Origin of the sequence: Sorangium sp. KYC3313, assembly GCF_052075895.1 — a bacterium.
In the GTDB taxonomy this organism is placed as follows: domain Bacteria; phylum Myxococcota_A; class Polyangia; order Polyangiales; family Polyangiaceae; genus Sorangium; species Sorangium cellulosum_B.
In genome coordinates, this window is record NZ_CP197255.1 from 7,272,501 (window position 1) to 7,330,171 (window position 57,671).

At 72.4% G+C, this 57,671-nt stretch carries 43 protein-coding genes, 1 tRNA gene and 3 rRNA genes (2 of these 47 cut by a window edge); 31 read left to right on the forward strand and 16 right to left on the reverse strand.

Annotated features, from left to right (window positions below):
* From ACSRUE_RS28040 to ACSRUE_RS28055, 4 genes are all read left to right on the forward strand, one after another.
* Positions 1-456: ribosomal RNA gene (locus ACSRUE_RS28040) — 23S ribosomal RNA — on the forward strand; it begins 2,551 nt to the left of the window's first position.
* A gap of 139 nt (positions 457-595) precedes the next feature.
* Positions 596-712: ribosomal RNA gene (gene rrf, locus ACSRUE_RS28045) — 5S ribosomal RNA — on the forward strand.
* Between the two features lie 202 nt (positions 713-914).
* A 5S ribosomal RNA gene (gene rrf / locus ACSRUE_RS28050) occupies positions 915-1,031 on the forward strand.
* 531 nt (positions 1,032-1,562) lie between these two features.
* Positions 1,563-6,452, forward strand: a complete 4,890-nt coding sequence (locus ACSRUE_RS28055; protein WP_441286280.1) for an Lhr family helicase — start codon at positions 1,563-1,565, stop codon at positions 6,450-6,452.
* 247 nt (positions 6,453-6,699) lie between these two features.
* Here ACSRUE_RS28055 and ACSRUE_RS28060 read toward each other — a convergent pair whose 3' ends face one another.
* Positions 6,700-7,014, reverse strand: a complete 315-nt coding sequence (locus ACSRUE_RS28060; protein ID WP_441286281.1) for a KGG domain-containing protein — start codon at positions 7,012-7,014, stop codon at positions 6,700-6,702.
* Between the two features lie 725 nt (positions 7,015-7,739).
* Here ACSRUE_RS28060 and ACSRUE_RS28065 point away from each other — a divergent pair.
* From ACSRUE_RS28065 to ACSRUE_RS28075, 3 genes are all read left to right on the forward strand, one after another.
* A complete protein-coding gene (locus ACSRUE_RS28065; RefSeq protein ID WP_437767321.1) occupies positions 7,740-9,080 on the forward strand; it encodes a hypothetical protein in 1,341 nt (446 codons plus the stop codon).
* A 444-nt stretch (positions 9,081-9,524) separates the two neighbouring features.
* Positions 9,525-11,000 (forward strand): pre-peptidase C-terminal domain-containing protein, encoded by a 1,476-nt coding sequence (locus tag ACSRUE_RS28070; protein WP_441286282.1) that lies wholly within the window; start codon positions 9,525-9,527, stop codon positions 10,998-11,000.
* A gap of 289 nt (positions 11,001-11,289) precedes the next feature.
* Positions 11,290-11,562: a hypothetical protein gene (locus tag ACSRUE_RS28075; protein ID WP_441286283.1), complete on the forward strand. Its 273-nt coding sequence runs from the start codon at positions 11,290-11,292 to the stop codon at positions 11,560-11,562.
* 87 nt (positions 11,563-11,649) lie between these two features.
* Here ACSRUE_RS28075 and ACSRUE_RS28080 read toward each other — a convergent pair whose 3' ends face one another.
* Complete coding sequence (locus ACSRUE_RS28080) at positions 11,650-12,288, reverse strand: response regulator (RefSeq protein WP_437767324.1); 639 nt, start codon at positions 12,286-12,288, stop codon at positions 11,650-11,652.
* Between the two features lie 353 nt (positions 12,289-12,641).
* Here ACSRUE_RS28080 and ACSRUE_RS28085 point away from each other — a divergent pair, with 353 nt between their 5' ends.
* Positions 12,642-13,568: a lysophospholipid acyltransferase family protein gene (locus tag ACSRUE_RS28085; protein ID WP_437767325.1), complete on the forward strand. Its 927-nt coding sequence runs from the start codon at positions 12,642-12,644 to the stop codon at positions 13,566-13,568.
* Between the two features lie 169 nt (positions 13,569-13,737).
* Here ACSRUE_RS28085 and ACSRUE_RS28090 read toward each other — a convergent pair whose 3' ends face one another.
* The 3 genes from ACSRUE_RS28090 to ACSRUE_RS28100 all read right to left on the reverse strand — a co-directional run bounded on the left by ACSRUE_RS28090 (position 13,738) and on the right by ACSRUE_RS28100 (position 17,660).
* Entirely contained in the window at positions 13,738-14,490 is a 753-nt protein-coding gene (locus tag ACSRUE_RS28090; RefSeq protein ID WP_441286284.1) for an ABC transporter ATP-binding protein, read from the reverse strand.
* A 61-nt stretch (positions 14,491-14,551) separates the two neighbouring features.
* Positions 14,552-16,147: a hypothetical protein gene (locus ACSRUE_RS28095; protein ID WP_441286285.1), complete on the reverse strand. Its 1,596-nt coding sequence runs from the start codon at positions 16,145-16,147 to the stop codon at positions 14,552-14,554.
* A gap of 271 nt (positions 16,148-16,418) precedes the next feature.
* Positions 16,419-17,660, reverse strand: a complete 1,242-nt coding sequence (locus tag ACSRUE_RS28100) for an alpha/beta fold hydrolase (protein ID WP_441286286.1) — start codon at positions 17,658-17,660, stop codon at positions 16,419-16,421.
* Positions 17,661-18,376: 716 nt separating this feature from the next.
* Between ACSRUE_RS28100 and ACSRUE_RS28105 the strand changes: the two genes are divergently transcribed.
* The 6 genes from ACSRUE_RS28105 (at position 18,377) to ACSRUE_RS28130 (ending at position 24,682) form a co-directional block, all read left to right on the forward strand.
* Entirely contained in the window at positions 18,377-18,631 is a 255-nt protein-coding gene (locus tag ACSRUE_RS28105) for a hypothetical protein (RefSeq protein WP_441286287.1), read from the forward strand.
* A gap of 229 nt (positions 18,632-18,860) precedes the next feature.
* Complete coding sequence (locus ACSRUE_RS28110) at positions 18,861-20,621, forward strand: serine/threonine protein kinase (protein ID WP_441286288.1); 1,761 nt, start codon at positions 18,861-18,863, stop codon at positions 20,619-20,621.
* Complete coding sequence (locus tag ACSRUE_RS28115) at positions 20,614-21,228, forward strand: hypothetical protein (RefSeq protein ID WP_437767335.1); 615 nt, start codon at positions 20,614-20,616, stop codon at positions 21,226-21,228. The genes ACSRUE_RS28110 and ACSRUE_RS28115 overlap by 8 nt, the downstream gene beginning before the upstream one ends.
* A 107-nt stretch (positions 21,229-21,335) precedes the next feature.
* Entirely contained in the window at positions 21,336-22,697 is a 1,362-nt protein-coding gene (locus ACSRUE_RS28120; RefSeq protein ID WP_441286289.1) for a glutamine synthetase family protein, read from the forward strand.
* Entirely contained in the window at positions 22,694-23,848 is a 1,155-nt protein-coding gene (locus ACSRUE_RS28125; protein ID WP_441286290.1) for an iron-containing alcohol dehydrogenase, read from the forward strand. The genes ACSRUE_RS28120 and ACSRUE_RS28125 overlap by 4 nt, the downstream gene beginning before the upstream one ends.
* 195 nt (positions 23,849-24,043) lie before the next feature.
* Positions 24,044-24,682, forward strand: coding sequence for a sterol desaturase family protein (locus ACSRUE_RS28130; protein WP_441286291.1), 639 nt, complete (start codon positions 24,044-24,046; stop codon positions 24,680-24,682).
* 252 nt (positions 24,683-24,934) lie between these two features.
* Here ACSRUE_RS28130 and ACSRUE_RS28135 read toward each other — a convergent pair whose 3' ends face one another.
* On the reverse strand, positions 24,935-25,255 hold the full coding sequence (locus ACSRUE_RS28135; RefSeq protein WP_441286292.1) for a hypothetical protein: 321 nt from the start codon (positions 25,253-25,255) through the stop codon (positions 24,935-24,937).
* Positions 25,256-25,503: 248 nt separating this feature from the next.
* On the opposite strand from ACSRUE_RS28135, the gene ACSRUE_RS28140 reads away from it, so the two are divergent.
* The 5 genes from ACSRUE_RS28140 (at position 25,504) to ACSRUE_RS28160 (ending at position 30,769) form a co-directional block, all read left to right on the forward strand.
* Positions 25,504-26,046, forward strand: coding sequence for a hypothetical protein (locus ACSRUE_RS28140; RefSeq protein WP_441286293.1), 543 nt, complete (start codon positions 25,504-25,506; stop codon positions 26,044-26,046).
* A 175-nt stretch (positions 26,047-26,221) separates the two neighbouring features.
* Positions 26,222-26,294: transfer RNA gene (locus ACSRUE_RS28145), tRNA-Gly, on the forward strand.
* 313 nt (positions 26,295-26,607) lie between these two features.
* Complete coding sequence (locus tag ACSRUE_RS28150; RefSeq protein ID WP_441286294.1) at positions 26,608-28,056, forward strand: flippase; 1,449 nt, start codon at positions 26,608-26,610, stop codon at positions 28,054-28,056.
* A gap of 385 nt (positions 28,057-28,441) precedes the next feature.
* Positions 28,442-29,818, forward strand: coding sequence for a serine/threonine-protein kinase (locus tag ACSRUE_RS28155; protein ID WP_441286295.1), 1,377 nt, complete (start codon positions 28,442-28,444; stop codon positions 29,816-29,818).
* A gap of 141 nt (positions 29,819-29,959) precedes the next feature.
* Complete coding sequence (locus ACSRUE_RS28160; protein ID WP_441286296.1) at positions 29,960-30,769, forward strand: hypothetical protein; 810 nt, start codon at positions 29,960-29,962, stop codon at positions 30,767-30,769.
* On the opposite strand, the gene ACSRUE_RS28165 is transcribed toward ACSRUE_RS28160, so the two are convergent.
* Entirely contained in the window at positions 30,730-30,993 is a 264-nt protein-coding gene (locus ACSRUE_RS28165) for a GlsB/YeaQ/YmgE family stress response membrane protein (RefSeq protein WP_437300957.1), read from the reverse strand. The genes ACSRUE_RS28160 and ACSRUE_RS28165 overlap by 40 nt on opposite strands.
* Positions 30,994-31,482: 489 nt before the next feature.
* Positions 31,483-33,327, reverse strand: a complete 1,845-nt coding sequence (locus ACSRUE_RS28170) for a protein kinase domain-containing protein (RefSeq protein ID WP_441286297.1) — start codon at positions 33,325-33,327, stop codon at positions 31,483-31,485.
* A 252-nt stretch (positions 33,328-33,579) separates the two neighbouring features.
* Here ACSRUE_RS28170 and ACSRUE_RS28175 point away from each other — a divergent pair, with 252 nt between their 5' ends.
* Entirely contained in the window at positions 33,580-34,659 is a 1,080-nt protein-coding gene (locus ACSRUE_RS28175; RefSeq protein WP_441286298.1) for a hypothetical protein, read from the forward strand.
* A gap of 74 nt (positions 34,660-34,733) precedes the next feature.
* On the opposite strand, the gene ACSRUE_RS28180 is transcribed toward ACSRUE_RS28175, so the two are convergent.
* Entirely contained in the window at positions 34,734-36,233 is a 1,500-nt protein-coding gene (locus tag ACSRUE_RS28180; RefSeq protein ID WP_441286299.1) for a serine/threonine-protein kinase, read from the reverse strand.
* 257 nt (positions 36,234-36,490) lie between these two features.
* Here ACSRUE_RS28180 and ACSRUE_RS28185 point away from each other — a divergent pair, with 257 nt between their 5' ends.
* On the forward strand, positions 36,491-39,022 hold the full coding sequence (locus tag ACSRUE_RS28185; protein WP_441286300.1) for a hypothetical protein: 2,532 nt from the start codon (positions 36,491-36,493) through the stop codon (positions 39,020-39,022).
* Between the two features lie 25 nt (positions 39,023-39,047).
* Positions 39,048-41,234, forward strand: coding sequence for an ATP-binding protein (locus tag ACSRUE_RS28190; RefSeq protein ID WP_441286301.1), 2,187 nt, complete (start codon positions 39,048-39,050; stop codon positions 41,232-41,234).
* A gap of 37 nt (positions 41,235-41,271) precedes the next feature.
* On the opposite strand, the gene ACSRUE_RS28195 is transcribed toward ACSRUE_RS28190, so the two are convergent.
* The 4 genes from ACSRUE_RS28195 to ACSRUE_RS28210 all read right to left on the reverse strand — a co-directional run bounded on the left by ACSRUE_RS28195 (position 41,272) and on the right by ACSRUE_RS28210 (position 44,644).
* On the reverse strand, positions 41,272-42,462 hold the full coding sequence (locus ACSRUE_RS28195) for a phosphodiester glycosidase family protein (RefSeq protein ID WP_441286302.1): 1,191 nt from the start codon (positions 42,460-42,462) through the stop codon (positions 41,272-41,274).
* Positions 42,463-42,621: 159 nt separating this feature from the next.
* A complete protein-coding gene (locus tag ACSRUE_RS28200; RefSeq protein ID WP_441286303.1) occupies positions 42,622-43,113 on the reverse strand; it encodes a hypothetical protein in 492 nt (163 codons plus the stop codon).
* A complete protein-coding gene (locus tag ACSRUE_RS28205) occupies positions 43,110-43,616 on the reverse strand; it encodes a hypothetical protein (RefSeq protein ID WP_437767351.1) in 507 nt (168 codons plus the stop codon). The genes ACSRUE_RS28200 and ACSRUE_RS28205 overlap by 4 nt, the downstream gene beginning before the upstream one ends.
* A 245-nt stretch (positions 43,617-43,861) precedes the next feature.
* Entirely contained in the window at positions 43,862-44,644 is a 783-nt protein-coding gene (locus ACSRUE_RS28210) for a hypothetical protein (protein WP_441286304.1), read from the reverse strand.
* A gap of 136 nt (positions 44,645-44,780) precedes the next feature.
* Between ACSRUE_RS28210 and mutY the strand changes: the two genes are divergently transcribed.
* A complete protein-coding gene (mutY, locus tag ACSRUE_RS28215) occupies positions 44,781-46,052 on the forward strand; it encodes an A/G-specific adenine glycosylase (protein WP_441286305.1) in 1,272 nt (423 codons plus the stop codon).
* 381 nt (positions 46,053-46,433) lie between these two features.
* Positions 46,434-46,589: a hypothetical protein gene (locus tag ACSRUE_RS28220; protein ID WP_020736650.1), complete on the forward strand. Its 156-nt coding sequence runs from the start codon at positions 46,434-46,436 to the stop codon at positions 46,587-46,589.
* A gap of 70 nt (positions 46,590-46,659) precedes the next feature.
* Here ACSRUE_RS28220 and ACSRUE_RS28225 read toward each other — a convergent pair whose 3' ends face one another.
* A complete protein-coding gene (locus ACSRUE_RS28225) occupies positions 46,660-47,223 on the reverse strand; it encodes a hypothetical protein (protein ID WP_437767354.1) in 564 nt (187 codons plus the stop codon).
* Positions 47,224-47,411: 188 nt separating this feature from the next.
* On the opposite strand from ACSRUE_RS28225, the gene ACSRUE_RS28230 reads away from it, so the two are divergent.
* The 3 genes from ACSRUE_RS28230 to ACSRUE_RS28240 are packed head-to-tail and all read left to right on the forward strand — an operon-like array spanning position 47,412 to position 49,527.
* Entirely contained in the window at positions 47,412-48,089 is a 678-nt protein-coding gene (locus ACSRUE_RS28230) for a hypothetical protein (protein ID WP_437767355.1), read from the forward strand.
* A complete protein-coding gene (locus ACSRUE_RS28235; RefSeq protein ID WP_437300945.1) occupies positions 48,086-48,496 on the forward strand; it encodes a hypothetical protein in 411 nt (136 codons plus the stop codon). The genes ACSRUE_RS28230 and ACSRUE_RS28235 overlap by 4 nt, the downstream gene beginning before the upstream one ends.
* The gene (locus tag ACSRUE_RS28240; protein ID WP_441286306.1) at positions 48,493-49,527 is read left to right on the forward strand and encodes a hypothetical protein; all 1,035 of its coding nucleotides are present in this window, start codon (positions 48,493-48,495) and stop codon (positions 49,525-49,527) included. The genes ACSRUE_RS28235 and ACSRUE_RS28240 overlap by 4 nt, the downstream gene beginning before the upstream one ends.
* Before the next feature lie 40 nt (positions 49,528-49,567).
* Here the strand turns inward: ACSRUE_RS28240 and ACSRUE_RS28245 are convergent, their stop codons facing one another.
* Complete coding sequence (locus tag ACSRUE_RS28245) at positions 49,568-51,079, reverse strand: sulfatase (RefSeq protein ID WP_441286307.1); 1,512 nt, start codon at positions 51,077-51,079, stop codon at positions 49,568-49,570.
* Positions 51,080-51,156: 77 nt separating this feature from the next.
* On the opposite strand from ACSRUE_RS28245, the gene ACSRUE_RS28250 reads away from it, so the two are divergent.
* Both ACSRUE_RS28250 and ACSRUE_RS28255 read left to right on the forward strand, forming a co-directional pair.
* Positions 51,157-52,254, forward strand: a complete 1,098-nt coding sequence (locus tag ACSRUE_RS28250) for a hypothetical protein (protein ID WP_441286308.1) — start codon at positions 51,157-51,159, stop codon at positions 52,252-52,254.
* A gap of 24 nt (positions 52,255-52,278) precedes the next feature.
* Positions 52,279-54,351 (forward strand): hypothetical protein, encoded by a 2,073-nt coding sequence (locus ACSRUE_RS28255; RefSeq protein ID WP_441286309.1) that lies wholly within the window; start codon positions 52,279-52,281, stop codon positions 54,349-54,351.
* Between the two features lie 87 nt (positions 54,352-54,438).
* Here ACSRUE_RS28255 and ACSRUE_RS28260 read toward each other — a convergent pair whose 3' ends face one another.
* On the reverse strand, positions 54,439-56,325 hold the full coding sequence (locus ACSRUE_RS28260; protein ID WP_441286310.1) for an aconitase family protein: 1,887 nt from the start codon (positions 56,323-56,325) through the stop codon (positions 54,439-54,441).
* 617 nt (positions 56,326-56,942) lie between these two features.
* On the opposite strand from ACSRUE_RS28260, the gene ACSRUE_RS28265 reads away from it, so the two are divergent.
* Together ACSRUE_RS28265 and ACSRUE_RS28270 are read left to right on the forward strand one after the other, a co-directional pair.
* Complete coding sequence (locus tag ACSRUE_RS28265; RefSeq protein WP_272099801.1) at positions 56,943-57,290, forward strand: roadblock/LC7 domain-containing protein; 348 nt, start codon at positions 56,943-56,945, stop codon at positions 57,288-57,290.
* A protein-coding gene (locus tag ACSRUE_RS28270; protein ID WP_437769833.1) for a type II 3-dehydroquinate dehydratase crosses the window boundary here: on the forward strand, positions 57,287-57,671 show its 5' portion. The gene runs 83 nt beyond the window's last position; the window shows 385 of its 468 coding nt (coding positions 1-385); its start codon is at positions 57,287-57,289; its stop codon lies beyond the right edge, outside the window. The genes ACSRUE_RS28265 and ACSRUE_RS28270 overlap by 4 nt, the downstream gene beginning before the upstream one ends.

Below are 57,671 nucleotides of genomic sequence, written 5' to 3' on the forward strand. Positions count from 1 at the left end.
GATAACAGGCTGATCGCGCCTGAGAGTTCATATCGGCGGCGCGGTTTGGCACCTCGATGTCGGCCCATCGCATCCTGGGGCTGGAGCAGGTCCCAAGGGTTCGGCTGTTCGCCGATTAAAGCGGTACGCGAGCTGGGTTTAAAACGTCGTGAGACAGTTTGGTCCCTATCTGCCGTGGGCGTAGGACACTTGAGAGGAGCTGCCCATAGTACGAGAGGACCTGGGTGGACGTACCTCTGGTGTTCCGGTTGTCCTGCCAAGGGCATAGCCGGGTAGCCATGTACGGAACGGATAACCGCTGAAAGCATCTAAGCGGGAAGCCGGCCTCAAGACTAGGTGTCCCGGGCCGCAAGGCCCCTAAAGACCCCTCGTAGACCACGAGGTTGATAGGCCGGGTGTGGAAGCCGAGCAATCGGCGGAGCTAACCGGTACTAATAGGTCGTGCGGCTTGACCATACTTCTAAGGCAAACATCGAAGCGTCGCGCCCGGAGTTCGGGTGACGAGCAGCGTGACACAGCTGGCCCTGCGTAAACATAACGTAGAGCACCGCGAGAGCGGGCTCCGCAGGGTTCCGATTGGACGCACCCACAAGTTTCCGGTGGTGATATCGAGAAGGTCACACCCGATCCCATACCGAACTCGGAAGTTAAGCTTCTTGGAGCCGATGGTACTGCCAGGGCAACCTGGTGGGAGAGTAGGACGCCGCCGGGATTTTTTCTGAGCCTCCGCGCTGAAATCGACGCGCAGGCTTTTTGGCCGCGAGACCGCGGCTGGTCGCTGTTCCCAGGGCAAGCAGCGATCGCGTTGTGCCTGAACCAGGCCGACGAGCACGCCAGCACGGCTGGCAAGGCGTGGGCGCCGCGAGAAGCGGGCCCTGCCGAACGTCCGACCGGAATGGACGTGCCCGCAAGTTTCCGGTGGTGATATCGAGAAGGTCACACCCGATCCCATACCGAACTCGGAAGTTAAGCTTCTTGGAGCCGATGGTACTGCCAGGGCAACCTGGTGGGAGAGTAGGACGCCGCCGGGGTTTCTTCGAACCTGCGCACAGAGATTCTTTGTGCGCAGGTTTTTTTTTGCCTTCCATCCAGACCCTCGGTCCGACCTGCCGGCGCCTTCGAGGGTCGGATCGGCGGTCCGCCGAGAAGCACCCCTCCCGGCTTGGGTCGCCCGTGCCCGCCTCGGTTCCCCTTCAAACTTCGGTGAGCGCCGGCGGGTGGGTCCACGCGGCGGGGGCGGGCGGGCGCGCTGGAGCACCGACCGAGGTGCCATAAGGCCTCCACGAGGCTCGAGGTCTCAGGCGCGCCTTGTGTGGCGCGCAACGTGACGTCCCAGGTGGCATGGCCCGAAGGGAGACATGCCGAGCGGTGTTCCATGCGCAAGCTCCAGGTCCCCGCCTTGGCGGATGGCCAGCGCCCGCCCGCCCCCGCCGCGTGGACCCACCCGCCGGCGCGGCTGGGCGGCTGGAACGATCTGTTGCGCCGCGTCCCGCCGCGAGGGATGGCTCTTGCCTACGCACGCAGCAGCCCCCGCTCAGGCAGGGACCGCGCAAGCGCCGCCGATGGCCAAGAGACGCCCGCCCGCATCCGATCCGCTCGCCCGCTTTCACCCCGCTACCCAGGCGTGGTTCCGCGCGGCTTTCGCCGCGCCCACCCCCGCCCAGGTGCAGGGCTTCCCGCCCATCCTGGACGGCGCCTCCACCCTGCTGCTCGCGCCGACCGGTTCGGGCAAGACGCTCGCCGCCTTCCTTGCCGCCATCGACCGGCTCATGGCGTCGCCCGAGCCCGAGGCCGCCGAGCGCTGCCGCGTCGTCTACGTATCGCCCCTCAAGGCGCTCGCGATCGACGTCGAGCGCAACCTGCGCGCGCCGCTCGCCGGCATCGCCGCCGCGGCCGAGCGCCTCGGCCTGCCCTACCGCGTCCCCCAGGTCGGCGTGCGCTCCGGCGATACAGCGCCCGAGGACCGCGCCCGGCTCGCCAAGAAGCCGCCGGACATCCTCATCACCACCCCGGAGTCGCTCTACCTCCTGCTCACCGCGGCCGCGCGCGATCGGCTGCGCGCCGTCGAGACCGTCATCATCGACGAGATCCACGCGCTCGTCGCGACGAAGCGCGGGGCGCACCTCGCCCTGTCCCTCGAGCGGCTCGAGGCGCTGCGATCCGCGCCGCGACCGATGCAGCGCATCGGCCTCTCCGCCACGCAGCGGCCGCTCGACGAGGTCGCGCGGCTGCTCGGCGGCGGCGAGACCGACGGCGCCGGCGGACGCTTCGCGCCGCGGCCGGTGACCCTCGTCGACGCGAGCGCCCCGAAGGCCCTGGAGCTCCGCATCGAGGTGCCCGTCGAGGACATGACCAAGCTCGGCGAGGCCGCCCGCGCGGGCGAGGGCCCGAGGGGGGCGCCCGCCGAGCCGGCGCAGCGCTCGATCTGGCCGAGCATCCACCCGCGCCTCGTCGAGCTCGTCCGCGCCCACCGCACCACGATGATCTTCGTGAACAGCCGGCGCCTCGCCGAGCGCCTCGCCGCGGCGCTCAACGACACCGCCGGCGCCGAGGTCGCGCTGGCGCACCACGGATCGATCGCCCGCGAGCAGCGGCAGCAGATCGAGGAGCGGCTCAAGGCGGGCCTCCTGCCGTGCATCGTCGCGACCTCGTCGCTGGAGCTCGGCCTCGACCTCGGCTCCGTCGACCTCGTGATCCAGCTCGAGGCGCCGCCCTCGGTCGCCGCCGGGCTCCAGCGCGTCGGGCGCGCAGGGCACGAGGTCTCCGGCACGTCGCGCGGCATCGTCTTCCCGAAGCACCGCGGCGACCTGCTCGCGTGCGCCGCGGCCGCGTCCCGCATGCGCGAAGGCAAGGTCGAGGCGACCCTGTACCCGAGGAACCCGCTCGACGTCCTCGCCCAGCAGATCGTCGCCATCGCCTCGATGGACACCCTCCACGTCGACGCGCTCTTCTCGCTCGTCCGCCGGGCGGCGCCCTTCGCCGAGCTGCCCCGCGCGAGCTTCGAGGGCGTGCTCGACATGCTCTCCGGCCGCTACCCGTCCGACGAGTTCGCCGAGCTCCGGCCCCGCATCGTCTGGGACCGGGTGGGCGGCGCCGTGCGCGCCAGGAAGGGCGCGAAGCGCCTCGCCGTCGTCAACGCCGGCACCATCCCCGACCGCGGCCTCTACGGCGTCTTCCTGGACACCGGCGGCGACGCCGCGCGCCCCGGCCGGCGCGTCGGGGAGCTCGACGAGGAGATGGTCTTCGAGGCCCGCGAGGGCGAGGTCTTCCTCCTCGGCGCCTCCTCGTGGCGCATCACCGACATCACCCACGACCGCGTCCTCGTCGTCCCCGCCCCGGGCGAGCCCGGCAAGATGCCGTTCTGGCGCGGCGACCAGGCCGGGCGCAACGCCGAGCTGGGCGCCTCCATCGGCGCCCTCGCGCGGCGCCTCGCCGCGTTGCCCGACGGCGAGGCCGAGCGCGCGCTCGCGGACGAGCACGGCCTCGACGAGCGCGCTGCCTCGAACCTCGTCCGGTACGTGCGCGACCAGGCCGCGGCCACGGGCGACGTCCCGAGCGACCGCACCCTCGTGATCGAGCGGTTCGTCGACGAGGTCGGCGATCACCGCATCTGCCTCCTCTCGCCGTTCGGCGGCCGCGTCCACGCGCCGCTCGCGACCTGCATCGCCGAGCGGTGCCGCCTCGATCTCGGCCTGGCGGTCGACACCGTGTGGACCGACGACGGCATCGTCCTGCGGCTGCCCGAGTCGGAGTCGCCCCCCGACGCGAAGCAGCTCCTGCCGCAGGCCGACCAGGTGGAGGAGCTGCTCGTCCGCGGCCTCGGCGACACCGCCCTCTTCGCCTCGCGCTTCCGTGAGTGCGCGGGCCGGGCGCTGCTCCTGCCGCGCAAGTTCCCCGGCAAGCGCTCGCCGCTCTGGGCCCAGCGCAAGCGCGCCGCCGACCTGCTCGCCGTCGCGTCGCGCTACGGCTCGTTCCCCATCCTGCTCGAGACCTACCGCGAGTGCCTGCGCGACGTCTTCGACCTCACGGCGCTCGAGGATCTCCTCCGGCAGATCGCCGCCCGAAAGGTCCGCGTCGTCACGGTCGACGTCCGCGCGCCCTCGCCGTTCGCGGCCACGCTGCTCTTCACCTACGCCGGCAACTTCATCTACGAGGGCGATCTGCCGCTCGCCGAGCGAAGGGCGCAGGTGCTCACCATCGATCACAGCCGCCTGCGCGAGCTGCTCGGCGAGGCCGAGCTGCGCGAGCTGTTCGACGCGGACGCCGTGCTGGCCCTCGAGGCGTCGCTCCAGCGCCTCGACGGCCGAGCGCCGCTCAAGCACGAGGACCAGGCGCACGATCTCCTGCTCTCGCTCGGCGATCTCACGCGCGACGAGATCGCCCGGCGCGCGGTCGCTCACGACGCCCCGCCCGAAGCGGCCCGCGAGCGCGCCGCCGCCTGGATCGACGAGCTCGTCCGGGACCGGCGCGCCATCGAGGTCCAGATCGGCGGCGAGCGCCGTGTCGCCGCCGCCGAGGACGCGGGCCGGCTGCGCGACGCCCTCGGCGTGGTGCCGCCGCTCGGCCTGCCGATCGCGTTCCTCGAGCCCGTCGCGGACCCGCTCGGCGAGCTCGTCGCCCGCTACGCGCGCACGCACGGGCCCTTCCGCGCCGACGACGTGGCCCGGCGCTTCGGCCTCGGCCCTGCGCCGGTGCTGGCCGCGCTCGCGCGCCTCGCCGAGCGAGGCCGCGTGATCGAGGGCGAGTTCCTCCCCGGCGGCCGCGGCCGGGAGTTCTGCGACGCCGAGGTGCTGCGCTCGCTGAAGCGCCGCTCGCTGGCCCGGCTGCGCGCCGAGGTCGAGCCGGTCCCGCCCGAGGCCTACGCCCGCTTCCTCGCCGACTGGCACGGCCTGCACCGCCGCCGGCGCGGCCTCGACGGCCTGCTCGCGGCGCTCGAGCAGCTCCAGGGCGCGCCCCTCTCGGCCTCTGCCCTGGAGTCCGAGATCCTGCCCGCCCGCGTCGAGGGCTACCGGCCCGGCGATCTCGACGCGCTCTGCGCGGCCGGCGAGGTCCTCTGGCGCGGCGTCGAGCCGGTCGGCGACGGCGACGGCCGCGTCGCGCTCTACCTGGCCGAGGCCTTTCCGTACCTCGCCCCGCCGCCTGGCCGCGCCGAGGGGGCCCTCGCCGAGGGCATCCGCGCCGCGCTCGCGCGCCGCGGCGCGCTCTTCTTCTCCGACCTGTCGCGCGAGACGGGAGCCTTCGGCGCGGACCTGCTCGCCGCGCTCTGGGATCTCGTGTGGGCCGGCGAGGTCACGAACGACACGCTCGCCCCGCTGCGCGCCCTGGGCCGCGCGTCCGGATCGAGCGCCCGCCGGCGCGATCGCGACCGCGCCGCGCCCGGCCGCGGCCTCCCGGCGCAGCGGGCGCGCCGGATCGGCCCGCCGGGGAGCGAAGGGCGCTGGTCGCTGCTGTCGTCTCCCGGCGCGTCCGGCGCTGCTGGCGGCGCGTCCACCGGCGCGCCCGGCGAGACCGAGCGACGCGCGGCGCTCGCCCGCGCGCTGCTCGAGCGCCACGGGGTGCTCACGCGCGAGGCGGCGGCCGTCGAGGGGCTCGCTGGCGGCTTCTCCGCCGTCTACGACGTGCTCCGCGCGATGGAGGAGGCCGGTCAGGCGCGGCGCGGCTATTTCGTCGCCGGGCTGGGCGCCGCGCAGTTCGCGGTGCCCGGCGCCGACGATCGCCTCCGGGCCTGCCGCGAGCCGTCCGACGATCCGCGGACGCTCGTCCTCGCGGCCACGGATCCGGCGAGCCCCTGGGGCGCCGCCGTCCGCTGGCCCGAGCTGCCCGCGCCCGCCGGCGGCGGCACCGAAGGCGCTGTCCGCGGCCCGGTCCGGCCGCAACGGGCCGCGGGCGCCCTGGTGATCCTGCGCGACGGCCGGCTGCTCGCCTGGATGGGCCGCACCGAGCGGAGCCTCACCACGTTCCTGCCGGAGGCCGAGCCGGAGCGCGGCGACGCGATCCGGGCCGTCGCGTCGGCGCTCGGGGCGCTCGTCGACGAGGGGCGGCGGCGCGCCGTGCTCGTGGCCACGATCGACGGCGAGCCTGCGCACGGCTCCCCCCTCGCGCGCGCGCTTTCTGACGTGGGCTTCACCTCCGGAGCGCACGGCTACCTCAAGCGGGCCATCACGCCCGAGGGGGGCGGGTGGCGGCCGCGGCACGTGCCGCCCGCGAACGCGCCCGACTGGGCTCGCCGCGCGGCGGCGGCGGGCCTCGATGCGCCGGAGGACGAGGCAGATGGCTTCAGGCCGCCGCCCGGGCTCCGCTCATGGCCCTCCGGGCCTCCGGCGGGGGGATGGAGGATGTCGCCCGCCGGCGCGACCGAGGGCGGCGCGCAACCGGCGAACGAGAGCGACCTCGACGACGACGACCCGGCGATGTTCGAGGACGGCGCGGGGATCGACGACGGATCGGCGTAGCCACCGGCCGGGGGCTGGATTGCCCTCTCCGAACCGGTGATCCCGGGTCCTGGCGTCTGCGTTCCAGCCATCACCCACCGTCGCCCGCGCGGCGGGCGCGGCGGAGGGAGCGCTGCGGCGTCGCGCGTGTCGACAGCGCCAAAGAAGGACCGCCGAGCAGCCGTGAAAGGGCGACCTTTCGTGGTTCCTCGGCGGCTCTTCGTGGTCCTCGCGCCCTCGGGGATGCCGAGCGGCGCGCGGGGACGGTTCAGCCCTGCTGGGTGTGCTCGTCCACCTTCACATGTTGCTCATGGCTTCCGTTGCGGCCCTTCCGGCTCCGGCCCTCGCCGTTCGTCGCCAGGCTCCGCGCCTCCGCGCCCTTGCGCCCGATCTCGGCCATGTGTTCGCGGTTCTGACTCACGGCCTCGCCGCCCTTGCGGCCCGCTGCGCGCGCCTCTTCGGACGTGAACTCGTGCGCCGTGCCCTTCTCATGAGCTGCCTTGCCGCCCTGACTCGCGATCTGGCGCTGCTGCTCCGCGTTCATCGCTGCGAAGCCTCGCTTGCTCTCGCTGGTCTGTCCCATGAATCACTCCTCGGATGGATTGCCTCGTGAACGCCACTCGACGACCGTGGCTACCTGCTGCTGCTTGGCCACATCAGGCCGGCGGTGCCGGCGGTGCCGGGGCCATGCTGCAACGCGGGTGCCAGGCCGGGGAGCCCGGACGAATCTGCCGATGTGTTGAGGCCGGACAATCGATTGACCATCGGGTCGACAGGGGTGCCGCCTCGAGGGTTCACTGTGGCAAATTGTCTCAGTGTGCGCTCCGCCGTGTCTGGTCGCCCCAGTCTGCGGGTTCCATCGTGACAGGCTCACTGGACGTGGCCGGTCGTCCGGATCGCCCTCTGTCTCTCTCCTCCGATCGAACGAACCAGCGAGACGACTGCCATCATCGCGCTACACAGGAGCTCACGGTCAGGGTTCACCTGCGCGGCCGCCGCTGTTCACGATCGAGCGTCCGGCATCGCCGATGGCTCCCTTGCCCTCTGTCCACTCAGGCGGCCCCTCTGGTTCTTGTGCGGTCGGGATTTTGCCGTGACATGGCTGAATCTGGATGGCCGAGGCGCCACCTTGACGGTGCTGTGACGGCAGCCTTCCGGCGGGGCGTCGAAGGGCTGCGGCGCCGGGGCATCGCGTCTTGACAACACGACGCCGCTGCCGCTCTCGTTGCACTGCATCATCACTTCCAGCGCTCGGCCCGACGACGAGGCTTCCGGGCGGCCGGGGTGACGACATTGCAGGAGATTCACATGGCGCTTGCGATCCAGGGGGCCCGTCTCGACGGGGGCCAGCTCTGCTCACCGAACATGACATCATGGCCGCGCCGCGCGCGCGGCCGTGCTCCGGGCCACGCGCGTGGCGCGGGCCTGGTCGCGCTCTCGCTGGCGCTCCTCGCGGGCTGCGGCGGCGCCAGCGGCGCGGCGCCCGCGGAGGGCCCTGGGCCCGCGCCGGCGCCCGCGCCCGCGGCGAAGGCGCCTTTCGACATCGAGGAGGCGCTCGCCCGCGAGGCAGGCGAGCTGCCCGCCCGGGAGCTCCGCGCCGCGGACTGGTCGGCGCGCGCGTTCGGCGCAGGGGAGGCGAAGATCGAGCCGAAGGAGAAGCTCGTCGCGATCTCCATCCCCCTCGGCACGGACACCCATGTCGAGTGCTTCGTCTACAACACGATGCTCGACTCGGGCGAGGTGATAAGGAACTTCATCGAGCTGCTCGACCCTGCGAAGGTGGAGGTCGCTCGCGTCGTCCCCTGGGAGGTGAGCGTGCACCGGGAGAGCCCCGCGGTGTTCGTGCAGGCCCTCTACCTCGTCCCGACCGCCGGCGGGAAGGCGGCCGGCCTGCTCAAGATCGCGCTGCACGCGGACAGGGCGCGCCCCATCGCCTGCCTGCATGACGAGGTCGGGTATGTCCGCACGTTCGAGCGGCTCGCCAAGGGGCTCTTCGACTCGTTCGAGTCGAAGAGCGCCGCGCCGAAGCCCGAGTACACGGACACCGTCATCCTGCGCCTCGACAAGGTCCCTGTCGGCTTCGAGACGAGCGATCTGCTCAAGGACGAGGGCGGCCAGCGGCGATGGTTCTCCCGCTCGGCCACCTTCGTGCCGCGTGATCCCAGATCGCTGCACATCGAGGATGAGGCGTCGAACGTGCTCATCGATCCTCAGGGGCAGATCAAGGAAGGCGTCTGGATCGAGACGTCGGGAGGCAAGGCGAACCACCGTATCGAGCTGTCCCAGAAGAAGAACTTCGAGTACGCGTACTCGGGAGAGGTCGAGGGCAAGAAGGTCCAAGGGACGTTCACGCCGGCGGCCAAGGCGTGGCTCGCCTCGCCCGTCGCCACCGCCTCGGCGCTCGCCCGGCTCCTCAAGAAGAAAGGCTCCTTCGACCTGAAGCAGCAGGAGTACATGCCCAGCGTCGATCCGACGAAGCCCGTCGACGTCCAGTACCTCCGCGACGCCTCGGGCGCCGTCACGGTCTCTCTGAAGACGATGCGCCTCGTGGGCAGCCTCGCTCCGGACGGCCGTCCGGAAGCGTTCGAGATCTCCGCCGGTCCTCCCAAGCTGACGATCCAGCGAGCCTACGTCAGGGGCAAGCTGTAAAACCGCCCGCGGATGCGCTTCCGGGCCTGTCCGGGAGCGCCAAGGCGCTCGCCGACGGCCATGCGCGGTGGGCCTTGCTGGTCGGACACCGTCGAGCGCAATCGCCGGCCGGCACCGTCGCGGGGGCCGGTTTCTGTGAAGCTGGAAAAATTTCACGCCGACGAAATGTCATCGGGTGCGCTGGATGGCTGCAGCGCTTGAGTATCGTCGTCATTTTTATCGATTCATGACGATTTGGTGATCCTGCCCCGCTCGGGTCAGGTTATATATCTTCCCGGCCGGCCGAACGACTCTTCGCTGGAACAAAGAATCATTTTTTTCGAGCGGAAGGAGCTCTCAATGCGCTCTGTGAGATCGCGTAGATCGCGTAGATCGCGTGTCTGCGGCCCGGTCAGCCACAAGCTTGGCGTAATGACCGCGGGTGTATTCGCGCTTACGGCATGCGTGGCGAATCTCGAGGACGAGCCGGTCGAGGACGTCGCCAGCAGCCAGGAAAGCTTCGAGGCGTTCGAGAGGGCCGCGTTCCGCGAGCCTGGCTCTGGTGTCTACATCGTCGATGGCGACACGTCCGTCGCCGACATCAAGCATCTCCGGGAGTTCTGGGAGACGTACGTACGAGATGGCGCCCTCATCGTGCAACGCAGCGGCGGCAGCGATGTCGTCTGGTCGGCGGTCCAGAAGAAGAGCATCACCTACTGCGTGAGCACGACCTTCGGCGCGCGCCATGCCGCCGTCGCGGCGGCCATGGCTGCCGCCACGGCTTCCTGGGAGAGCGCCGCGGATGTCGATTACGTCTACCAGAGCGCTCAGGACGCGAGCTGCACTGCCGGCAACAGCAACGTCGTCTTCGACGTGAGGCCGACGAACTCCGGCGGCCAGTACATCGCGCGGGCGTTCTTCCCCAACGACGCGCGATCGGTGCGGAACGTGCTGATCGACTTCAAGGAGCTCGAGGTATCCGGCGTCGCGCTCGAGGCCGCCCTGCGGCACGAGCTCGGCCACACGCTCGGCTTTCGGCACGAGCACACGCGCCCCGAGGCGGGCGTCTGCTTCGAGGACAACGCGTGGCGCGCGCTGACCACCTATGACTCGGACTCCGTCATGCACTATCCCCAGTGCAACGGCACCGGCGACTGGAACTTCGCGCTGACCGCAAGAGACATCCAGGGCGCCCAGGCGCTCTACGGCCCGCCTGGCGGCGGCAGCGGCGGCAGCGGCGGCGCTGGTGGCGGCAGCGGCGGCAGCGGCGGCAGCGGCGGCAGCGGCGGCAGCGGCGGCAGCACGACGGTGACCGAGAGCTTCAGCAGCAGCGTCAACGCAGGTGCGTTCGTGGACATCGGATCGAGCGCCGGTTTCGCTGTCACGCCGGGGACGGGCCTCACTGTGGTGATGACCGGCACCGGCGATCCCGACCTCTACGTGAAGTTCGGATCGGCGCCGACGACGGCCTCGTACAGCTGCCGCCCGTACCTCTCCGGGGCATCCGAGACGTGCACGTTGACCGTGCCGACAGGGCAAACCAAGGCGTACGTCAAGGTCAGAGGGTACACCGCGGCCACCTTCAACGTGGCGGTGACCTATACCCGGCCTGGCGACCCCAGCAGCAGCGGCGGCGGCACGGCCACGTCGGCCGCCTTCCGCGGCAGCCTCGCGGCGGGCGCATCGGCGTCGCACGGGCCCCTCTCGGTGGTTCCTGGCACGAGCCTCCGGCTTGTGATGACCGGCACCGGCGACCCTGATCTCTACGTGAGGTTCGGCGCCGCGCCGACCCTGACCTCGTACGACTGCCGTCCGTATCTGGACGGCGCCGCGGAGACCTGCAATCTGACGGTCCCGGCGGGGCAGACGCGGGCCTTCCTCTCGGTGAACGGCTTCGCGGCCAGCACCTATCAGCTGAGCGCGACCTACACGGCCCCTTAGCTGGAGCGGGCCCCGCTGACGCGCCGAGCCATTCGCTGGAATGGATTGGCCGGATGGTCGCCCAACCGGGTGTGTTCGCAGCCATCGAGGGCGTCATTTCGACGTGACGCGCCCCTGCGGGCGGCGACCTGGACACCACCGCGGACGAACCCTCGATACGGGGAGGTGGGTATCAGGCGCAGGATGAGCAGAGTAAGGAGAGCCCATCGTCCAATCTGCGAGCGACATCTATCAAAAAAATGTCGCCGAAAATTGGGCACCTCAAGGGAACCCTTCCTAGGGTGCTCTCATGGACAAGAAAATTTTAGCCGCAACTCTCCTGCAGGCGCTGGCCATGGCTCAACGCGAAGGGCGCTCCGAGACACTCGATACGCTGGTCGAGCGGCTGCGCGTTCGCCGCCGGGATATCCGCGGCACGCTGACCCTGCTCCACCGCCAGGGCATGCTGGACGTGCTCCACATGCGACTCACGCTCTCCGGGTTCGCCATCGGCTCGGCGCTCATCGGAAAGACGCTGCCGGCGCTCCGGGCGGCGCCGCGGGCGTCCACCGCGGCGGCGTGAGCCGGCGCCGCGCTGCACGCCGCGCGCGGTGAGGGCGGGCGCGCGAGCTCCCAGAGCTCGCCGGGCGCTCCCGCGCGACGGCGCCGCCTAGGCCTCGACGAGGCCCGCTCGCACCGCGAGGCGGGTCAGGTCGGCCACGCTGTGCGTCGCCACCTTCGCGCAGAGGCGCGCCCGGTGCGTCTCGACCGTCTTCACGCTGATCGAGAGCTGGGCGGCGACCTCCTTGGCCGAGAGGCCCATCGCGAGCAGCCGGAGCACCTGCCGCTCCCGGTCGCTCAGCGCGGCCACCATGTCGCCCCTGGCGGCGGCGTCGCGCCGCTGGAGCGCGCGCACCATCGCGGCGCTCACGTCCGGCGAGACAGCCGTGCGCCCCCGGACGACGGTGCGCAGCGCCTCCACGAGATCGGCGAGCCGGCTCTGCTTCGAGAGATACCCATCGGCGCCGGCCCGCATCGCCTCGGCTACCCGGAACTCGTCGCGGTGCATCGAGAGCACGATGACGCGGAGCTCCGCGACGCCCTTGAGCTCACGGATGAGGTCGACGCCGCTGCGGTCCGCGAGGCCGAGCTCGATCACCGCCACCTGACAGCGGTGGATCTCCTGCGCTCGGCGCGCCTCCTGCCCGCTTCCAGCCTGAACGACCGCGCTCACCCCCGGCTGCGACGTCAGCGCGTACGCCAGCGCTTCCCGGACGACGTTCTGGTCATCGACGAGCAGGATATTCATGTCGAAGGCCCCCCTGTCAAAGGGCCTTGTAACAGACTACTTTGAGCTCCATGAACCTGTTTTCTCGGTAAGGATTCGCCTGGCGACGGCGATTCGGTTCCTGTGATGCTGGACTGGGCTCCTCGCAGAGCGCCTTGGACGAGCGCAGGAGTGCAATCGACATCGGGACGATGGCCCTGGAACGTCGTTTCATCCGAGCGGGGCGTCGTGCCTCGGTGGGGGCGCATGCGCTCCAGGAGCCCGCAGCCCGCGCGTCTCGTGACGAGCCCTCGGCAGGCTTCGCCTGGGCGGCGCGGGGCCCGCGCTCGAGGGCTCTCCCTTGGCCGTTATGTTTGCGGTAGATAGGCTGCCGCATGCCTCGCCCGCGCGGAGCGCTCTTCTCCGGTCTACGCCATGACTCGGCCTTCTGGCGCCGTGCCCTCGCCGCGGGGGTCAGGCACGGGCCGGAGCCCTGGGTGCGCCATAGCCCTCCGGTCTTCGGCGTGCTCTTCGCGGCCGCACTCCCCGAGCTGCGCCGGCGCGTCGAGCAGAACCTCCGCCGCGTCCGCGGGCCGCGCTCGCGCCTCGTCGACCTGCTCGACAGCAGCGCGGTGTTCGCCGCCTACGGAAGCTGCATCACCGAGGCGCTGCTGCTCGCGAGCGATCGCGGGTACACGGTGGTGCGGCGCTCCCGGGGCGTCGAGCACTACCACGCGTGCGCTGCAGCAGGCCGGGGGGTCATCATCGTCACCGCGCACACCGGGGGCTGGGACATCGCCGGCCAGATCCTCGGCGCGGTGCATCCGGCGGGCGTCATGCTGGCGATGCAGCGGGAACGGGACGCCGAGGCGCGCGCGATCCAGGATGCGGCGCGGCAGCGCGCTGGTGTCCAGGTGGTGCACATCGGCGATGGGCCGCTGGACGCCCTGCCGCTCCTCAAGCACCTGCAGCGAGGCGGCGCGGTCGCGATGCAGATCGATCGCGCGCCGCCCGGGATGCGCAGCCGGGAGGTCACCTTCCTCGGCGGCCGCTGGCGAGCGCCCGAGGGGCCCATCGCGCTCGCCGCGATGAGCGGCGCGCCGATCTTGCCTGTGTTCACGCACCGCCTGGGCTTCCTCGACTACGAGGCGGTCGTGGCGCCGCCGATCCGGCTCGCCCGCCGGGCGACCGAGGAGGAGCGGGACGCGGCCGCGGCCGCGATGATGGGCGCCCTGGAGCGCTTCGTCCGGGCTCACCCGACACAGTGGTTCCACTTCACCGGCGACGGCCCGGCCGCGCCGGCGGAGGGCGGGACGGGTTGAGCTGAACAGCGGAGACCGCAAATGGGCCGATCCGCGCAAAGGCGGAGAGGCGGAGAGGCGGAGGCGAGCCTGAGGAACGCCAGAGACATCGAGAGCAGAGATTTCTCTCCGTGTCCTCTTGGTGTCTTTGTTTCTTGTTCCAGGGCGCCTTGCGCGGCGCGGCGCCGCTCTACAGCGGCCCTTCGGTCAGCCCGTGGACGAACTGCCTCACGCGCGGGTCGTCGCTCGCCTTCGCTTCTGCGGTGGTGCCGTCGAAGATGAGCCGTCCGCGGTAGAGCATCCCCACCCGGTCGGTGACGGTGAGCAGCCGGTCGAGATCGCTCGAGACCATCACCACGGTCGCGTTCATCGCCCTCTGCTCGGCGCGGAGCAGGTCGAAGATGCGCTGCGACGTGACCGGGTCGAGGCCGGCCGCGGGCTCGTCGTAGAGGACGATCTCGCCGCGCGCGATCGTGGCGCGGGCGACGCCCACGCGCTTCTTCTGGCCGCCGGACAGCCCCGCCGGCGTCCGCCCCTCGAAGCCCGCGAGAGACACAGCGCGGAGCCGCTCCGCGACCCGCTCCTCGATCTCGTCCTCGCTGAGATCGTAGAGCCGGCGCAGAGGGAACGCGATGTTCTCCCCGACGGTCATGTAGTCGAACAGCGCGTTGTTCTGGAACAGCATCCCGAACTTGAGACGGAACGTCTGGAGCTCGAGCTCGCTGAGCGCGTGGACGTCCTTCCCATCGACGAGCACGCGCCCGTGATCCGGCCGCAGGAGCCCGGTGAGCATCTTGAGCAGCACGCTCTTGCCCGAGGCGCCCGGCCCGATGAGCCCGTAGAGGCAACCGGCAGGCACGTCGAGGTCGACGCCCCGGAGTACCGGCATGCCCCCGAAGCTCTTCGTCAGCTGTTCGATCTGGATCATCGGTCGGGTGGACACGGTCGCCGCGGAGGGGCGCGCCGGCCTCGTTGCTCGGCGGGGGAGGGCGCGCCGGCCTCCTTTACTTGAACGTCGTCCGGGCGACGTCGAGCCGCGGGTGGGACGGGAACGACATCCCGCGGATTTGCCCGGAGATGCACGAAGCGACGCTCGGGTTCGACGGGCTCGTCGTGACGGTGACCCCCACGGCGCGGCCGTTCTGCACCGCGGCGCAGACGTTCACCTCCATGCTCGAGGGCACGTTGCACGCATTCAGGTACGTGCCGCGGTTCAGCACGTTGCCGTAGGCGCCCGCCGTGAGATCGGCCGGGCCGTTGTTGCCCATCTTGTACTCCTCGACATAGCGCGCCTGCGCAGCCTCGCAGCTCAGGCCACCGCCGAGCGTCGGGTAGCTGCCGCCGCCGCTCGGCCGCGCCCCGCCCCCGGCGCGTCCGGTCTTGCCGCTGCCGAGGCCGGCGTCGACCTCGATCGCGACGCGGTCGGTGGCGCCCTGCACCGCGAGCTCCTGCTCCTTGTGGCTGCGCTCGCGGTACCACCAGCCCGCGCCCGCGGCGAGGATGACGCCCATCAGGGCGAGGCCGAGCAGCGCCTTGTACTGCGTGCCCTGCTTCTCGGCCGACACGACGGCGTCGAGCGCGCGCTTCTCCTGCACGATGTCCCGGTTCAGCTTGGCCTGCTCGGCGAACGGGGCGAACTCCTCCCAGTCCTGGATCGCTCGCTCCTCCGCGGAGAACGTGTCGCGCAGCACCTGATCCCCCGTGAAGGAGCCGGACGCGACCTGCTGGAGCAGCTCCACGGACGAGAACGGCCCATGGTCCATGCCGTCCTTGATGACGACGTACCGCGGCCGCGGATCGGACTCGAGCGCGGCCTTGAGATCCGCGAGCTTGCGGGTCGGATCGTTGCCGTGCAGGCGCTGCGGCTGGTTGACCGGGATGGCGACCGCGAACGGTCCGTCCCCGGAGACCGCCTGGATCCTCGGCACGGACGGCGCCGACGGGACGCGCGCCTCCTCCTGGTGCCCGGTCGGCGGCATCATCGAGAGGTTGACGTCGACCTCGAACTCGCCGTCGGCATCGAGGTGCGACGTGTCGGCGCTCGGGGGCTGCTCCGAGGCGCTGGGGACGATCTGATAGAGCGCCTGCGCGAGGGCGGCGAGATCCGCCGGGCGGTGCTTCGGATCGGCCACGAGCGACTTGCCGAGCACCGTTTCCAGCGCGGGCGGCAGGTCCGGGATCACGTCCGCAGGACGCCGCATCCCCGGGCCGACGCTGCTGTTGGTGAGCATCTCGTAGAGGATGGCCCCCACCGCGAAGACGCTCGCGCGCGCGTCGCCTTCGTTGCCCTTGCGCTCCTCGGGCGCCAGGCAGGCGCGGTCGCGCGGCAGGAGAGGAGGGGTGTGGGCGAGCTCCTCGATCAGCTGGATCGTGCCGTTCGCGCCCTGGCCGAGGCACGAGGGGTGCACGAACATGGTCCGCCCCTGCGCGTGCAGCTCGTGCAGCTGGGTGCAGAGCGGCACGGCGAGGCCGACGGCCTCACGGATGTCGAAGCGGCGACCGGTCGCGCGGCGCGACTCCATCTCGGCGCGGAGCGTGCCGGCGGGGATGGACATGCCGGCCGGCAAGGGGGTGAGCAGGGGCTGGACCTGAGCGGACATCGGGGACGAACACTACGACAACACGCCGGGTCCGCTCAACGCCGCACCGCAACGTTGCAGTGTCGACGTGCGGCGAAGCCAGGTGCACGCGTGGGACGAGCAGTGCGGGCGTGCGCTTGCGGCGTCAGCGTTCGCCGGCGCGCCTTCAGCGCGTTTGCGCTGGTCTGCGCCCTGGTGTCGATCTGCGTCCGTGCGCGTCCGTGCGCGTCCGTGCGCGTCCGACAGCGCGCGTTCGCGATGGTCTGCGCCCGGGTGCGTCGGCCGGCGTCCGTCAGCGCGCGCTTGTGTCGGTCTGCGTCCGGGGGCGCTCTGCGGCACCGGCTGCGGCGGCGTTCGCGCCGAGCGCCAGGACGTGCCCTGCGAAGAAGCGGAGCATGTCGGCCTCGCGCGACTTCGGCCAGCGGGCGTGGTTGATGGCGCCCTTCTTGGCGGAGCAGCGGTTCCGGAGCGCGCAGTGGGGCTCGTCCCTGCCGGCCGCGTCGAGGCGCAGGAACGAGGTGTGCGCGGAGAGCGCGTCGCGCGCGCGCAGCCATCGCTCGACCGACTCACACGGGAACATGTCGTCGCACGCGCGGTAGACCGCCATCGCGGGCGGGGGAGGGCCGGGGCACGCCCACTCGGCGGGCGGCGCGTTGCTGCCGAAGGTGGCGAACGCCGCGACGCGGTCCGCGCGCATCATGGCGTACGTCGCCGCCATGTGGCCGCCGTAGGAGCCGCCGAGCGCGTAGATGCGCCGCCGGTCGACGAGCTTCTTCTCGAGCAGCTGGTCGACGAAGGCGTCGGTGGTCGCGACGTCGACGTTGCCCTCGCCGGTGAACTCGACGTCGAACGGCGCGGTCGGCGTGTACATCTTCGTGCCGCGCTCGCGTTCGGCCTGGCTCGGCGTCTTGAAGGCGCGGCCCTGGGGCGCGAGGACGATGAAGCCCGCGTGGGCCGGGTCGCCGGTCAGGTTCCACGTGGCGCCGAGCTTGCGCAGGCCCGTCTCCTTGTCGACGCTCGTCGGGTTGTCGCCGTCGGCGTGGAAGAAGACGATGAGCGGCAGCGGCGCGCGCGTCTCCACGCCGCTCGGCGCGATCACGCAGGCGTAGCGGGGCGACCCCTCGGCGTCGCGCGTCTCCAGCACCTGGGCACCGCGGCACGGCGGCCTGCCGAGCGTCTTGCGGAGCTCTCGCCCGGGGCGCCCCTGCTCGGCGACGCAGCTCCCTTCGCTGGGGAGCCTGGCCTCGGGCGGCTTCGCCGGCGGCGCGGCCGCGCTGGCCGGACCGGCCGCGCGGGCGCCCGCGTCCTGCCGGGCCGCCGACGGCCGCGGCTGCCCGCCGTCGGCCGCAACTGCGCCGGCGTCCTGCTCGAAGACGCCGAGCAGGTCGCCGCCGTCGACCCCCGACGACGGCGTGGAGCACGCGGCCGCGAGCCACGCCGCGGCGCCGGCGAGGAGGACCCGGCCGCGCAGGAGGACGGGGACGTCGGGCGTCGAGGTGCGTCGTGGGCGGGTGCCGGGTCGAGGTCGAGGCACGCGCGCACTCTAGTACGACGTCGGCGGTGCTCCGCCCGGGATTTCTCCCTGGAGACCGCAGGTGAGCTCCGGGATCGCGCTTGCGCGATGCGCCGCGGCGCTGCCGGCGACGAGGTGCTGCCCGCTGCCGGCGGCGAGCTCGGCTGTCCCGCTGGCAGCGAGCGGAGCGCGCGCATGCGGCAGCGGCGTTCCCCGGCAGCCCCGAACGGCCAGGGCGACCAACGGGTTGAAACCGCCTGAAAAGCGCAGAGTTTCGAACCGCCAAGAACGCCATAAGACGCCAAGCTACGTGGGTTATTTCATGGCGCCTTTACGCGGGTTATCTCATGGCGTCTTATCGCGTCTTGGCGGCTCATTTCTCGCTTGAAGAACGTGCTCGGTGTCCTGGTGCTACAGCCGCACAGATGCCTTACTTTGAAGTGCCGCCGGGAGGCGATCGAAGTAAGATGCCTTACTTTGAAGTGCCGTCGGGAGGCGATCGGCGCAAGCTGGAATGCGGCGAGGCGCCGCCGGGCGGCGATCGAAGTCGATGGAGCGCTCGTTCAGCTCCCTGACGAGGCCGATCCCGACCGGCTCATGAACCCCCGGGCCGTGCCCGACGGGACGCAGCCGCGGACGGTCTCGATCGGGTTGCCCGCCCGCCGGTGCGTCGGCTCCGTGCCCGCCGGGGACGAAATCGCTACGGCAGGCTCCGCTGCCTTGCAGGGAGGCCCTTCGTGGCTAGGCTGGTCCGCGGCCCATCCATGACGCACTTCGATATCCTCGTCGGCGCCGCGATCGCGGCGGTCCTTGCTTTCCAGGTCTACGTCACCGTGCGCGTCTTCCGGAGTCGCGTCTACGAGCCCAAGCAGAAGGTCTGGCAAGCGCAGCTCGTCTGGCTCCTGCCGATCATCGGCGCCGGGCTTGTGTTCTCGATCCTCCAGGAGGAGGACCGGGCCCACCGCGACGCCTCCTCGCACCTCCGGAGCTGAGCCGGCGCCACCGGGCCGCGCGGCCGCCTCGCGGCCACGTGCGGTCACGTTGAACGGTCGACCTCGCCCCCTTCTCCGTCCTCTACGCCCATCTGGTCACCCTGGCGCCCCTTCGCCTTCGATGGCCGATGGCCGATGGCCGATGGCCCGGTGGACCTGGGACGATCGAACAGGAAAAGTAGGTTTCACCCTTCGGTCTAGCGGCCCCGTGCGCTATGGCTCAGGGAGCATGGCGGACGACGTCTTCGGCATCGTCGGGACCACGCAGGCGGGTAATTTCCACGTCGAGCAGGTGGTCGCGGAGGGAGGGTTCGGCGTGGTGTACCGCGCGCTCCACGCCGGCTTCCGCGCGCCTGTCGCCTTGAAATGCCTGAAGGTGTCCGAGGCGAAGACCCCGCGCGAGCGGCAGCTCTTCCTCGAGAAGTTCCGCGAGGAGGCCCAGCTGCTCTTCCGGCTCTCGGCCTCGATCCCGGAGGTCGTCCGCCCGCTCCACGTCGACGTGCTGCACCTGAAGCGAGGGGAGTTCGTCCCCTTCCTGGCCCTCGAGTGGCTCGAGGGCGAGTCGCTCGACAAGGTCATCGATCGACGGAGGCTCAAGGGAGAGCCGCCCATCCCGCTGCACAGGCTGATGAAGATGATGCGCCCCATCGCGCAGGCGATCGCGCGCGCGCACCGCTTCCCGAGCCCGAACGGCACGGTGTCGATCATCCACCGCGACCTCAAGCCCGAGAACATCTTCATCACGACGCAGGAGGGGACGGAGCGGCTCAGGATCCTCGACTACGGCATCGCGCAGGCGAAGACGCTGGCCGAGCAGGCCGTCGGACGGGTGACGAACGGCGACCCGCTGAACGCGTTCTCCCCGGCGTACGGCGCCCCGGAGCAGTGGGCGCCGAAGCGGTTCGGGCAGGCGGGAACTTGGACCGACGTCTGGGGTCTCGCGCTCACCATGGTCGAGGCGCTCGTGGGGCGGCAGGTGATCGACGGCGAGGCGCAGGCGATGATGGGGACGGCGCTCGACGTGAAGCGCCGGCCCACGCCCCGGACCGAGGGCGCCAACATCCCGCCGGAGGTCGACGCGGTGTTCGAGCGCGCGCTCGCGGTGAGCCCGCGCGACCGCACGCGCGACATCGAGGCCTTCTGGACGGAGCTGGAGGCGGCGATGGGGCTCCCGGCGACGTTCGGGCGGACCTCCGCGCAGGACGACGCGTACTCCGTTCCGCCGCCGCCGTCGTCGTCGATGCGCGCGGCCCCGCAGGTGAAGCGCGCCGCGCACGTGTGGCTCGACACGCCCAGCGACGCCGGGTCGCTCGAGCTCGATCTCGACGTGGCCCCGGCGTCGATGCGCTCGCCGAGGGGAGGGCGCCGCGAAGGTCCCGCGAGCAGCGTGCGCCCGCCGCCGCCCTCGGATTCGGCCGGGCTCGAGATGGATCTCCCCGAGGCGCCGCAGAGCCCGCACAGCAGAGGCATGGGCGCGCTCGTCCCGGAGAGCGTGCCGACGAGCGCGCGAGGCCGCGCCGGCTTCGCGGAGGCGACGCCCGTGGGCGCGCTCCCGCGCGGCGGCGGGATGGAGAGCGCCCCGCCGAGCATGCTCGCGCGCGGGGGCGGGATGATGGAGAGCACGCCGCCGCTGGAGATGGCGCTCAGCGTCGCGCCGCGCACGACGTCGGTCATGCCGGCCGCGGTGCGCGCGCTTTCGGACATGCCGTCGAGCAGGTACCGGCCGACGGCGCGTCCGCCGGCGGACGGGCGGCCGCGCCCGCCGGACCCGAAGCCGCTCGGCGGGCCGACGCTCGTCCAGCAGCTCGGGTTGCCCGTGGCCTGCATCGTGTTCGCGTGCGTGGTCACGGTGGCCGACCTCATCATGAAGCAATCGGGCGAGGCGCTGAGCTTCGGCCCGGTGCGCTCGTTCTGGGTCGCCGGCGTGCTGCTCCTGTTCGGCGTCGGGCTGTTCTTCTGGCGCATGCTCGGAGATGCTGGAGATGCCTGATCCGACGCACGGGGGCGCCGCCGCGGGCGAGCGCGCCGATCAGAGCGTGTCGGCCCGCTTCACGCGGCTGATGAACGCGTCGACCTCGCGGTGGGGCGTGCTCACCGATCCCCCGCTCGTGGCGCTCGCCTCCGGCGTCTTCCTGCTCGTCTTCCTCGGGGCGCTCGGCCGCGACGCGGGCCCCGAGGTCGCGCGCGCGCTCGGGGTCCTCGTGTTCGCGCCGATCTCGGTCGCGCTCGCCGTCAGCGTGGCGCTGCGCGGCGCGCGCCGCGCCGTCGTCGCGTGGCTCGCGCGCCAGCCGTTCCCGGTGGAGAACCTGAACGCCGTGCTGAACGGCCTGGGCGAGGCGCTGGAGGTCACCTTCGTCGGCGCGGCACCGGAGGCGGCGGAGCTCAACGTCGAGCTCGACAAGGTGCACCCGGACGCGTTCGTGACGGGGGGCGTCGAGGACGCGCGCACGCTGGACATCCGCATCGGCGTCGTCGACTCGAAGCGCAATCCGGCGGCGACGAACCACCAGCGCTACGCGCGCGTCCGCGAGCTCGTCGAGCGCGTGCTCGTGCCGCTCTCGGAGCGCTATCCGATCCAGGTCGTCCGGGTGAAGTGAGCGCGCGCCGGACGCGCGCATCCAGGCGGCGGGGCGCCGTGCGGTCGTCGCGCGCCTCGCGCGGGCGCTTGCCAGGTCGCCCCGTTCCCCTGCTATCGTCGCGGCCCATGACCGCCTCGACCCCCGAGAAGCTCCTCTCCGATCTGGAAGCGCGGGGCATCACACGCGCGAAGATCGGCGGCTTTGACATCGACGGCATCCTCCGCGGGAAGTACGTCTCCATCGAGAAGCTGAAGAGCGCGCTCAACAGCGGCTTCGGCTTCTGCGACGTCATCTTCGGCTGGGACATCGCCGACGTCCTCTACGACAACGCCAAGGTGACCGGCTGGCACACCGGCTACCCGGACGCGCACGCCGTCCTGGATCCGAGCACGCTGCGCGACCTCCCGTGGGAGCCGGGGACGGTCGCGATGCTCGCCGACTTCCGCGACGAGCGCGGCGGCCCGCACCCCGCGTGCCCGCGCTCGCTCCTCCGGAGCGTCATCGCGAAGGGCGAGCGGATGGGGTTCTCGGCGAAGTTCTCGTGCGAGTTCGAGTTCTTCCTCTTCGAGGAGACGCCGCGCTCGCTGCACGAGAAGCGGTTCGCCGGCCTGACGCCGCTCAGCCCCGGCATGTTCGGCTACTCGTGGGTCCGCGAGGGGCAGAACAAGAAGCTCATGGCCGCCATCCTCGATCAGATGCAGGCCTTCGACGTCGAGATCGAGGGCCTGCACACCGAGACCGGCCCGGGCGTGTACGAGGCGGCGATCCGCTACGACGACGCGCTCCGCGCCGCGGACAAGGCCGCGCTCTTCAAGGTCGCCATGAAGCAGATCGCCCACGAGCACGGCCTGTCGGTCACGTTCATGGCGAAGTGGAACGCCGATCTCCCCGGATCGAGCGGCCACCTGCACCAGAGCCTCTGGAAAGACGGCCGCAACGTCTTCGAGGACGCGTCGTCGCCCGATCGGATCCCGGCGGCGCTGCGCCACTACGTCGGCGGCCAGATCGCCCTGATGCCCGAGCTCACGGCGATCTACTCGCCGACGATCAACGCCTACAAGCGGTACGTGCCCGGCGTCTGGGCCCCGCTCACCGCCAGCTGGGGCGTCGAGAACCGCACGGCCGCGATCCGCCTCATCGGCCTCGGCACGCCCGGCGCGCGCGTCGAGTACCGGCAGACGGCGGCGGACATCAACCCGTACACCGCGATGGCCGCGTGCCTCGGCGCGGGGCTCTACGGCATCGAGAACGGCGTCGAGCCGCCCGCGCAGGCCGCCGGGGACGCGTCGTCCACCGAGTCCTCGCGCCTGTCGCTGCCCCGTACGCTCTCCGACGCGACCCGGATGCTCGCGGGCAGCAAGGGGGCCCGCGAGATCCTCGGCGAGAGGTTCGTCGAGCACTATGTCCTGACGCGCGACTGGGAGGTGCGGCAGTACGAGCGCGCGGTCACGGATTGGGAGCTGAAGCGTTACTTCGAGGCGGTGTGATCATGAGCCAGTTCACGGTTTGGAGCTTTCCCACACGCATCCTCTTCGGCACCGGCGTCGTCGAGCAGACAGGCGCCGAGGCGCGCCGGCTCGGCGCGGCGAGGGCGCTCGTCGTCACGGACAAGGGCGTCGTCCGCTCGGGTCTGCTCGATCCCGTCGCCGCGTCGCTGCGGAAGGAGGGCCTCGAGGTGGCCGTCTTCGACGACGTGCTCGGCAACCCGGTCGAGAAGAACGTGCACGACGGCGTCGCCGCGTTCCGTGCGGCCCGCGCCGATCTCGTCGTCGCCCTCGGGGGCGGCTCGCCGCTCGACGTCGGCAAGCTGGTGCGCCTCGGCGTGAACCACGATCGGCCGCTCGTCGACTACGACGACGCCACGGGCGGCGATCGCTTCATCACGCCCGACGTCCCGCCGATGCTCGCGATCCCCACGACGGCCGGGACCGGCAGCGAGGTCGGCCGCTCGGGCGTCGTGACGCTCGACGTGAACCACCGGAAGACGGTGATCTTCTCGCCGCACCTGCTCGCGAACGCCGCGCTGCTCGATCCGGTGATGACGCGGTCGATGCCGGCCTTCCTCACGGCGGCGACGGGCTTCGACGCGCTCACCCACTGTATCGAGGCGTACGTCGCGAAGGGCGATCACCCGATGGCCGACGGCATCGCGCTCGAGGGGATCCGCCTCGCCGCCGCGCACCTCGCGCGGGCGGTCACGCACGGCGACGATCTCGAGGCGCGCGGCGGCATGATGAAGGCGGCGATGATGGGCGCGGTCGCGTTCCAGAAGGGGCTCGGCGCGTGCCACTCGCTCGCGCACCCGCTCTCGAGCGAGTGCGGCCTGCACCACGGCCTCGCGAACGCCCTCTGCCTCCCGCCGGTCGTCGAGTTCAACGTCGCCGCGGCCGCGCCGCGCCTCGCGCGCGTCGCGGCCCTGCTCGGCGCTCCCGAGGACGCCGCCGCGTGCGCCGACGCGATCCGCGCCCTGCGCGCCCGGATCGGGCTCGCGGCCGGCCTCGAGAAGGCAGGCGTTCCCCGCGACAAGCTCGACGCGCTGGCCGACCTCGCCGCCCAGGACGCGTGTCACACGAGCAACCCGCGCCCCTGCTCGCGCGACGATCTCCGCCGTCTCTACGAGGCGTCCTTCTCGAGCTGATCGCGCGCCTGCCCCGGGCGAGGCGCGGCTCGCGGTGGACGCGGGGCCGGCGCGAACGCGTCGCCGCCGCGGAAGGATCGCGCCGGCGAGCGCCTGCCGTGACGGGATCATGGTCATTTCCCGGTGTCCAGCGGGCCGCTGGGCGCCGGCCTACCGCTGGCCGACAATGGATAAATGCGGTACCAGGGGGGCACGATGACCGTCACCTCCACCGAGCGCACCGCGCGTCCAGCGACATGCCAAATGTTCGAGACGCCGCTCATCGAGCGGTTTTCGCGGATCCATCCGATCACACCGTTCGTCTTCTGGCTGCCGGTCTACGGCTATCTGGGCGTGCGCGCCGCCCGGCATGGTGTCGGCCTCCTGACCGGGCTCGGGCTCGCGCTGGTCGGCCTGTTTCTATGGACGTTCGCCGAGTATGTCCTGCACCGATACGTGTTTCACTACGTGGGGCCGCGCCTATGGCAGCGCCGGATGCATTTCGTTCTCCACGGGGTGCACCATGATTTCCCGCAGGACGCCGACCGGCTGGTGATGCCGCTCGGCGCGAGCATCCCCCTCGGCATCGCGTTCTACACGCTGTTTCGCGTCCTCTTTGGCCCTGTTCCGGCGGATCCGCTGTTCATCGGCTTCGGCCTCGGATACCTGGCGTACGACGGTACGCACTATGCCATTCATCACTTCCGGATGAGCTCGCGCTGGGCGAAGTGGATCAAGCGCCATCACATGGTCCATCACCACACGGGAGAAAATGCCCGGTGGGGCGTGTCGTCGCCGCTCTGGGACTGGGTCTTCGGCACGATGGGCACGTCGCAGGCAGGAAAAGGCAGCTGAGCGAGACAGCGGCGCGCGCCGGAGCGCGCCGGCGCTGATCGCCGACAGGGTGGGAATGGGCCCGGAGCGCGGCGGGTTGAGGGGCCATGAAGCGGTCGCGCCCGGACGCTCGCGCCTGCGCGGGAGATGCGGAGCAGCAGCGCCGCGCGGGGCCGCGCGGCCGCGATCGCACGGCGCCTGCCCAGGCTCAGGCGCGCAGCGGATGGATCTGCTCGACGCGCGGACCGAGGAGGTCGCGGCGCATCGGGGGCCTCACGGCGAGGAGGTGGTGCCGGGAGGAACGAGCCCTGCCGCAGGCGAGGCGCTCGCCGCAGGCAGCCGCCTCATGGCGCCCGCATCGAAGGTGCGGAGCGTGTTGCGCCCGCAGTAGGGGCACAACCACGCCACGTCGAACCGGTCGAGGTGAGCGTTGATGCTGTGCGCCGGCGCGATCTCCTTGTCGGCTTCACCGGCGGCCGACCGGCCGCGGGGACTCCGGGTGGCCCACCCGGCGGTGACGTGCCGGTGCTCGTCCAGGGTGGCTGACAGGCTTGCCTGGCACTCGCAAGGAGTGGAGATGAGAAACCGACTCATGCGTGACCGTCCTTCGTAGATGTTTCCGTAGACCTTGCTGGCATGCCGCGTCGCGGCGTGCTTGCGGGCGCCGCGCCTGCGAACCGAGACGCGACGAAAATCGAGACGAATGAGAACCGAGATGAACGAGAACCGAGAACCGGCGACGAGGAAAGAAGCGCGCCCTCATATAAAGGTTGGTCAGTTTGAGCTCAAGGGGTGTTAGCCTGGGGCACGGTTGCCCTGATGTAGCTGAGGAAGGGGAGTCCATGACCGTTCGACGTGCACCTCGTGAGCGCGAGACGCCGCCCTCGGGCAGGTTGCAGGTCGTCGAGGCCCGCCGGCCTGGACCGCGCTCCGTGCGCGGGCTCAGGCTCCTGCTTGCGCACGACGCCCGCGCCGCGACCTGCGACGCGCTCGCCCGCGCGATCGAGGGGGCGCTGACGAACGTCGAGATCGTGGACGCCTCGTCGATCGACGACGCCCTGCTCGCGTCGGCGACCGAACGGTTCGACGCGTGCCTCATCTGCCTGGATCTTCCGCCGGCCCCGCTCGGCGGTGCGCGCCTCGCGAGCGAGCTCGTGGACAGCAACCACCCGGTCGTGCTCGTCACGCGGAGCCTGCGCTGGCTGCCGCCGGACAGGCCCATCCTGCACCAGCTGCCCTGGATCCCGCCGGACGCCGGCAAGATCGAGATCTCCAGAGCGATCGCGGCGGCGACCAGCGACTGCGACAGCGCCATCCGCGCGCGCTCGCCGCTGCCGGGCGAGACGCTCGGCGCGCCCACGCTCCGCGCGCGCGCGCGCCGGTAGGCGCCGGTCGCGGCGCGGCTTGGGATGCGCGCCGACGAGCCCCGGCTCCGGGCGAACGGGGGCGAACGGCGGCGAACCGGGGCGAGACATGACGACGTGGCGACGTCGGAATCGAAAACGAAATGAAGGGGTTGCTAAGCGGCTCCGGATTCGGTAGAAGCTTCCTCCACCTCGCGCGGGACTAGCTCAGTTGGTAGAGCATCAGCTTCCCAAGCTGAGGGTCGCGGGTTCGAATCCCGTGTCCCGCTCCGAGGATCGCCGACCCCCTTTTGCGCTGGCGATCCTCCTGCACCTCGGGTGCTTCGAGGTTGAAGGGCCCCTCGCGTTCTCGCGCTGGAGCGCCGTCTCAAACGGCGCTTCGTGACCGAGCCGCGCCTCGGACGGCGCTTCTTGCTGAGCTCGGGCGACGGCGCTCGCTGAGCGAGCGCCTGCGCTCGCGCCACCGGGCAGCGCTCGCTGCGCGAGACGGACGCGCTCTGGGGGCGCACGACGCTCGAATCGGGGCCGGTACCGCTGCGCGGACAGCGGTGCCGGACAGCATGGGGACACCGGGAGGTGTTCATGAAGGATGGCCGGCGCATCGCGCTGAACGCGGCGCTGATGCTCCTGAAGCAGGCGATCATGGCCGTCCTTGGCGTCGTGTTCGTCGGCTATCTCGCGCGGAAGGTGGGCGTCGCCGCCTGGGGGGAGTTCCAGGCGTCGCTCGCGATCGCGGGGATCGTCACGATCGCCGCCGGCGTCGGGGTGAGGGGGTACCTGGCCCGGGAGGTCGCCGTGAAGCCCGAGCTCGGGCCGCGTCACCTCGGCGCGGCGCTCGCCATCCGGGGCGTGACCGGGACGGTGGTGCTCGGCGCGACCGTGGCCGTCGTGCTGGCGACGCGCTCGGGGCTCGGCGCGCAGCTCATCGTGCTCGCCGCGGCTTCCCAGCTGGCGACGCTGCTCTACTCGACCATGTGGCTCTCGTTCGAGGCCCACGAGCGGTTCCAGTACATCCTGTACGCGGAGCTCGGCGCGCGGCTGTTCGTCATCGCGCTCTCGGCGGCCTTGCTCGCGCTCGGCTTCGGCGTCGTCGCCGCGGCCGTGGCGTTCCTGCTCGGCAACGTGCTGGAGCTCGCCATCACCTCGTACTACCTCCGCGCTCGCCTCTACCGGCCCGAGCTCACGACGCCGCCCGCCGAGCTCTGGCAGATCGCGAAGCGCAGCCTGCCGATCGGCGTGCTCGGGGCGCTCTCGAGCGCGCTGCTCCAGATCGACCGCGTCATGCTCCGCGCGCTCTGCGACGAGGAAGCCGTCGGGGTCTTCAGCGCGGCCTGGGTGCTGAGCGAGAACTTCAGGATGCTCCCCGACGTCCTGCTCGGCGCCGCCTTCGCGGCGGGCATGCGCCTCTACGTCCAGGATCGCGACGCGTTCGGGCGCCTCTACGGCGGTTGCATGCTCGTCGCCGCGCTCTTCGGGCTGCCCGTCGCCGCCGGCGTCTTCCTGCTCGCGCCAGACGTCATCCAGCTCGTCTATGGAGGGACGGGCGACTACGCCCCGGCGGCGGACGTCCTCCGGGTCCTCGCGTGCGGCGTCCCCGTGACGTTCGCGTTCCAGGTCGTGACGCTGCCGCTGCTCGCGGCGAAGCGCGAGGTCGCGATGGTGAAGCTGCTCGCGCTGGCGCTCGTCGCCGACGTCGCGCTGAACCTGCTCCTCCTGCCGCGCTACCGCGCCATGGGCGCCGCGTGCGCGACGCTGGCCGTGAGCGCCGGCGCGCTGATCGCGTCGTGGGGCATCTCCGCGCGCTGGGCCCACGTCGTGGAGCTCGGCCGCATCCTCGCGGTCCTCGCCGCGACGGCGGTCATGGTCATCGCGGCGTACGCCGCGCGCGTCCTCGCCGGTATGTGGGCGTCGATCGCGGTGGGCGTCGCTGTCTACCCCGTCCTCCTCCTCGCGTTGCGCGTCGTCTCCTTCCGCGAGCTGCGCGCGCTGCTCGCGCGCCGCGTCCGCGCCTCACCCGCCACCGTGGCCTGACCTGCGTTCCATCGCGGGCGGGCCCGGCGCTGCGCGCTCCTCTGCGCCGCTGTGTGGAACACGGGGCCATCGAGTTTCCGCATTTTCCGCCGGAAGCCGCGCTCGCCGTGGCTCTCTGCGGCTGCCGACATGCGCTCTCATCCGGCGGGATCCACGCAGAACCGCGCGATGCCCATGGCTCGGAGGTGACGCTGCCGCGGCACTTTCCGTGGCATGCAGCGTGAATAGCGAAGGCGCGATGTGGCGGCGCGGGCAAGTCCGGGGGCTGGCCGGGGTGGGGCGACTCCGGCAGTGGATGGCGCGGCGGCCGTCCTCGCTTCGCGCGTTCGGGATGCCGGCGCGGAGCGAGGGGGGCGCGGCAGGGCTGCCCTGGAGATATCGAGAGATGGACCTGCCCATGGGCGACGGCGGCTATGCGTTGCTCGCGCGCCTGTCGGCAGGCGGCATGGCGGAGCTGTTCCTCGCGTGCCGGCGCGGGCCGGCAGGTATCGCCCACCCCGTCGTCGTGAAGCGCCTTCGCCCCGAGGCGAGGCGAGATCCGTCGATCGTGCGGATGTTCCTCTGGGAGGCCTGGATCAGCGCCCGGCTCCAGCACCCCAACGTGATCCGGTTCCACGACTTCGTCGTTCACGAAGGACGCCATCACCTCGTGATCGAGTACGTCCCGGGCTGCGATCTGGCCGCCGCCGCGCGCTCTCTCTTCGCGGAGGGGCGGCCGTTCCCGCTCGAGGCGGCCATCGAGATCGGCCTGGGCGTGCTGCGGGCGCTCGGGCACGCGCACGGGCTCCGCGACGACCGCGGGAAGCTCGTCGGCCTCGTGCACCGCGACGTGAGCCCGCAGAACGTGCTCCTCTCGCTCGAGGGGGAGATCAAGCTCATCGACTTCGGCGTCGCGCAGATGACGGGGATGAGCGGCGTGGAGGAGGCCGGCCCCTTCGGCTCCCCGTGCTCGTCCGGCGACGCGGCCCCGTCGAGCGGCGGCGGCACGGTGAAGGGAAAGCTCGGCTATGTGGCGCCCGAGCAGCTGCGCGGGCAGAGGGTCGACGCGCGGGCCGATCTCTTCGCGGTCGGCGTGATCCTCTTCGAGCTGCTGACGGCGCGTCGCCTGTTCCACCGCAAGGACGACGGCGCGACGATGGGCGCGGTGCTCTCCGGCGAGGTGCCGGCGATCGCGCCGCTCCGCCCCGCGTGCCCGGCGCTGCTCGAGGGGGCGATCCGGCGCGCGCTCGCGCGCGATCCCGAGGGCCGCTTCGAGACCGCGGCGCAGATGGAAGAGGCGCTCGCCGAGGTGCTCGCCTCGCTGCGCCGAGCGCCGAGCGGCGGCGACGAGCCGAGCTCGAGCGAGCGCGGGCTGCTCGCGGGTCAGGAGATCGCCGCGCTCGTGCGCGAGGTCGCGAGCGGGCGCGATCGGCACCGGTCGCTGCTCGTGCGGGGCTGCCGGAGATCCGCCGGGCCTCGCGGGCGCACGGGCGCGCGGCGGATCGCCGCGGGCCGCTCAGGGGACGATCGCGGCGAGGTGACGCCAACGCTGCGCGGGACGGACGCACGCCCCTCTGCGCCGGAAGAAGAGAGCGAGCGCAGCGAGGCCAGGAGCGCCGTCACGCCGGACTGGAGGGACGCGCGCCCGCTGCGGCGCGCTCGACTCCTGCCCTGGCTCGTGATCGCGGCGGTGACCTTCGCCGCAGGGGCGCTCGCGGGCAGGGCGATCGGCGCGTTCGACGGCGGCGTCGCGCCGGCGAGCCGCGGCGCGCCCCGCGACTGACGAAGCGCTCCGGCGCCGCGGCGCGGAGAGCCGCGAGACCTGGGAGATCTCCATTCGGCGCCGCGGCCGTGAGGCGTCGAACGCGAACGGCCGTTGGTGTTGGCGCGGATAGCGACGGGCTCGCTAGCCTTGTCCGCCCTGATGCCCGTCCGGGATCTCCTGAGCCGTTCCCTCCCGATCGCCGCGCTGGCTGTCGCCCTCCTCGCGCGCTTCGCGAGCAGCAGCGCGCTGCCGTGTCCGGTCGCCGGTGCGCCGGCGGAGCCGACGGAGCTCGGCGCGGCCATCGAGCGGCAGCCGATCTGCGTCGGATCGACGGTCGCGAGCGCGGGCGAGCTCGGCGACGTCCTGTACTACCGCAGCTCGGTCGGAGAGCGCGGCGAGGTCTCCGTCGGTTATTACGCGTTCTTCTCGGAGGAACGGCCGTGGGGCAACAACTGGCTGACCTGGACCGTGCTGCCCGCGCTCGCGGTGGACCTCGTCTACACGCACGCGTTGCTCTTCGCTCCGGGAGTCCAGCGCGCCGTCTACGGCAAGGGCGATGTCGAGGGGTTCAGGATCATCTACAGCGTCGGCGAGGGGGGGCGGCTCACCGCCAAGCACGGCGCAGCGGACCGCGGTGATCACGGCGAGGTGCGGCTCGAGCGCTCGGATCTGCTCTCGATCGATCCCGAGCGCCCCACCGTCTACTCGCGGTGGTGGAGCCACCAGCTCGGCGGGCGGGGCGCGGGGCCGGGCGATCTCGTCTATCACCGGTGCTTCGGCGCGGGCGCCATCCGGCCGCTGCCGCCGGGCGTCGCGCTCGATTTCCGCCTGGATCGGCGCGCCGCGCCGGCCCGCGTGGTGCCTGCCGCCGCGCTGCTCGGGCAGCTCTCTGCCTCGCGGCGGGGCGAGCCCGTCGATGGCGGGAGCGATCAGGGCCTCGTCGCTCGCCGGCCGATCGTCGCGTTGTAGATGGCGAGGATGACGATGGCGCCCAGGATCGACGTGAAGAAGCCGCCGCTCGACTGATACGACGGATAGAGCCCCAGCGCCCGGCCGACGAAGCCGCCGAGCAAGGAGCCGGCCACGCCCAGCAGCGCGGTGATCACGAAGCCACCCGGGTCGCGGCCAGGGGTCAGCAGCTTGGCGATGACGCCGACGATGAGGCCAAACAGGATCCACAACAGCACGGACATGGTTCGCTCCTCTCGACACCGCGTGACGCCGAGGCCCGTCCTCCCGCGTCGATGTGGAGGCCAGCGTCCAGCGTTTCGTCCGGCTCAGCGTCTGCAGACGACGTGCCGCGCGCGGTGAGCTCCGTTCGCACCGCCGTGAAGCGGAGACCCGGTGGCCAGCGTGAACTGCGTCGCCATCGGGCGCGCTGCGCTGGGCATCGGCTGTACATCGGCGCGCAGCGGCGCGGGCGAGATCGAGGATCGCGGCGCGCTCGGCGCGCTCGGGGCGCGGGGTGAGCGCTTCGTTCGCACAGCGCGCGCCTCAGCCCTCGCCGTCGGTCTGCTTCTCGTCGTTCGTCGATCGCTCCGAGCTCGATCCGGGCGTCGCGTGGGCAGGCGGTGGCGCGTCGCCCGGGCCCGCTGGCCCGCCGTGTCCCGGTGCGTACCCGCTCCCGCAACGCGCGCACACGAGCGGCGCCGCGGACCCGGCGTGCGGCCCGGCTGGGGCGTTCACCGTGGCGGTTCTGCAGGGCAGGTGGGGTCCGGCTCCGGGGCGCGCGCCGGCCATGCGCGCCCCTCGGCGGCCGGGGGCGCCTCGCCGTCGCGCTCCGGCGATGGCGAGGTGAGCGTGGCGAGCGCGGCGCTCGCAGCGTTGAAGAGCAGGCACAGCGATCCGCCGAGCACCGTGGCAGCGACGGTGCCGATCACGACCGGAGCGAGACGCCCGCGCCGGCGTCGGCGCAGCGCGACGAGGCTCCGCGATCCGCTGGATCGGTGCGCTCGAAGCAACAAGAGCGGCTCGAGCGCCGGAGTGCGCTGGGCGCTGGCCGGAGCGTGCGCGGGAGGCGACACCTCGGCGGGCGGGGGGGCCGCGTCCACCGGCGGCGCGCCGTCCGGCGCCGGGGGGGAGGCCGCCTCGACGAGCGCAGCCGGGGGGCAAGGCGTGGAGCGATGGCCGACCCACGTCGGGGCGGGCGAGTCGTCTCGCCGCGTGGCCGGCGGAGCGCAGGGCCGATCGAGGGGCGCGCTCTCCGGCAGAGACGGCGAGCGATAGCCCACCCATGTCGAGGCTCCCGCGGAGCGCGCCGCGACGGCGTCCTCCGCGGAGGAGCTCCAGCGCGACGAGGACGGCGTCGCCGGGCGCGCGCTCTCCGAGGGGCGCGGAGAGGGGCTGGCCGCGGCGCGCTCGTCGGCGGCGGAGCGCGCCCGGCGAAGCGCGATGTACCCGAGCGCCTCGCGCAGCGCGCGCGCGCTCTGCGGGCGATCATCTGGATTTTTGCGCAGGCACTGGAGGATCAGCGCCTCCAGATCCGGATCGAACGCCGGATGGATCGCGCTCGGTCGGGGCGGCGGGGACTCGACGTGCGCGGCGGCGAGCGCGACGGGCGTCGGGCGCTCGAAGGGGAGCCGCCCCGTCGCCATCTCGAAGAGCAGCACGCCGCACGCGTAGACGTCGCTCCGCGCATCGACGCGCTGCCCTGCGGCTTGCTCCGGGCTCATGTAGGCGGGGGTTCCGATGACGAGCCTGCCGCCGTCCTCGTCGGGCACGGGGAGCAGGGGCGAGCCGCCGAACGCGCCGGAGCGGTCGCCGTGGAGCAGCTTTGCCGTCCCGAAGTCGAGGAGCTTCACCTGCTCGAACGGCGCCCCGTCGTCGTCGATGCGGGGCACCAGGCGGATGTTCTCGGGCTTGACGTCGCGGTGGATGACGCCCGCGTCGTGCGCGTGCTGCAGCGCGGAGCACAGCTGGCGCATGATCGAGGCGATGCGCTCCGGGGGCAGGATCGGCGCGGCGTTCAGGAGGTCGATGAGGTCCTCGCCGTCGAGGTGCTCGGTGACCAGGTACCAGAGGCTGGGCGGGGCCGCCTCGTGTCCGTCGGCGCTCGCGCCGAGCGCGCCGTGCAGGCTCACCGGCTCGCAGCCGAAGTCGAGGACGCGCACGATGTTCGGGTGATCGAGCCGGCTCGCCGCCAGCGCTTCGACATGGAACCTCAGCACCGCGTCTCCGGCGCGGGCGCCGCCGGAGCGCGACCTCTCGTCGGAGCGCGACCTCTCGCTCACGCCGCTCGATCCTCGGTGGCCGGCGCCCTCTCCGCGCAGCGACGCCGCGACGCGCGTCGTGCAGACGCGGTGGCTCGCTCTGCCGCCCGCGCGCGGCGCGGCGACGCGCTCGTGGATGACCTTCACCGCGCACGCGCGCCCGAGCCCGAGGTGCCGCGCGCGGTAGACCCGCCCCATCGCGCCGGCGCCGATCATCTGCTCGACGAGGTACCGCCCCCCGAGGAGGCGTCCCCTGAGGAATCGCTCCGAGGACGGGAGTCCCGCGTCGAGGGGCGCGGAGGCGCGGAGGCAATCCATGGCGCGTTCCACGCAGCAGAATGGGTGCCATCGCGCTGTGCGGACGGTTCACAGCGGCCGCGAGACGGCGCGTCGGGCGCGGCCGCGCCGCGGGCGCCCTGCGCCGGCGCTCGCGGCGCGGCTCCGAGCGGCCCGCACGCCGCGCGCATCTCGCCCGGGAAAACCCCGCCTACGCCCGGGCAGCGGCGCCGCGAGGGCTGATTTGTTCCGTTGTCGACGGCGTGTGATAGCGTGGCGCGCGAGGAGGCCTGAGTGCTCTTGAGACGATGCGTTCCGTTCGCTGCGGCGCTGTTCCTGCTGCTCCCGACAGGCGAGGCGCTTGCGCAGTCGGACCAGGACAGAGCCGCGGCCCGGTCGCTGGCCACGCAGGGCGCCGAAGCGTTCACGTCCGGCCGCTTCGAGGAGGCGATCGATCTGTTGGGTCGCGCCGAGGCGCTCGTGCACGCTCCGACGCACCTCCTGCTGATCGCGCGCGCGCAGGTGCGCCTCGGTCGGCTCGTCGCCGCGAAGGAGACCTACCTGAGGATCGTCCGCGAGGAGCTCCCGCCCACCGCGCCGTCTCCCTTCAAGAGGGCGCAGCAGGACGCGAGGGAGGAGCTCGCCGCGATCGAGCCCAGGATCGCGTCGCTGCGCATCGCGCTGGAGGGCGCCGCCGGCAGGAAGATCGGCGTGAAGCTGGACGGCCAGCCGGTCGCGGACGCGCTGCTCGGCGTGCATCGCCCGATCGATCCGGGGAATCACGTGGTCACCGTGGTTCCGCCGGGCCTCGCGCCGATCGAGCAGGGGCTCACCGTCGGCGACGGCGAGCGGAAGGAGCTGAAGATCCCGGTCCCGGAAGGCCCGGCCGTGGTCCCCCCGCCGGGAGGCTCGGTCGAAGGGCAAGGCACCTGGGGCGGCGGGCAGACCGAGGTCCCCCCTGTCACCCCGCCTGGCACCCCGGAGCGAAAGACGAACGCGGCGATGCTGGGCGGAGGCATCGCGGCCACGGCGCTCGGGCTCGGCGGTGTCGTGGTGGGCTCGGTGTTCCTGGCCAAGAGCAGCGGGACGCAGAAAGAAGCGAACGACCTCAGCGCCGCGCGTGGGTGCGAATCGCAGAGCAGCGCCGGCGCGGAGTGCGGCCCGGCGATCCAGGCCCAGATCAAATCGCTCGACGCCGATGCTGCGTCACAGCAGACGATCGGCGCGGCCGGCCTCATCGGGGGCGGCGTGCTGCTCGCCGGCGGCGTGACGCTGCTCGTACTGGAGCTGACGTCCAAGCCGGAGCCCTCGAGCTCTGCCTGGATCGCCCCCTACGTGACGCCGACCGGGTTCGGGGTGCGCGGCGCGTTCTGAGCGGCAGGCTCTGCGTGACGCGCGCGGCCTGATGCGCCCCCAGACGAGCCCGATCGCCCTGCGTGGCGCCGGCGTCAGTAGCCGAAGTCGCCCGGCACCCCCGGCTTTTGCGGCTTCTGGGGCGACGTGCTCGGCTTCGTCGACGGCGGCTTCGTCTGCGGCGGTTTCGTGACGGGCAACGGCTTCGTCTGTGGAGGCTGCGGGGGCGGCTTCACCTGGGCCGAGGAGGCCGTCGGCGCCGCGACGGGCTCGGCGGTGACGGGCGGAGCGGGCGCTGCGGCTGTGGCGCTCGCGGTGACGATCGGCTCGGACGGCGGGGCGGTCGGCGGCGCGGGCGGAGGGGGCGAGGGCGACGGGATGGCCGTCGCGCTGAGCGCGCCCGGATCCGCGGTCGCCGCGCCCGTCATCCCGCTGTGTCCGAAGGCGAGCCAGACGGCGACGCCCGCGCCGAACAAGCTGGCCGCCCCGGCGATCGCGGCGAGGAGCGGCATCCTGGACGGCGGGCGCGTCGAGCGGCCCGTGACCCCTGACGAGGCGCCCCACGAGTTCGCGGTCAGCTGCGGCGTCTGGCCCATGCCGGGCACGACCGGCGCATTCTGGCCACCCCACGGCGGCTCGGTGCGGGTGGGCGGCGGGGTGGCCGTCTCGGGCTGGGACGGCAGCGACAGCCGGGGGAAGGACGTCCGCCCCGTGGTCAGCAAGGCCAGGCTGGGCCGCGCTGCGGCCCAGGCGAGGAGCGCGTTCTTGAACTCCGCGCAGCTCTGGAAGCGGCCCCCCGGCTCGCGCGCCATCGCCTTCTGGATGATCCCGGAGAACTCGGCGTCGAGGTCGGGCACGAGCTGCTGGGGCAGGGGGGCCGGCTCGAGCACGATCTTGAAGAGCAGCTCGTTGAAGGTCGCCGCGTCGAACGGCACCTGACCGGTCGTCGCCTGAAAGAGCAGGACGCCCATGGCGTAGATGTCGGTCCGCTGATCCACGGGGCTCGAGCCGCGCGCCTGCTCGGGCGACATGTAGTACGGCGTCCCGACCACCGCGCCCGTGCGCGTCATGCTCATCTCCGCGCCGGCGAGCGGCGAGAACTTCGAGACGCCGAAATCGAGCACCTTCACGAAGTTGCTGAGGCCGGCCTTCGACGGGACGACGAAGATGTTGTCGGGCTTCAGATCGCGGTGGATGATCCCCGCGGCGTGCGCGGCGCCGAGCGCCTCGAGCACCTGCACCATGATCGGCACGGTGATCTCGGGCCCGAGCCGCCCCATCCGCTCGATCTTGGCCCCGAGGGTCTCTCCCTCGAGGTACTCCATGACCATGTACCGCGTGCCGTCCGGCAGCACGCCGAGGTCGAGCACCTCGCAGATGTGATCGGAGCCGATGCGCGCCGCGGCCTGGGCCTCGCGCTCGAAGCGCGCGACGGACTCGGCCTGGCTCGAGATGTTCGCGTGCAGCAGCTTGATGGCGACGCGGCGCCGGATGCGCAAGTTCTCGCCTTCGAAGACCGCGCCCATGCCCCCCTGGCCGAGCAGCCGGACGATCCGGTACTTGCCGTCGATGATCTCGCCGACCAACGGATTCATGACAGCGTTCCCGGTCCGGAGAAGCAAATCACGCCGCCAGGCTAGCACGGTCGCCCGAGGCCGGCCTACGCCCTCGCAGAGCGACGACGGGCGTCGCCCTCACCCGCCGCCGTGCGGCGTGGACGCCCCACACGAGGGAGGAGCGATGGCGTGGCGCGCGGCCGCCTGAGCGCCTGAGCGCCTGACAACGAACGAACACCCCGCTCCCGCGATCCCCGGGCCGGCGCAGGGGATCTTCGTGATAATGTCGCCCACGTATGCCGGTTTACGAGCTGTCCGTCGATGGTGCGCTGGTTCGCGAGGCGGAGAAGATCGTCTCCCTCGAGGGCCGCGCGTTCCCGACGCTCGTCATGCGCTGGGAATCGCGCCTCTTCGACCAACCTTGGCTCACGACGCTGGTGCTCGATTACGTGATCGCGTTACCGCCGCTCATCGTCGGGCAGGCGACGTTCAACGAGGTCAGGATTGCCGCCTTCACCGGGGGCGCCGGAACGAAGTTCATGTACTTCGGCACCGAGATGAGCGCGAGCGTGCCTCGCATCGCGCCCGAGATGGAGAACACGATCGCCCCGACCCCGCTCTACCAGGAGTTCCGCCTGGACGAGCAGACTTGCCCGATCCCCTATCTGAAGCTGATCCAGGTCAGTCCGCGCATCTACGGTGAAGGGCTCCAGAACTACTACTCGCCGCCGATCAAGGTCGAGCGCTACGACGGGGCGGCCTCGCCGGAGCACATCGCGGACTTCTTCCCGAAGGTCGTCGCGAACCTCGATCCGGTGAAGGGGACGGCGCTGGTCGATCCCGCGCAGGGCTTCTGGACGGGCGCGCGCTTCCTCGGCGCGACGTCCATCGCCATCCTCCGACAGGGCCGCGTGGTCGGGCTGCACCGCCGCACCGGAAAGACCGACAAGGACCCGATCCCGCCCGAGGTGAAGCGGCGCGATCCCCGGCTCGACGTGCGCGCCGACTGGGTCGCCGTGGACGTCGGCGCGGCGTCGACGGTCGTCGCCGTCCGGGGCGAGCGCGGGGGCGCCGAGTTCGTCCGGATCGGCGCCGACGCGCCGCTCCGGGTGTCCGCCGACAACGAGAACCCGAGCGAGGTGGCGTTCGAGGCGCTGGCCCGGACGACGAAGGCCTGGCGCGATCGGGTGATCCTGCCCATGACGCGCTGGGGCGACGTGCTCGTCGGGCACGCAGCGCGCGACATGCGCGTCCGGCCGGGCGCCGACGTCCACGAGCGCGCCGCGGCCTCGCTGCCGGCCCTCCCGCTTCTGCGCGAGCGGACCGAGCGCGGCGAGCCGTTCCGCCTCCGGGGCAGGAGCGACCCCGACACGACGGAGGCGCTGAAGAAGCCGGCGCCGCCCATCATCGACGAGGAAGGGATCGGCGCGCACGACCCGTTCGATCCGCTGGAGCTCTACGCCTACTACGTCGGCCTGCACCTGAACCAGCGCTCGCGGGGGCTCTCCGTGCGCTACGCGATCACGATGCCGACGGGTTGGTCGCCCGAGCGCCGCGAGAGCGTGCTCGTCGCCTTCCGCCGCGGCATGTTCCGGAGCCTGCCGGCGGGCCTCTGCGAGTACCACGACCTCGACGGCCTGCAGGTCGTCGACGGGGGGCCGTCCGCGATCGCCTATGCGGTCCAGGCGTTCCGGATGTTCGGGATCCAGCCGCGGGAGGGCGGCGTCCCGTTCTGCGTCATCGACGCCGGGGCCAGCGAGGCGGGGCTCGCCTTCGGCATCCTGCGGAGCGCCAAGGGGCACGAGACCGCGCAGGGGCTGGAGCGGATGGTCGAGTACCTCGAGCCCACGGCGATCCCCTGGCTCGGGGGCGAGCGGCTCCTCCACCGGATCGCCTACAGGGTGTACTCGTCGAGCCAGGCCGCGATGCGCGATCGCCGGATCCCCTTCGAGCGCCCGCCCGAAGAGGAGCCGCTCGACGGCGCGGAAGATCTGCTCGTTTCGTCCCCCGACGGGCGCGCCAATGCGTGGGCGCTCAAGGAGCTGCTGCGGCCTCTCCTCGAGGGGGGGCCGAGCGCGACGGTCGCGGAGCGGCTCTCGCTGGTCGGGCTCGACGGGGCGCCGGTCGTCGTGCCGCTCTCGATCGATCGCGGCGCGCTGGGCGAGGCGATCGACGCGTGGTTCCGGGACGGGGTCGAGGTGGTGCGCCGGCACCTCGAGGGCGCGGTGGCGAAGATCGGCCGGGAGCCGGATCCTTACCAGGGGCTCCGGATCCTGCTCGGCGGGCGCCTCGGGATGAACCAGCGCTTCGCGGAGCTGCTCGCCGGCGTGCTGCCGGCGGGCGTGCAGGTGCACCGCTTCAAGGAGCCGGACAAGGCCAACCTGGGCGCGCCCACCGTGAAGATGGCGGCCGCGCTCGGCGCGCTGTCGCTCCGGTTCGATCGGATCGGGGCCACGCTCCGCGCGGAGAAGCGCGACGCGTTCCGCTACCGCGTCGGGCGCGCCCGCCACGGGCAGCTCGCCGACGTCCTGGATCCGTCCGTCGACTACGACGTCTGGCGGGAGGTCGGCGCTTGCTTGAAGCCCGAGGTCGAGCTCCTGTTCATGGCCGCCGACGACGAGGGGGAGGTCGCGGCGGACGATCCGCGCGTGCGCCGCGCGGTCTGCGCGCTCGGGCGCGGCGCCGTCGGACAGCGGCTCTATGTCCGGGCCGTCGGGCCGGCCCGCGCGGAGATCAGCGTGGGGCCGCCCGGCGGTGAGCCGGCCTCCGGCGCCGTCTGCTGGACGGTCCACCTCGAGAGCGGCGCCGCAGAGAAGACCGGCGGCTGAGCGCATGGGGGCTCCGCGGCTTGACGTGCCACACGACGATCTCGATCCCGAGGGAGCGGTCCACGCCGGTGCAGCGCCGGGCGGCCCGGCCGAGGTCCATCAGGCCGAGGCCCGGCTGGCCGCGCACCTCGCGACGACGAGCGCGCTGTGCGAGGCGGCCTCGCTCGCGGAGGCTGCTCCGCGCGTGCTCGCCGCGCTCATCGAGCACCTCGGCTGGGACGTCGCCGCGCTCTGGCTCGCGGAGCCGGAGCCGAGCGCCGCGGGCGACGCGCCGCGGTCCGCGGCGAGAGCGAGCGCGCTCCGCTGCGTCGAGGCCCGGTCGGCGGCGCACGGCGATCGCGAGGCGTTCGCGGAGGTGCTCCGCCAGGGGCCGACCCTCGCCGCCGAGTCCGATCTCGTCGGCGAGGCCTTCCGGCGCGGCGCGCCGGTGTTCCGCGCCAGCGCGGGCGGGGTCGTCGACGTCGGCGAGCACGCCGCGCGCGCGCCGGGCTGGGAGCGCGCGGCGTGCGCCGTCCCGATCCCGTGCGGCCCCCGCGTCGCCGGGGTGATCGAGCTGAGGAGCCGCGCCCCGCACGGCGGCGACGAGCAGCTGCTCCGCGTCCTTGCGTCCGTGGGCAGCCAGATCGGGCAGAGCATCGAGCGGTGGCGCGCCGAGCGGGAGAGCGCGCGCGCCGCGGGCGAGCTCCGCGCGCTGTTTCACGCCATCCCCGATCTCTGCTTCCGCCTCGACGCCGAGCTGCAGATCGTCGACTACAACCAGCCGCGGCTCTCCGAGCTCCACGTCGCGGCGGAGGCGCTGCCGGGCAAGCGCATGACCGAGGTGCTCCCCCCGGAGCTCGGGCAGCGGCTCGAGCGCGCGAGCCAGGAGGCTCACGCGGCGGGCGCCGTGGTCGCGCTCGAGCACGCCGTCGCGAGCGCCGACGGAGAGCGGCACGTCGAGGCGCGGGTGATGCCGTTCCTCGAGGGGCACGTCCTCGTCCTCGTCCGCGACATCACCGAGCGGCGGCGCACCGAGGAGGCGCTCCGGCAGCGCGAGGAGCGCTCGCGCGAGTCGCAGAAGATGGAGGCGCTCGGCCGGCTGGCCGGCGGCATCGCGCACGACTTCAACAACATGCTCATGGTGATGCTCGGCTACGGCGAGCTCCTCGTTCGCCGCCTCGGGCCCGACAGCGCGCTGCGGCGCGACGCCCTCCAGGTCACGAAGGCCGGGGAGCGCGCCGCGGCGCTCACGCGGCAGCTCCTCGCGATGAGCCGCCGCAAGGCGCTGCAGCGCGAGGTGCTCGACATCAACGCGGTGGTGCTCGACCTGCAGACGATGCTGCAGCGCCTCATCGGCGAGGACATCGACCTGCAGACGAACGTCGGCCGGGATCTCGGCTCGATCAAGGTCGACAAGAGCCAGCTGGAGCAGGTCGTCCTGAACCTCGTCGTGAACGCGCGCGACGCGATGCCGAGGGGCGGCAAGCTCGTCGTCGAGACCTCCCTGGGCGAGCCTGGCGAGAGCCCTGCGGCGAGGTCCTTCGCGCCAGCGGAGCGCGACGAGGACGACGCGCCCGCCGCTGGAGGCCCCCCCTACGTCGTGCTCTCGGTGACCGACAGCGGCAACGGGATGGATCACGACACGCTCTCGCACCTGTTCGAGCCGTTCTTCACGACGAAGGCGCGAGGCAAGGGCACGGGGCTGGGCCTCGCCACGGTGTACGGGATCGTGAGCCAGAGCGGCGGGCTCATCGAGGTCGAGAGCGAGCTCGGGCGCGGCACGACGTTCCGCGTCTATCTCCCGCGCGTCGAGGAGCGCGCCGAGGTGGCGCCAGCTCGCGCGCGGCCGTCGCCCGCGGGCGGCGACGAGACGGTGCTCGTCGTCGAGGACGACGACGCCGTCCGCAAGCTCATCGTCGATGTGCTCGAGCGGCGCGGCTACGGCGTGCTCTCGGCCGCGAGCGGCGAGGAAGCGCTGGCGATGCTCGCGCGGGAGGGGGAAGGCGCGGTGGACCTCCTGCTCACCGACCTCGTGATGCCGGGCATGAACGGCCGCGAGCTCGCCGAGCGCGCCGTCGCGATCCACCCGCGCGCCCGCGTGCTGTACATCTCCGGCTACGCCGAGGACGTCCTCGCGGGCGCCGAGCCCGATCGCGAGCTCGCGCTGCTGCAGAAGCCGTTCACCCCCGAGACCCTCGCGCAGCGCCTGCGCGACCTGCTCGAGCGTCGCTAGCGGCGCGCGCCCTTCCGGGCGCGGCGAGGGCCGATGCTCACCGCCTGCCGCGGGCGAGGGCGTCGCCTTCGGGCGCCGGATCGGCGATCCCGAGCGGCGCCGACGCCCGACGGCGTCGCAGGTAGAAGAAGTCGCGCAGCGCCGGCTCCGCGACGTACTCCTCGGGCTTGAACTGCACGTCCGGGATCAGCGCCGAGCTGGCGCGCGGACCCGCGCCGTCCGCGCCGCGACCGTACAGGAGGAAGCGCGGGTAGGCGTGGTTGACGTCGAGCTCCGCCACGTCGTGCGCGCCCGCGGCCTTCATCCCGCGGGCGAGGCTGCGGGCCGTGACGGCCTCGCCGAGCCCGTAGAAGAGCAGCTTGCCCGTCGCGTCGACGCCGAGCGCCGAGCGCCGGATCACCGTCTCGCCGCTCACCGTCGCACCCCAGTCCCGGTTCGAGTCGTACAGCGCGTTGTGGAGCTCGCCCTGCTCGACCAGGCAAGGCGGCGTCTGCCGGTACGCGGCCATGCGCGCCTCGCCGTCGCGCAGCTCGGGCCAGGTGCGGATCCGCACCGCGCCGCTGCGGTAGAGCGCGATCGTGCACGCCCTGTCGCGCGGCGGAAGGAACGTGTCGCCGTCGAGCATCATCCCGTAGTGGCCGTGCATCGCCTTGAAGCCCCCGTTGAAGGCGGCGACGAGCTCCGCGGCGTGGCCTCCTGGCACGAGGCCAGGGCGCCGCTCTGCCGGGATGTCCGGCGAGAACGGCTCCTTCGTGCCCGCGACCAGCCGGAGGTCGACGCGCCCGAGATCGATCGCCACCACCGCGATGGCCGCGAACACGCGCTTCGGGTCGGGGTGCACGGCGCTCTTCCAGAGCACCTGCGCCTCGCCGGGCCGGGCGGCGCTGTCGGCGATCGGCGTCCAGACGCCGTCTCCCGTGGCCGCGACCTCGGGGAAGGGCGGCTGGAACGAGGCGGGCGACGTGACCGCCTCGGCCTCCGGGCCCTCGGCGCTCTTCATGGCCTCCGCGGCGGCGGCGGGCGGGGGCTCCCAGAACGTCTTCGGGGCCGCGTCGCGGTAGATGGTCCGGTTCAGCCGATCGGCGACGCCGTAGGCCACGTCCTCGGCCCACGCGACAGGCGCAGGACCGACAACGGCGCGCACGCCGTCGGCGAGGGCCGGGCCGAAGCCGCGGACCTCGTGGATGCCGTACCAGAGCGCCTCGACGGCGATCGCGCAGATCGCCACGCAACGCAGCGCGCGCTCGGGCAAGCGAGCGCGGGATCGCCGCCTGCGCAGGGACCCGCTCGCAGAGGGGGGCGAAGGGTTGTCCAAGGCGATACCGAGGCTACCCGATCGCGCGGGCAGCCCCAAGTTTCGGGCTTCGAGCGGGCGCGGCGGCGCTCGTTACGGCTGCCCGTGCGCCATCGTCCGAGGGCCGTCCTTGAACAGGATCTCGATCTTGCCCCGATCGATGACCTTCGCGACCACGCCGTCGCCGAACTTGCTGTGGTGGATCAGCTCGCCCTCGCCGAAGGTCAGCGTGATGCGGTACGGCTTGAACGCCCCGGATGGCTGTCCGGCGATGGCGCGCTCCCACGCGAGCGTCTGATCGCGCTCGGCGCGCTGCGCGGCCGTGAGGCGCTCCGAGCCGCCGCCGCGCGGCGAGCTCGACGCCGCCCGCGGCTCGCTGCTGCTCCGAGCGGAGGCGCGCGCCGCCGCGCGGTTCTCCCGCTCGCTCTTCGGCTGGCGGTAGAGGTGGTGCGACATGCATGTCTTGCACTCGACCTTCTTCACCACGTCGCCGACCATCGCGATGATCCGATGGGTAAGATCGAGGCGGCACTTGGTGCACCAGGCGTCGACTTCGCCGCCCGTCCTAAGCTTTTTCGTCGTCACTTCTCCTCACGGCGCCGGTCTCGCCCGGTCTCTTTGCTTCGGTCTTTGACGTTCACCTGAGCGGTGACCTCCGGCTTCGGCAACCCGGTCCTCGGCTCGTCCTGGCCGTCGTCTCTCTTGGCCGCTTCGTTGGGAATGAAGCGGATCTCGGTCTTGATCTCGAAGGAGAGCTTCGTCAGCACCTTCGTGATCTCGTCCGCGAACTGGGTGTGCTCGAGCACATCCCGGATTTCCTTCGCGACGACCCGGTACAGACCGTTCTTGGTCTCGTCGATCTGGGTATAGAGGTAATGGAGGACCTCTTTGGGCAGCTTGAGGTCGCCCACGAAGTGTCGAAGGTTCTCGGGCCCCTCGCTGAGCTTGTCGATGCCGCTCTCGACGGCCCGCTCGACCACGCGCTTGAAGATCTCCGGGATAGCGCGCTCGAAGAGGCGTTTCTTCTCGCCTTCGCCTTCCACCTTGTCCCCTTCGTCCTCGCGGAGCGGCTCGGTGTCGTCGGCCATGGCTCGGGCTCCCCTAGCGGGACGGGGCGGCCACGTCAATGCAGGGGTGCGTGCAGGGTGCCGGCGTCGCGCCATGGTCCATGGATCTGCCGGATTTTGATGACGATGGGGAGCCTTTCGCGCGCGTCCGGCAGGCGGGAGAGCTCTGCCTTCGATCTCTCGGCAGCGGACACTGCAGTGACCCGGGCGGAAACCGTGGCGCCCGCGATGTCCGTGGATCGGGTGATGGTCGAGGCGGCGACAGCTCAGGGCTCCTCGTAGGCGTCCGTCTCGTTGTTCATTGGGTACGTCTCGTCCTCTCCCGCTTCCGTGCCGGCATCGCCCTGGCGCGCTCGTTTGTAGGATTTCAGCATCCAGACCTCCGCTGCGAACCGGCCACTGCCGCGGCGGGCGCTGATCTCCACGGTGGCGTTGTCGTCCTCGAGCGGGCAGAAGGGCCGATCCGGCTGGACGATCGGCCATGCGTCCTCGGTGCCGTCGCTCGCGATCATCGCCCCGCGGCTGCTCCGCACGGCGACGTCCAGGTTGAGGACCCCCGGTCCGCCGACGGCGAACACCCGGTAACACGCGCCCCGGACCGCCTGTAGCTTCTCCGTGACGATCGCGCCGCCTTCGGCCACCTGCCCTTCGATCGGCTTCGGCGAGATCCGGCGCATGCCGTTCTCCGGGCCGCAGAGCAGCGACAGGCGCGTCACGTCCTTCAGCGGATCGCCGCTGATCCTGAAGTTCCCGTAGCAGCGTACCCAGGGACCGCCGACGCGCACCGGGAGGACCGGCAGGTCGAGATCCGTGCGCGCTCCGGCGTCGCCCTCGCCCTGTCCCGCGTCGGCGTCCGCGAGCCCGTCGGTCCCGATCGTCGCGGCCGGGTGCGGCGGCGCTGCCGAGAGCACGACCGCGGGGCCTGGCTTGCCCTCCCAGGGGCGCGGCTCGTCGCGGCACCCAGGCGCGACGAGCCCGAGGAGCAGCGCGGCGCAGAGGCGCGCTGCCCGAGGGAGCAGCCGGGGTGGGCAGGGGCGCCGGGACGACACCGCGGTCGGCTCTTGCGCTAGAGTCCCGCGCGATGGAAGCGTTTTCTGAGCACCGCGAGCGGCAGCCGCGCGACCTCGGCGATCCGCGCGGCCTCGGCGATCCGCGTCGACAGCGCAGAGGCAGGGCCTTTCGCGCGTGAGCACGACGTCCCGGCCGCCCGCGCGCAAGCGCGCGGGCGCAGACCAGCGACCCGCGCGCAGCCGCGCGAGCGCCGGCGAGGATGATCAGGCGCGGCAGCGCTCCCCGCGCCGCCGCGCCTCGTCCGGCGAGCAGCGCTCCCCTCCGCCCGCAGCGCCGGACCCGGGCGAGCGCGACCGGGAGATCGCGGCCGCCCTCGAGGCCTGGTTCGGCCGCGTCGCGCGCGACCTGCCGTGGCGGAGGACGCGCGACCCCTACGCGATCTGGCTGAGCGAGGTGATGCTCCAGCAGACCCGCGTCGAGACGGTGATCCCGTACTACGAGCGCTTCCTCGCCCGCTACCCGACGGTCTTCGCCCTGGCCTCCGCCGAGATCGACGACGTGCTCTCGCTCTGGAGCGGCCTCGGTTACTACCGCCGCGCCCGCGTGCTCCACCTCGCCGCGCGCGAGGTCACCTCGCGCCACGACGGCGCGCTCCCCCGCGACGTCTCCGCGCTGCTCGCCCTGCCCGGCGTCGGCGCGTACACCGCGGGCGCGATCGCGAGCATCGCGTACGATCAGCCGGTGCCGCTCGTCGACGGCAACGTCGCCCGGGTGCTCTCCCGCATCGAGGGCATCGACGACGACATCCGCAGCGCCTCGGGCACGCGCAAGCTCTGGTCCACGGCCGAACGCCTCGTGCGGGGCTCGGCGGACAGCGTCCATCCCGGACGCTTCAACCAGGCCTTGATGGAGCTCGGCGCCACCGTGTGCACGCCCCGGAATCCCCGCTGCGACGCCTGCCCCGTCGACGGCGCGTGCGTCGCGCGCGCCACGGGGCGGCAGGCGGAGCTGCCGGTGATCGCCCCGAAGCGCGACGTCCCGGCGGTCGCGATGGTCGCCGCGGTGGTGCGGTCAGGCGATCGCGTGCTCTTCGTCCGGCGCGCCGAGGGAGGTCTCTTCGGCGGGCTCTGGGAGCCGCCCATGGTCGAGGCGCGCTCGCTCGCGGACGCCCGCGCGCTGCTGGAGCTGGTGGGCGTCACACGTGACGCGGCGCTCCGCGAGGTCGGCCGCGTGCGCCACATCCTCACGCACCGGCGCCTCGACGTGACGGTGGCGCGCGCCGAGGTGGCGGCCCCCTGGCGCTTCCGGGCAAAGCTTGCCTCCCCCTACGAGAAGGCGGCGTGGCTCGATCCGGGCGCGCTGGATATCGGCGTTTCCAAGCTCGCGCGAAAGGTCCTGTCCGCGGCATCGGCGCCGGACGCCGGAACGGCGCGAAGGCCGCGATGACCTCGCGCGGGCGGGCTGAACGCCTGCGCGCCTCGGCCGTCGTAGAGGCCGGAGACGGCTCGAAATCGCGGTGTCGCGGCGCTCCGGGCGCGCCGCGCTCCGCCGCGGGCGGGGAGCGGCGCCGCTTGCGGCTGAGCCGCAGCGACGCAGCGGCGCGGGCCAGGGCGAACGCCATATGTCGCCGTGGAACGCCGCGGCTTCCGGCGCTGCTGCGCCAACGTCGTGGCATGGAAGGCGCTTGGTGAGGTGACGGGCAGGCCCTCTAGCCTCGCGGCGCCGGCGGTGGCCGGAGCTCGATTCAAGCCTGGGAGCTCAAGCGACATGGATGCGCGACGACGGACCACAGAGACGCTGCCCACGGCGAGCGCACCTGTGCGATCCATGACGGTGATGGCGGACGACGGAGCGCTGTACGTGCTGCCGCTGTGCGAGCGGATCGTGCTCGATGTGCTGGCCTACGAGGACGAAGGCCTGCTGGCCTTCATCCGCATCGACGGCGAGGTGGTGGCGGAGCTGCCCGTGCTCGGTCAGGCGTGACCGGGCCAGGCCTCGTCGCGCGCCGTGCGCCACGGCGCGCCGCGACCTTCGCGCCGTCGCGCGCTGCCTTTCAGCCCGCGTGCCGCCGCATCCGCTGGGTCACCGGTTGCTCGTCCTCTCCTTCGGCGTCCGGTTCCACGGACTCGACGTCCTCGTCTTCCAGGAGATAGGGCAGATCGCCGTCGTCGTCGTCGTGCGACATCACGACGTCGCTGACGTCCTGGCCCCTCGTCGCGCCTTCCAGGAACTCCGCCCCGAGGTCGCTCGCCAGATCGGCGGCGGCGTCGGCGGCGTCGGGGTTCACCTCGAACTCGGTGCTGCCGGCGTCGTTCGGGTGGTGGTGGTAGCCGCGGACCTCGTCGTCGAGCGTCGGGATCACGTCGCTGATCTCGCTGCGCGGGTTCACCTTGCCCCGCAGCGGCGGCGCCGCCGCGGCGTCGAGCATGTCGACGAACGGGTCGTCCAGCTCGCTCGTGCCGGCCCACGTCGCGGCTTCGTGGGCCGGCTTGCGCGGCCTTCCCGGTTCGCTGCGATCTTCTCCTTCTCGACGCCGCGTCGCGCTGGCGCGCGGCGCGCGCAGCGCCGACGGCTGTGCGGCGGTGCCTTGCCTGCCTCGGGTGCTTGAATTGCTCACGGTGGTCTCACCATGCAGGGTCCGGTCCGCAGGTGAAGCGGGCGGATGCGCAGCGGTGGCGAGCGCCGTGCCGGGGCGCGCGGCGCCGTCGCCGGGCGGCGATGCCGCGGAGAGGCTCGTGCGGCGCGCGGCCGGGACGCAATTGAGCGTGCCAGCGGGCGCTGCCTCGGGGTAGAAAGCTCGTGGCCATGCTGGAACTCCGGACCGGGCTCGCGCTGGTGGCGGTTCTGCTCGGGGCATCCTCGGGGCGCGCTGCTGCGGCCCAGCCTGCCGCGGACCGCGGCGCCGAGGGGGCCGCTGCGTCGCCGTCCGGCGAGGAGCGCGACGGCGCCGAGCTCGATGCGTACCGCGCGCTCGCGCGGCCACCGGGGACGGCGGGGCGGGTCGTGTCGACCGTCGCGATGGGGAAGGGGATCCGGTTCAACAACCCCTACCGCCTGCAGACGCAGCTCGGCGAGACGGCGGAGTCGCTCTCGCTCACCGCGGGGTACCTCGATCTCGGGGTCGCGCTCGCGCTGGGGCCGGCCGACGGCGTTCAGCACGGCGGGGCGCTGCGCTTCTCGGTCGCCGTCGGCGGCGTCCCGCAGGAGTCGCTCACGCCGAGCTACTTCGTCGCTTACCGCGGCCTCTCGCGCGTGCTCGGGTACGGGCGGCTCGGGGCGGCGATCCTGATCGAGCCCGACGTGAACGTCGGAGGCGAGCTCGCCCTGGGGCTCGGGTATTCCCTGCTCGCGGGCGTCGCGCTCTCGGGCGAGATCGTCGGGGATCTCTTCTATGGCGCCGCGACGTACGACGCGGCGTACACCGTCTACCCCGTCGTCTCGGCGCAGCTCGGGCTCATGATCGATCACGAGCTCTTGCCATGAGCTTGCCGGAGCGCGAGCGTCGGGGCGGGCGCCCCCGGGCGAAGGAGATCGCCGGCGTGGCGGCGCTGCTGCTCTTCGTGGGCATCGCGCCGGTGGTCGGCGACATCGGCAGCTGCGGGCAGGCGCCGGAGGAGCTCGACCCGTACAAGTTCTTCGCCCTGAAGGCGCAGATCGACTGCGCCCGGTGCGACGAGTGCGGCCTGCGCACGCGCGCCTGCGACGCCGCCTGCGCCTTCGAGGCCGCGCCGGAGCTCCCGGCCGGCTGCTATCCGCTGGTCCACGACGGCGAGGTGTGCCTGCACAAGCTCAAGTTCGCGAGCTGCGACGAGTACCGCGGCCACATGGCCGACGAAGGCGCGTCGACCCCGACCGAGTGCAATTTTTGCCCACTGGAAGAGGCGCCATGAGCGGGCGTGGCGCAGTCGCTTCCCGCCGACGCCTTGCGACTTCCGCTCGGAACTTCTCGTTCGCGGCGCTCGTCGCGGTCCTGTCCGGGTGCGCCTCGAAGCCGGCGCTCCTGGCGGGCTATGACGACTACGCGGCGTACCGGGCGACGCGTGTGTCGAGGACCCTCGAGGGGCGGCTCTCGGCGGCGTCGGCCTACCTGGAGCGCCATCCGCGCGGGGCCTTCGCCGGCGAGGTGCGCGCGTACCTCGCGCGGGCCGAGCCGATCTATTACGCGGCGAAGCGCAGGACGGCCGCGGGCCTCACCGCGTACCTCGCGACGCTGCCCAGGGGCGCGTTCCGCGATGAGGCGACCCACCGGCTGCGCGAGCTCGTCCGCGAGCGCAGCGCCGGCGACGTCCTCTCGCGCGCCGCTCAGGCGACGGAGGCGCAGCTCGCGACGCAGCGCGCGGATCGCGCGCGGGTCGGCGAGGAGGTCACCGCGTGGCTGCGCCGGTTCCTGGGCAGGGGGGCCTGGGGGCGGCCCCTCGCAGAGGCGCCGGCGGAGGTGATCGTCCCGTTCAGCCTGGCGCTTCCGCCCCCCCGGTGCGCGCCCGCCGACGAGCGCGCGGGCCCGGGCGCGGCGGTCTGCGCGAAGCGGATCCCGCTCTGGTTCGTCGTGACGGCCGAGGGCGAGAGCGCGCCCCGTCAGGCGGAGATCGAGGTCGCCGTCCTCGAGGACGCGGCGGGCCGCCCGATCGAGGTCGCGATCGGCGGGCCCGCGCTCTTCACGCGCCTCGAGGAGGCGCGCTCGGCGCGCGAGGTCGCCCCGGACGACGCGATGGGCCGCATCGGAGGCATCGCCCTGGCGGTCGAGCTCGCGCGCAGCGCCTTCGCGGCGCGCGTCTCGGGCGATCCGTCGTGCGGCCGCCAGGCGGTGGCGCCCGTCGTGCTCCACCTCGAGTGCGAAGGCGCCCGCCTCGTGGCGCGCGCCGGGATCGAGGCCGGCGAGGACGACGTCGTGACGCTCACCGTCGCCCCGCCGGCGCGCTAGCGCGGGTCCTCAGCGGCGCCAGCGCGCCCCGCTCCGCGCGCTAGCACCGCTTGTTGCTCTTCTTCCCCTTGAGCTTCGCCGTGTTCTTCGGGCACACGTCCTTGATGGCCGCGGAGCGCTCCTTGTAGAGCGCCTTCATCTCCTCGAAGACCTGCGCCTGCGTTCGCTTGAGATCCTTCGTCTCCCCCGGATCCGCGACGAGATCGAAGAGGTCGAACGCGGCGTCGTCGCCGTACGCGATGAGCTTGTACTGCCCGTGGATGAGCGCCCTGCGCCGGTCGTTGTCGCTCGTGCGCGGAAGATCGACGATGACGTCGCGCGGCTCCGGCGTCGCGCCGTGGAGCTCGGGCACCAGGCTCTTGCCCGGGAAGGACGGCTCCGCCGGCGCGCCGGTCAGCTCCAGGATCGTCGGCGCCAGGTCGATCGAGCTGCGAGGCACGTCGATCCGGCGCGGGGTGATCCCGGGCGCCTGGATCATCAGCGGCACGTGGGTGAGCACGTCCCACACCTCGAAGCCGTGGCGGAACATCTTGTGCTCGCCGAACGCCTCGCCGTGGTCCGCGGTCACGATGATCGCCGTGTCCTTGGCCCACGGCTGCTGCGCGACGAAGTCCAGCAGCTTGCCCACGTGCATGTCGGTGAACCTGACCTCCCCGTCGTACTTGTCGCGGGCGCGCTTGCCGAACGGCGGGATCCCCTCGTGCGTCATGTAGACGTCGTGCGGATCGAGGAAATGGAAGTACGCGAAGAAGGTGCCCGAGGTGTTCGCCTTGTCGGAGAGCATCTTCATCGCGAGCTCGAGGTGCCCCGGGCTCGTGACGTTCCGGTCGGTCGTGTTGTCGGCCGAGAGCCCCGGCACGATCTCGTACACGTCGAAGCCCTGACGGAAGCCCGCCTTCTGGTCGAAGTAGAAGTGCGCGTGCGCGCTCATCGTCCGCACCCCGGCCTTCTGCAGGAGCTCCGGGAACATGAGGACGCTGTCGGGGTAGTTGCCGAAGAAGTAGCCGCTGCGATCGACCTCGCTCGGGTACCGGCCGGCGAGGAAGCCGCCGACGCTCATCGAGGTGTACGACGAGATCGCGTAGTGGCGCGTGTAGCTGACGGACTTCTTCTCGAACGCGGTGAGCACGGGCGCGATGTCGCGCTCGTAACCGTTCCACGGCATGTCCGCGCGCATGCTGTCGATCGAGACCACGAGGACGTTCAACCTCTCGCGCTGCCCTGACGGCGCCCCGTCGGTGCCGTCCTTCCTGTCCGTCCTGTCCGTCGCGGCGGTCGTCCCGGCGCTCTCTGCGGCGGCGGCCGGCGCCGCCGCCGCGGGCTCCTGCCGTGCCGCGGGCTCCGGCGTGCGCGCGGGCGGCGGCTGGCCGTCGCCGTCGCGAGAGCAGCCCGCCCCGGCGCTGGCGAGCGTGAGCGCGAGCGCCGCCGCGAGACGCCGGCGGGCCAGGCGCGGGGGCGCCGTGGACGAGAGGGCCGGCGAGGACGGCGCCCGTGGGCCTTCCGGTCCCCAGGCGCACATGGGTGAAGCGAGCGTGTGCATGGCCGCGTGCATGGCCGCCGTCTTACCCCGACTCGCGCCGCTCCGCCAAAACCGCACACCTCGAGCGAGTTCCGCTATGCTGTCGGGTCATGGCCCCGGTCCCTCGGAACCCTCCGCCGCTGCCGCCCTCGGGCCGATCGCAACCGGGGGGGAGGCCGGCGCACGAGCCGCCGAGGCCGCTGCCGCCCGACGCGCCGCGGCGTGTCGGCGAGCACGTCAGCCAGGCGCTGAAGGACCACATCACCGAGATGGCGCTCGGCCTGCTCGAGGAGCAGATGCAGGCCCGCATCGTCCACTACCGCGCCGATCTCGAGACCAACCCCGAGCTCGACGCGGTCACCGCGCAGGTCGTCGCCCAGCTGAAGGTGATCCAGGCGTCGGCGGGCGCCGCGGATCGCGGGGCGAAGAACCGCGACGCGATCCGCGACGCGCACGAGAAGACGCTCTGCGCCCTGCTCGAGCGGGTCATCCGGGAGGACGGCATCTCGCTGCTCGTCGAGCGGCGGCTCAAGAAGATCCACAGGAACCTCGCCCGCCTGTTCTTCCAGTCCGAGCTCCACGAGAAGACGCGCGGCCGCGACGGCGCGCCGAAGGTGATCCACCACGGCGAGCAGGCGCTCTTCTACGTGCTGACCCGCTACAAGAACCGGATCGAGGCCGAGCTCGACGGCTTCGAGTTCGCGTCCGAGGACGCGCGGGAGCAGTCGTTCGAGCTGCTCGCGAAGCTGACGAAGGACATGCAGGACGCCTTCCTCGCGCGCCGGTCCAGCGAGCTCAGGCGCATCGTCTCGGTGGTCCACGCCGTGCTCGTCGACTTCTTCAGCGTGCAGCTCGCCCAGAGCCTCGGCGAGATCTCCGCGCGGGTCGTGCAGGACGCGCGGACGTTCGAGGGCAGGGCGTACGCGTACAAGCTGACGAGCGAGGCGTTCCCCCGCTTCCGCGCCGCGTTCGAGCGCCACCTCATGGTGATGCTCGTCGGCTTCGCCGAGGACGAGCTGGTCGCCCAGCTCGCCGACACGGCGGGCGCCGAGCGCGACGAGACGATCCTCTTCATCACCGATCCCCACCTCTTCAGCATGATCTGCGGCGAGGTCTGCGAGGGGCTCTACGAGTTCCTCTGCAACGAGGGTTTTCTCGACCTGCCGCCCGACTGGCGCCGCGCCTCGGCGGCGCCCTCCGACAGCTGACGCAAGCGAAACCCAGGGACATTCATGAGACGGAACGACGTCGCGCGGGCGGGCTCCGGCCTGCTCCTCGCTCTCACGCTGCTCGCCGGCTGCGCGCGCGGCCCCGATGTGGACGCCTCGGGGCTCGCGCTGCGGCGCGTGGTCATCTACAGGAACGGCGTCGCGTATTTCGAGCGCCGAGGGCTCGTCGACGCCGATCAGGTGACCTTCCGTGTCCGCAAGGAGAAGGTCGGCGACTTCCTCGCGACGCTCGCGGTCATCGAGGCCGGCGGCAGCAGCGTCCGGAGCGCGTCGTTCCCGGTCGAGGTCGACGACGGATCCGGCGAGGACGAGGCGCCGGATGCGCTCGGGCCCGAGGTGACGCCGACGCCGAAGGACAAGGGCGCGGCGGCGCGGGCGAAGCAGCGCGACGACGAGCACGAGAAGGTGAAGCTCACCCTCGACGGGCGGGAGCACGATCTCGTGATCGGCTACGTGGCGGAGACGCCGGTGTGGAGGCCGTCGTACCGGCTCGTGATGGGGGCGGGCGGGGCGCAGGGCGCAGCGCCGCGCGCGGACTCGAAGCAGGCGCACCTCCAGGCGTGGGGCATCGTGCAGAACCTGTCGGGCGAGGACTGGAAGGGGGTGAAGCTGTCGCTCGTGGCGGGCGCGCCGCTCGCGTTCCAGGCGACGCTCGACCAGGCGGCGATCCCGCCGCGCCCTGTCGTCAGCGATCAGGGCGAGGTGATCGCGTCCGTGCCGACGAGCGAGACGACGCTGGCCACCGAGGCCGCGCCGCCGCCACCGCCGCCCGTCGAGCCGGCGCCGGGCGACGCCGGCGAGGGGTACGCGTTCATGGAAGAGGCCGAGCCCGAAATGGCGAAGGGCGGCGGCAAGATGCGGTCCGCGAGGCCGAGCGCGGCTGCCACGGCGCCCGCCGCGAAGCCGAGCGTGAGGCTGAGCGATCGCGAAGACGCGCGCGCCGGCGGGCAACACGCGGGGCCGCAGTTGAAGCGGTCAGCGCCGGCGCCGGCGCCGCCGCCCATGGCGATGAACCCCTCGCCGCCGCGCAACATGAGCGCCCTCGCCGCGGTCGCGATGGAGGCGGGCACGACCCGCTACGACATCCCGTTCCCTGTCGACATCCCCGACAAGAGCGCGACGATGGTCCTGCTCCTGGCCCGGCAGGTCCCCGGCGAGTCGATCTTCCTGTTCGCGCCCGACGGCGGCGTGCCCGCGTCGAGCTCACACCCGTTCCGGGTGGCGCGTTTCACGAACGACACGAAGGGGCTGCTGGAGCGCGGCCCCATCGCCGTCTTCGAGAACGGCGCGTTCCTGGGCCAGGGCATGGTCGAGCCGCTGCCGCCGGGGGCCACGACGACGGTGCCGTTCGCGCTGGAGCGGGGCCTCGCCGTCGACACGACGCGCGAGGAGAGCGCGGAGGGCGCGCGCATCGCGAAGATCGAGGGCGGCGCGCTCGAGATCGAGCGCGACTGGGTCACGCACACGAAGTACGCCGTCCGCAACGGCGCCGACCTCGCGGCGAGGACGCTCGTGAAGCACCCCCGCTTGCACGGGACGCGCCTGCACGCGCCCCCGAAGGGCACGGAGGACAACGTCGGCACGGGCAGCGCGCTCGTGCCGATCGACGTGCCGCGGCGGGGGACGGCGGTGCTCGACGTCGACGAGCGGCGGCTCTTCCGGCAGCAGATCGACTGGCTCGACCAGCTCGCCGACGACGCGGTGCAAGGCTACCTGAAGGACCCGCGCGCCGACGCGGCCGTGGCCAAGCAGCTCGGTCAGGCCTGGGACATCCGGGGCAAGCTCCGCCCGGCGATCGACGAGCGCGACAGGATCCTCGCCGAGCAGCAGCGCCTCGAGCAGCAGAGCCACGAGCTCCGCCAGAACCTCAGGGCCATCGAGAAGAACAAGACCGCCGACGAGCTCCGCCGCGACCTCACGGATCGGCTCTCGAAGGCGTCGGCGCGCCTCGACGAGATCACGAAGCGCGTCATCGTCCTCGAGATGCAGATCAACGAGCAGCAGATCCGCTTCCGCGATCTCACGAACGAGATCAAGCTCCTCGCCCCGCTGGCCCCCGTGCGCGCGGCTCCCTGAGCGCTGCTGTCCGGCTCCCCGGTCCCCGGTGGAAGGCGGCTCCCCGCTCCTGTGGGGGGCGGCCCCGCCACCGGGATCTCGGCCCGGCTACCTCGCTGGTTTGCCCGCGCTGGGCGGCTGCCGCACGGTGCCTGCGTGGGTCCAGCTCCGCTCCATGCCGGTCGCGAGCCAGGCCACCTCGACGCGCTCGCTCCCGAAGATCGCCGCGACGCGATCGCCCCACTGCGCGGGGGCGGGGAGCTCCACGCTCTTCTGGTCCTTGATGCTGCCGAGGGCCTCCGTGCCGACGAGGAACGTGGCGATCCCCTCGCTCGCGAACGCCGACACCGCGGTGCTCGGGACGAAGGGCGCGACCACCGCGCGCACCGTCGAGAGATCGGTCGCGCGCTCCGCGACCGCCCGCACCTCGTCGAGCGTCGACAGGACGAGCGCCACGCCGCCGGCCGGGTTGCCCTCCGCGGGCGCGGCCTGCCCCTGCTGGTCCGCGGCGGCCGCCGCGGGCGCCTCGGCCGGCGCAGGGGCGGCGCGCCCGCGCGCCCCGACCGCCGCGTGCCCGTTCACCTTCGGCACGCCGGCGAGCACGTCGAGCGTCAGCGGCCCCTTCCACGGCACCGCAGCGGGCGCCGGTGGCGGCTTCTTCGTGCTCACCTGCTCCCCCTTCTTGTCGCGGAGGATCAGCACGTCGTCGGTCGGCAGCGCCCGCGGCACGGTCACCCGCACCGGCCGCTTGAACGACCGCGGATCGCCGACCGCGCCCGTGGCCACCGCGTAGGCCAGGGTCTCCGCCGAGGCCACGACGAACGACGGCGCCCCGGCGATGCGCGGCTCCGGATCCGCGGTGCGCAGCGACAGGCTGCCGGGCGGCGGCGGGTAGATCTCCGACGTGACGACGCGCCTGTCCGGCTCGACGATGCGCGCGCCCGTCGCGACGAGATCGACGAGCGCGCCCGACTGCGCGAGCACCTCGAGCACCTGCCGCGACGGCGGCGCGACGAGCAGGTCGAGCCGCGACGGGACGCGCTTCGACTTGAGCAGCAGCGCCGCCGCGAGCATGTCGCGCAACGTCACGCCGGAGTCACCCCCGAGGACGACCTGCGCCACGGGTTTGCCGGCGAGATCGCGGACGGGCCGGACCACGCCATCCTCGTCCATGAGGAGCGGATCGACCGTGCCGAGATCGATCGAGACGACCTCCTCGCACGGCGCGCCCGGGTCCGGCACGAGCGCGCGGTGGGCCTTCGACCTGCGCTGATCCCGGAGGAAGACCTCCGTCTTCTCGTCGCTCACGAACAGCGCCGCCGCCGCGCCGACCTGCGGCGCGATGCCGCAGAGCACCGCGCGGTCGCCCACGGAGAGGAGCCGCGCGCTCGGCCCGGCGAACTCGAGGATCACCGGCGCGTGGTGCTCGCCTTCGATGCGGCGCACCACCTCGTCGAGGTTCCTGCGGAGCAGCTCGAGGGCGACGTCCCGCGCGCAGACGAAGGGCCGCACCCTGCCCGAGAGGTGGATCTGCACGCTGCGGGGAGGCCGGAGCCAGACCGAGCCCGTGGCGAGCGCCTGCCCGAGCTGGCTCGGCGAGACGACGAGCGACAGCATGCCGATGCCGCCGACGGTCGTGAGGCGCGGGTCGTCCGTGAGGGCGAGCCGCGCTGGCGCCGCGAAGCGCTCCAGGTGAACGGGCGCAGGGAAGCCGATGCCTGGCCGCGCGATCGGGATGTTGTACGTCGGGAACTCGGGCGACACCGAGTGCGGGCTGCCCTCGTCGATATCCGCGAGCGAGCTCGCGTCGGCCACGCAGGTGCCGTCGTAGGCGACGGCGACCTCGACCGGCGTCTTCTTCATGCCCGTGGCGATGGCCTCGGCCAGCGCGCGCGACGGCGCCCTGGAGAGGATCACCTGGTCGACCTTGACCTGGACGAGATCACCGCGCAGCTGAGGATCCGTCGCCCGCCCGGCGAGGATCTTCTGGGGCATCGTGCGGGGGGGATCCCCGGCTCGAGCACGCATAGATGTTGGGCCGTCCTTGTTTTTCTTGATGAGATGGCGGGTACGGCGCACGCCGCTCCCGACCACGTTTGACGTCGGCCCCCCGGCGAGACGCGCCGGTGGGATCCGCCTCCGGACCTTGCCGCGAGGCGAAAGAACGGCCGCACGTTAGCCGCTCGCCTGGACGAGGGTCAAGGCGTGCTTTGGAGCGGGCCCCCAGGGGCGGGAATCGCCCGGCTGGGACCAGGATGCAAGAGGCAAAGCGCCCGCCCGGTCCAACGTTTCGCCGCGCTTCGTCTGTCGTGTCGGGTTGCGTCGGGTTGCGTCGGGTTGCGTCGTGCTGCGTCTGTTGCGTCTGTTGCGCTGCTCCACGATGGCAGGCGGCCGGTACGAGCTTTCGCGGCGCCGCCGCGCAGCATCCTCTGTCGTCTGTCGTCAACGCCGCGCGCGCCCGGCCGCCATCGGCCTGGCCGCGCGCGGCCGAGCGGGGCGGGCGACCATGAGGAGCGCCGGCTCTGCCGGGCTGCGGCGCGAGATGCCGGGCCAGGTTCGTTTGTTTTCCCGATCGTGCCGCGCTTGGGTAATCTCGGCGCATGTTCCAGGCCGTGCTGAAGGAAGTCGTAGAGAACACCGAGGGCGGCATCGCGACCCTTCTCATGGATTTCGAGGGGATCCCGGTCGACAGCTACTCCAAGCCCGGGGCCGCGTTCGACATCACCACCATCGGCGCGGAGTTCAGCGTCGTGTTGAAGTCGATCCAGCGCGCCGCCGAGATGCTCGACGCGGGCAACGCCGCCGAGATCGCGATCCAGGCGGAGAAGGTCACCACCCTGATCCGCGTCGTGAACAACTCGTACTTCGTGGCCTTCTCGATGACGCCCGACGCGAACATCGGCAAGGCCCGGTACCTCCTGCGCACCAAGGTGCCGGTGCTGCTGAAGGAGCTCGCCTGAGCGGCTTCAGCATCTCGGTCATCTCCGGGCCGAACCTCGATCGACTGGGCAAGCGCGAGCCAGCGATCTACGGCACGGCCACGCTGGATGACGTCCACCGCGCCGTCGAGGAGGCCGCGAAGGCCCGTGGCGCCTCGGTGTCGTGCATGCAATCGAACTGCGAGGGAGAGCTCGTGACCGCGATCAGCCACGCCGGCGATCGCGGCTTCCACGGCATCGTCCTCAACGCCGGTGCCTACACGCACACCTCCATCGCGCTCTATGACGCGATCCGCGCGAGCGCGCTTCCTACCGTCGAGGTGCACATCTCCAACCCGGACGGGCGTGAGCCGTTCCGCCGTCGCTCCCGCATCGCGCCTGCGTGCATGGCGCGCGTCGCGG

Coding starts and splice junctions, on each gene's coding strand:
- ACSRUE_RS28055 (WP_441286280.1), top strand. CDS start 1,563: ATGGCCAAGAGACGCCCGCCCGCATCCGATCCGCTCGCCCGCTTTCAC.
- ACSRUE_RS28060 (WP_441286281.1), bottom strand. CDS start 7,014: ATGGGACAGACCAGCGAGAGCAAGCGAGGCTTCGCAGCGATGAACGCG.
- ACSRUE_RS28065 (WP_437767321.1), top strand. CDS start 7,740: ATGGCGCTTGCGATCCAGGGGGCCCGTCTCGACGGGGGCCAGCTCTGC.
- ACSRUE_RS28075 (WP_441286283.1), top strand. CDS start 11,290: ATGGACAAGAAAATTTTAGCCGCAACTCTCCTGCAGGCGCTGGCCATG.
- ACSRUE_RS28080 (WP_437767324.1), bottom strand. CDS start 12,288: ATGAATATCCTGCTCGTCGATGACCAGAACGTCGTCCGGGAAGCGCTG.
- ACSRUE_RS28085 (WP_437767325.1), top strand. CDS start 12,642: ATGCCTCGCCCGCGCGGAGCGCTCTTCTCCGGTCTACGCCATGACTCG.
- ACSRUE_RS28095 (WP_441286285.1), bottom strand. CDS start 16,147: ATGTCCGCTCAGGTCCAGCCCCTGCTCACCCCCTTGCCGGCCGGCATG.
- ACSRUE_RS28110 (WP_441286288.1), top strand. CDS start 18,861: ATGGCGGACGACGTCTTCGGCATCGTCGGGACCACGCAGGCGGGTAAT.
- ACSRUE_RS28115 (WP_437767335.1), top strand. CDS start 20,614: ATGCCTGATCCGACGCACGGGGGCGCCGCCGCGGGCGAGCGCGCCGAT.
- ACSRUE_RS28120 (WP_441286289.1), top strand. CDS start 21,336: ATGACCGCCTCGACCCCCGAGAAGCTCCTCTCCGATCTGGAAGCGCGG.
- ACSRUE_RS28130 (WP_441286291.1), top strand. CDS start 24,044: ATGACCGTCACCTCCACCGAGCGCACCGCGCGTCCAGCGACATGCCAA.
- ACSRUE_RS28135 (WP_441286292.1), bottom strand. CDS start 25,255: ATGAGTCGGTTTCTCATCTCCACTCCTTGCGAGTGCCAGGCAAGCCTG.
- ACSRUE_RS28140 (WP_441286293.1), top strand. CDS start 25,504: ATGACCGTTCGACGTGCACCTCGTGAGCGCGAGACGCCGCCCTCGGGC.
- ACSRUE_RS28150 (WP_441286294.1), top strand. CDS start 26,608: ATGAAGGATGGCCGGCGCATCGCGCTGAACGCGGCGCTGATGCTCCTG.
- ACSRUE_RS28155 (WP_441286295.1), top strand. CDS start 28,442: ATGGACCTGCCCATGGGCGACGGCGGCTATGCGTTGCTCGCGCGCCTG.
- ACSRUE_RS28160 (WP_441286296.1), top strand. CDS start 29,960: ATGCCCGTCCGGGATCTCCTGAGCCGTTCCCTCCCGATCGCCGCGCTG.
- ACSRUE_RS28165 (WP_437300957.1), bottom strand. CDS start 30,993: ATGTCCGTGCTGTTGTGGATCCTGTTTGGCCTCATCGTCGGCGTCATC.
- ACSRUE_RS28170 (WP_441286297.1), bottom strand. CDS start 33,327: ATGGATTGCCTCCGCGCCTCCGCGCCCCTCGACGCGGGACTCCCGTCC.
- ACSRUE_RS28180 (WP_441286299.1), bottom strand. CDS start 36,233: ATGAATCCGTTGGTCGGCGAGATCATCGACGGCAAGTACCGGATCGTC.
- ACSRUE_RS28185 (WP_441286300.1), top strand. CDS start 36,491: ATGCCGGTTTACGAGCTGTCCGTCGATGGTGCGCTGGTTCGCGAGGCG.
- ACSRUE_RS28205 (WP_437767351.1), bottom strand. CDS start 43,616: ATGGCCGACGACACCGAGCCGCTCCGCGAGGACGAAGGGGACAAGGTG.
- ACSRUE_RS28220 (WP_020736650.1), top strand. CDS start 46,434: ATGACGGTGATGGCGGACGACGGAGCGCTGTACGTGCTGCCGCTGTGC.
- ACSRUE_RS28230 (WP_437767355.1), top strand. CDS start 47,412: ATGCTGGAACTCCGGACCGGGCTCGCGCTGGTGGCGGTTCTGCTCGGG.
- ACSRUE_RS28235 (WP_437300945.1), top strand. CDS start 48,086: ATGAGCTTGCCGGAGCGCGAGCGTCGGGGCGGGCGCCCCCGGGCGAAG.
- ACSRUE_RS28240 (WP_441286306.1), top strand. CDS start 48,493: ATGAGCGGGCGTGGCGCAGTCGCTTCCCGCCGACGCCTTGCGACTTCC.
- ACSRUE_RS28245 (WP_441286307.1), bottom strand. CDS start 51,079: ATGCACGCGGCCATGCACACGCTCGCTTCACCCATGTGCGCCTGGGGA.
- ACSRUE_RS28250 (WP_441286308.1), top strand. CDS start 51,157: ATGGCCCCGGTCCCTCGGAACCCTCCGCCGCTGCCGCCCTCGGGCCGA.
- ACSRUE_RS28255 (WP_441286309.1), top strand. CDS start 52,279: ATGAGACGGAACGACGTCGCGCGGGCGGGCTCCGGCCTGCTCCTCGCT.
- ACSRUE_RS28260 (WP_441286310.1), bottom strand. CDS start 56,325: ATGCCCCAGAAGATCCTCGCCGGGCGGGCGACGGATCCTCAGCTGCGC.